The sequence below is a fragment of the Mesorhizobium sp. M0909 genome, from assembly GCF_040319515.1.
GTDB lineage: Bacteria > Pseudomonadota > Alphaproteobacteria > Rhizobiales > Rhizobiaceae > Mesorhizobium.
The window spans coordinates 1-56,681 of record NZ_JAMYOA010000024.1; the positions used below are offsets into that span (position 1 = coordinate 1).

Here is a 56,681-nt window from a genome sequence, read left to right on the forward strand (position 1 = left end):
ACGGACTCGTTCTATTGCAGCCTTGATCGAGACAATGTCTCCGCGAGCCGCCCCGTTCAGGAGTGCAGCAATAGCCTCATGTAGAATTGGACTGACAATTTGAGCGACACTCATCCGACCATCCCCAAGGGGCACGCCGAAGAGAGGACAGTACTCTCTCCCTGACCGCCATCAACAGGATGTAAGAATCGTACAATGCTGAGCCGTAACCGTCTGGAATGTTTGGTAGAAATTTCTGAGCGGGGGATCGGATAACCCGCTCGCGAAGACCCCCGTGCCCCTTCGTTTCCCATCATACGCCAGCCTCAGGAAATCCTAGGGCCTCGGTTAATCCAGCGGTTCGGTGCCGTTTGTCGGCCGAGGTCCGCGTTGCACGGCTCGGGCCGCTCTCGTGGCTGCGCTGCTGCGGCAGGAAGGTCTTGCCGCCAACCTCTCGCCAACCTGCATGTCGGCGCCAAGAATATTGCGCGGGAGCGAAGGCGTGCGCGCAATCGCTCCGGTTGTTGGCTTTTGTTGACGCCATCCGCGACGCCGCGCTGGCCGGGTTGAAGGAGCACGATCGGCTGACGATGGCCAGAATGCAGATGGAGCGGCGGCTGCGCGAGAGACGCGCGAATTCAAAGCTGCCCGACCTCGTCGAGCTGGTGCTGTCGAGACCGGCTGTCTCCACGGCTCTTATCCAGGAGCGACTAAAGATCTCGAAGCAGGGCGCGCTCAATCTCGTGGGCGAACTCGGCCTGCGTGAGATGACGGGAAGGGGGGCGGGCCTGGGGGATTGTGTGATTTGCGGTGGTTGGAGTAAGGGCTGTCGAACCTTACGGACTTACCTAACTTGACGAACTTTCGATCCGTCTCCACATTGGAGGAAAAAGGTGGCTATTGTCCGCAGCGATAAGGCGCGTGATCTTGCACACCGGCTTACCCGCCGTGAAAACCGCTCGATTGCGGAGGTGGTCGAGCGCGCCCTCGAATCCTACGACGTCCGCGAGGCCGGTCGCGAGCCTGCTTCTGCCTTCTATCTGCGTCTTTCAGCGCAATCCGGCACAGACATCGACCTTGAGGTGGTGATCCGTGAGAGTCGCCGGCCGAATCGAGGCGTCGAGCTTTGATCTTCGTCGATACCAGTAGTTTCCGAAACGTTGAAAAAGACCCCAGACGACGCAGTCATTGCCTGGCTGATCCGATACGATGCCGAACTCGCGCTTCCAACCGTGACGATTGCCGAGATCGCCTTCGGCATCCAGAAGATAAGACCGGATCAACGTGCCGAACGGCTGGACCAAGGGTTGGCGGACTGGCGCCGGCGTTTCGCAGACCGCACCTTCGGTCTGAGAGAAGAAGCTGCGCTGGTTTATGGGAAATTATGGGTGCTGCTGCTCGCCAGGGACGCGGCATGTCGGCACCCGATGGCATGATCGCGGCGATCGCTCGAGTAAACGGTGGCCGCCTCGCCACGCGCAATCTGACTGACTTCGAGACGGAAGGACTCGTTCTGACATCTCCGTGGGAGTTCTGAGACGTTTTCCTGTCGTCGCTTTTGCTCAAGCCCCATCTGCCAGTCACAGACGAGCTGAAAGGCCGTCAAAGCGCAGGCGAGCGACATCAGGTTCGATTGCATGCCGTCAAATCCCCTCAAGATCACTCGAAGCGCCTCCTCGGCAGCCTCGCCGGAAGGCTCCCGCAACCGACGCTGCCCTTTTTTTGAGAAACCAATTAGGCTCGCTGGGCTTGCGAGACCCGAGAGGGGCTGATCTGAAACAGATGCCGGACGTGAAACAATTGAGATTGCTCGGCGTTCTGGCAGCCGCAGCGATCGGTCTGTATGTCTGCTATCTGCTTGCGTGGCCTTTTTTGCCGGCATTGACCTGGGCTCTCGTCCTGGCAGTCATTCTGTCTCCGGCTCATCGTTGGGTTGAGAGACGGGTCGGAAATCGAAACCTGGCAGCGCTGATATCGGTAAGCGTCGCGGCGATTGCTGTCGGGCTGCCGCTGGCACTCGTCGCACAACAGCTCGTTCGCGAGGCGGTAAACGGAGCGACTTATCTGGAGGAGGTCATCCGTGGTTGGGATGCAGACGGCTTCATGTCTGGCTATCCCACGCTTTCGGTCATTGCCCAATGGATCGAGAACCAATTCGATCCGGCCGGCTCCGTCGCAGCATTCGTACAATGGCTGACTGGACAAAGCACCTCGCTGTTGCGTGGCTCCATCTATCAGGTCGCGATGTTCGGGCTGACATTTTATCTTCTGTTCTATTTTCTGCGCGATCGCCAACATGCCCTGCAAGCCGTTGCGGGCCTTTCGCCCCTGCGCGCTCCGGAGACAGCATACATCTTGTCCCGCTTTGCGGAGACCGTCCATGCAACACTGCTCGGCACCGTGTTCGTCGCCGCCGTCCAGGGAACATTGGGTGGCCTGATGTTCTGGTGGCTCGGCCTGCCGACCCCAGTCTTTTGGGGCCTTGTCATGGGACTTCTTGCCATAGTGCCTGTGCTCGGGGCATTTGTGATCTGGGTGCCCGCAGCGGTCTATCTCGCGCTGGAGGGGGCTTGGGCCAGCGCGGCGATATTGACCGTCTGGGGCGGCGTCATTGTCGGCGGCATCGACAATCTGCTCTATCCGATGCTTGTGGGGAATCGGTTACGCCTCCACACGGTCGTGGCCTTTGTCGGCTCGGTCGGCGGCATTGTCTTGTTTGGGGCATCCGGCCTTGTCCTCGGCCCGGCGGTGATCGCCATCACCATCAGCCTCATTGATGTTCTGAAGAACCGATTGACTGATCCGCCCAAGTCGGCGCCGCCGCGCCCTACCGAGCTACCGCATCAGCCCGTGACGGATTGACCACGAAGACAAGGGCTGCTCATGAGTTCCGTGTTCTGACCGCACCATACTCAAGATCAAGCGCGCGGAAGGGGCGGGCTGGCCTTCGAGCGGTAGCGAGAAACCTGAACAACTCTGGGCCAGACAGTTCAATCAAGGCAAGCACATCAGCTCGGCTGCTGTATTGCGGCGAGCTTCCAGTCCCCGCTGTTCTGGCGCATGAAGGTCCACAGTTCGGTTGTCTCGGTCGGCTGATCGGCCTGGCCCTCAACGATCTTGCCGCTGCTGCGATCGCGGGTTACGTCGCGAGACTCATAGCGCAAAGCAGCCGTCGCGTAGTCGCGGTCACCCTCCCGCCAACTTTCCGCAATATCGGCCTCCAACAGGCTGACGTCCGACACGTCGTTCCTGACGCCCTTTTTGGCATTGTCGGCAAGTTCCTCGGACAGATAGGACACCATCTCGGGCGTCGCCAACCGGCGCAAAGCAGCATGATCTTCGCGCCCGAATGCCTCCTGAACTTCCGTCAGCCGTTGCTGGAACGTGTCGAGGTCGGTTTGCGTGAGTGTGATCTCATCGGAAGCGTTGGCTTGGCTCGTTCCGCCAAATCCTGACCCGATGCCTGGAATGGGGAAAGTTGTACCGTTGCTCGGCTCGGGCCCAGCTGCTGCGTTTCGCCCAAAGGTCCCGGTGCCCCGCGAGGCACCGGCCGTAGCGGGCGCTGGGTTGTATGTCGATTGCGAGCGGAAAAAGCGGATCGCCAGCATGATGACGCCGCCGATCAGCAGGACTTGGAGCAAAAGACCCAACATGCCGGCCAAGCCGCCGAACCCATGGCCCAGAAGAACGCCGATCAAACCGCCGAGGAGCAGCCCCCGCATCATCGATCCGCCGAGGCCGTTGAAGAACCCTGGGCGCTGGAATGCCTGCGGCTGACGGGCCGCATTGTTCGTTGCCGCATTAGGCGTCATCGAGCGCTCGACCGGTGCGGCCGGTTGCGGCGCGACTCTGGTCGGCGGGACCGGCTGGAAAGTGCGCATGCCGCGACTGCCGAAGCTGCCGCCACGGCGCGCATCGGCATGGTCCACAGCGACCGTCGAAAATGCCAGGAACAATCCGGCGAACAAAACTGCAATCCGTCCCCAACGCGAAATCAGCATAGGCAAATCCTCAAGTGACAATCTGTCCACCCATATGGGGTGCGTCGATCGAAATATCAGTGAATAGTCCGCTGAGATATTTTCCGACGGCATGGTCGGGCGCCCGCCGGGGTTCACGATGAGACTGTCCAGCCTGCCCAAGCGAGATGATTGCCTGTCCGATCATGCAGGCGCGCCGCACCCGGCCGACCGCCGTCTGTCGCATCAAGAGCAGCGGATATGCAAGCGTCGGGTCACCGCTCTTCCGGCGACGATGCCGACGGTCTCCCGGCAATGACTTGAGCTTGACATACAGCTTTTCTAGGTACTAACAACACCTCTGCAAAACCTGCCATACAGGTTTGCCTTCTGAACTGGAGATCGCGTGAGCACGGTGGTAGCCGCAAAACATTCCGACGCAGCGAGCCTGGTCAGCAATACGATCGGCGAGATCACGCGCCACATCCGCACGCATGAACTCGGACCAGGCGACCGGCTGCCCAGCGAGGCCGCGCTTTCGAGGCAATTGAGCGTCTCGCGTACTGTGGTGCGCGAGGCCTTCAGCTCGCTCGCCGCGATGCGGCTTATCGACCTCAGGGCAGGCAGGCGGGCTACCGTCGCCGAGCTGGACTATGGCGCCATGTCGCTGGTGATCGAGCATGGTGTCCACACCGAGCAGATCACGGTGCAGCAAATCTACGACGTGCGCCGCACGATCGAGACCCGCACCGCCATGCTGGCGGCTTTGCGCAGAACCGCCGACGAAGTGGAAAGGATCAGGGCGCACGCGCTTGCCATGCGCGAGAATTTCCAGCGACCGGAACAGGTCATGGAGCACGATCTCGCCTTTCACCTCGAAATCGCCAAGGCGGCAAAGAATCCGGTTTTTAGCCTCATCGTAGGCGCGTTCGAGCGCGTATCGCGCCAGACCTGGCCGATCGGCTGGCGCAGCCGCCCTTCGGATGCCGAGCAGTTGGAGATGATCCAGATCCATATCGAGCTCGCCGAAGCAATCGAGACCGGTGATCCCCAGTCTGCTCGCGACCTGATGGCGAGGCATTTTGACGAGAGCGTCAAGGCCCTGCTGGCGGCCGGCATCGCCTGAGGACGGGGGCAATGAAGATCGCGAAACTGGAAACGCTGCGGCTCAAGGAGCGGCCGAACCTTCTCTGGGTCCTGGTTCACACGGACGAAGACCTCGTGGGACTGGGCGAGACCTTCTTCATGGCCGAGACCGTCGAGACCTATTTGCACGAATATGTCGCGCCGCGCGTGATCGGTCGCGACCCCTTGCAGATCGACCTGCTCGCCGCCGATCTTGTCGGCTATCTCGGTTTCCGATCGACGGGCGCGGAAGTCAGGGGCAATTCCGCTTTCGACATCGCGCTTTGGGATCTGTTTGGAAAGGCCACGGGTCAGCCGATCACACAGCTCCTCGGCGGGTTCACCAGGCACGAGATCAGGACCTACAACACCTGTGCCGGACCCGAATACATCAAGAAGGCCACGGGCCAGACGACGGCCAACTACGGGCTCGATAAGCCCGGCGACGCCTATGATGATCTGAACGGCTTCCTTCACCGCGCCGACGAACTGGCGCATTCGTTATTGGAGGAAGGCATCACGGCCATGAAGATCTGGCCGTTCGACATGGCCGCCGAGAAAACGCGCGGCCAGTATATATCGCAGCCCGACTTGAATTCCGCGCTGGCGCCATTCGAGAAAATCCGTAATGCGGTCGGCGACAAGATGGACATCATGGTTGAATTCCATTCAATGTGGCAGCTGCTGCCGGCCATCCAGATCGCTCGCGAGCTTGCCCCCTACAAGACCTTCTGGCACGAAGATCCGATCAGGATGGACAGCCTGTCCAGCCTGAAACGCTATGCCGAGGCTTCGCTGGCGCCGATATCGGCTTCGGAGACGCTCGGTTCCCGCTGGGCCTTCCGCGACCTTCTCGAAACTGGAGCGGCCGGTGTCATCATGCTCGATATCAGCTGGTGCGGCGGGCTCTCGGAGGCGCGCAAGATCGCTGCCATGGCTGAGGCATGGCACCTGCCGGTCGCGCCACACGACTGCACCGGTCCAGTGGTGCTCGGCGCATCGACCCACCTGTCGCTGAATGCGCCGAACGCGCTTGTCCAGGAGAGTGTCAGGGCCTTTTACAAGACCTGGTACCGCGACCTTGTGACCGCTTTGCCGCAGGTGAAGAACGGCATGATCACCGTGCCTCCCGGACCGGGCCTCGGCATGGAACTGAACCCGGAGATCGATCGCGCCTTCACGGCGCTTCGACGGGTGACTGACGCATCGACTCTCTGAAAATGAACCTGAAGCAGCTTTCTACGGAGGAGGAGAACCATGAAGAAGCTACTTATCTCGGCAGCCTTGGGAGCAGTACTGGCTGGAGGCTCGGCAATCGGCTCACGCGCGCAGGAGCCGATGAACATCGTCTTCACGCATCATTCGTCGGCGTCGAACCCGTTCTGGCAGGCGGTGAAGAAGGGGTTTGACGATGCCTGCGCCAAGATCCAGGCCAATTGCCAGATGGTCTTCACGCAGACCGAAGGCTCGATCGAGCAACAATCGGCCAACATGCAGGCGGCACTCGCGGCAAAACCGGACGCGCTGATCACCTCGATCGTCGACAACAATGCCTTCGACCAGATCATCGCCGACGCCCGCGCTGCCGGCGTCACGGTCATCGCGTCCAACGTCGACGACACCGAGGGTGCAGCCGGCAATGCCCGCCAGGCTTTCATCGGCCAGGGCTTCATTCCCGCCGGCTACGAACTCGGCAAGAAGATGTCCGAGTTCTTCCCCAAGGAAGGCAAGATCAGGGCGCTCGTCGGCGTCTCCGCGCCCGGTCAGAACTGGTCGGAACAGCGCGCAGCCGGCGTCATGAAGTTCCTTGAGGAATACAAGGCCGCGAATGGCGGACGCGAAGTAGTCATCGAACGGCTCGACACCGGCACAGATGGCGCCGTCGTCGCCGATCGTGTTGGCGCCTATCTGTCTGCCCACCCGGACACCACGGTGTATTTCGACACCGGCCTTTGGCATGCATATGTCGCCCAGGTGCTGATCGATCGCGGCGTCGAGCCGGGCAAGGTGCTGATGGGCGGCTTTGATATCGTCTCGGAAGTCCTGCAACAGATGGAAGCGGGTTATATCCAGGTTCAGGTCGACCAGCAGCCCTACATGCAGGGCTTCATGCCGGTGATGGAAGCCTATCTCGCCAAGAACGTCGGTCTTCTGCCGGCAGACATCGACACCGGCAAGGGCATCATCGTCAAGGAAGACGTGCCGAAGCTCAAGGAACTGGCCGCAAAAGGCGTGCGGTAGGCGGCGAAGCCGGCGTCCTCTCCTCGTTCTTTACGGGAAGGAGGCAAGGGTTGGGGGCAGGCCGCGTGGCCTTTGGGCGCTTTAGCTCCACCCCTTATCCTGCCACCGCATCTCCCCGCCAAGGGCGGTAGAAGACACACTGCCGCCATCCCTTGCCGATGCGGCAAGCCAGCGCAAACAATCCCAAGCCGGAGCGAATGATGAAGCGCTTGATGAAGATTTATCTGGAGAAGCCGGAGCTTGCCGCGGTCGTGTTCCTGCTCCTCCTCCTTCTCGTCTTTCAGATACGCTCGAACGGCGTATTTCTGAACACACAGAACGTGCGCGGAATGCTTGGGCTGCTGCCTGAAATGGGGCTGGTCGCGATCGGCGTGACCCTGCTGATGATATGCGGCGAGTTTGATCTTTCCGTGGGCTCCGTCTTTGCGCTGACCCCGATGACGATGGCGGTGATGCTGGCGGCCGGCGTGCCGTTCGCGCCGGCCTTTGCCGCCGGCCTCGCGATCGCCGCCCTGATCGGCTTCTTCAACGGGTTCATAACGATTCGTTTCGCGATACCAAGCTTCATCACCACGCTTGGCATGCTGTTCATCGCGCGTTCGCTGACGGTGGTAATCTCCGGCGGCTTCCCTCCTGTCATCCCGGCCAACGCTCTGCCCAAATGGCTGTTTACGATCTATGTGGGACCGGGCGACCTCTTTCGCATGTCGTTCTTCTGGTTTGTCGCCGTGGCAATCCTGGCGACGGTGCTTCTGTCGCGCACGAATTTCGGCAACTGGGTGCGCGCCACCGGCGGCTTTCTGCCTGCCGCGCAATCGATGGGCATCCCGACGGCCCGGGTGAAGGTCGCCTGCTTCATGATCTGTTCGGTGCTCGCCGGCTTTGCCGGCACCATCCAGGTGATGCGGCTCGGCGCGCCGCTGCCCTCGATCGGCGAGGGGCTGGAGTTGCAAGCCGTGTCGGCTGCCGTCATTGGTGGCGCCTCGCTGGCTGGCGGCATCGGCACCATCTTCGGCGGCATCATAGGGGCTGCCCTTATTCGCGTCATCGACAACGGACTGGTGCTGAGCCAGGTTGACGCCAACTGGTTCAAGATGGCAATCGGCTTCCTGACTATCTTCGCGGTCGTCGTGAATGCCTGGCTGCGAAAGCGGGGCAGGGCAATGAAGGTGGAGACCTGATCATGGCGGCACCCATCATCGCGATCAAGGGACTCCAGAAATGGTATTCCGGCGTCCACGCCTTGAAGAACGTTACACTGGACATCTACCCAGACGAGGCACTGGGCCTCGTCGGCGACAACGGCGCCGGCAAATCGACGTTGATCAACATCCTGTCAGGCACCCAAAAGCCCGATGGCGGCGAGATCAGGATCGAAGGTGAACCGGTCCGATTCTCTAACCCGCGCGACGCCATGGATCGCGGCATCGAGACGATCTACCAGTACAATTCGATGGTGCCGACCATGACCATCGCCCGCAACGTTTTCATCGGACGCGAGCCGGTGAAGGGCTCGGTTTTCGGCATCGGCATCCTGGACCAGAAGCGCATGCGTGATGAAAGTGTCAAGGCGATCGCCGACGTCGATCTGCATCTGAGGTCGCCCGACGCGCTGGTCGGCGAACTGTCGGGCGGCCAGCGCCAAGGCGTGGCGATCGCCCGGGCCATGCACTTCAAGTCGAAAGTCATGATTCTCGACGAGCCGACCAATCATCTTTCGGTGAAGGAGACGCGAAAGGTGATTGGCTTCGTTCGCGCGCTCAAGGCCCAGAAGATCACCAGCGTCTTCATCAGCCACAACATGCATCATGTTTTCGAATGCTGCGACCGGGTCGTGGCCATGGCGCGTGGAGAGATCGTTCTCGACAAGCGGATCGGCGAGACTTCGATCGAGGAAATCCACGAGGTTCTGTGACGCGAAGAAGCGATCAGTCGCGAGCCGCTCTGCTGGTAGAGGTCAGTCTGCGCTAGGGCTTTTGCGCAAGGATCGCCTCAGCGGTTTTCTCGTCGATGATCAGCACATCGACGACTCCCAGACGCAACACGGCGCGCAGCACCGGAACCTTGTCGAGGCCGCCGGAGGGCAGGATCACAGTGTCGACGTCGCGCAGATGTTCGGGCGCGAGGCCGATAACGCGATTGTTTAGTGGGTGATCGACGAGTTGTCCGTCGGCGCCGATCCAGTGGCCGCAAATATCGCCGACGGCTCCCGCTTCGCGGAGCGATTTGAGATCATCGTCGCCTACCAGTCCGATCCGAAAAATGGTGGCGTCCTTGTGCACCGCGCCCACCGAAACGAAAGCGGCGTCAACGTCGCGGGCATGGGTGAAGGCGTCTTCCAGAATGGACTGGCGCATAAGCAGATCGCGCGTGGCCTCCGTGTCCGTGAACACCGGTGCTGCGATGTAGAAGCATTCCGCATCGAAAAGCGCCGCGAGCCGCGAAGCGATCTCATAGATGTTGATCGCCGATCCGCGCGTGAGCCCACCAAGCAGGGAAACGACCGACATTCCTTTGACCGGGCGTACGGTCACTGACCGCAGACTAAGCTGGAGCGTCCGTCCCCATCCCACGCCCACCGATATCCCGTCGCGGATTCTGAGCGACAGGGCCTCACCGGCGGCGGCTGCGATGACCTGTGGCACCAGCGCGGGATCGGGTGGTGTCGGAACCACGATTGGATCCGAGACACCATAGGCGTCCCGCAGCCGGTGCTCCAGCTCGATGCAGTTCGCCACCTTCGAATTGATGCGAATCTGAACGATCCCCCGCTGGCGCGCATGCGCCAGCATCCGGTTGACGCGAAGGCGGGTCAGGCCAAGAGACTTGGCAATTTGCGCCTGCGTGAGGTCACCGACGTAAGCAAGCCAGGCGGCGCGCACGAGCAGCCCTTCCTCACGATCAGCCGTGACCGAACTCGTTACAGCTTGGCGGCCGTCGCGTTTCTTTCGTGCGGGTTTCTCCATCAGATCATCCTGTCCACTCCGCGGCAGCGGGTCCAGAGCGGGCTCGGCCGAGCCATGTGCTCATCGATATGAGGCATCAATCGAGTTTCCCCGGCTCCGCTAGCCTCGATGATAGCGGTCGAAGGACAAAACCAGCGGAGCATCGTGACAAACCGCGTCGATGATGGCGGTCGTCAGCGGCAGGCGATCATGGGGAAGTACACCCCGGGCCATCATATTCTTCAAAGTCGGACCAAGGTCCAGCGCCAGTTGCGCTCCCTCGACCGTGTCCGAACTCATATGTTCGCGCTTCGCCACGGAATAGGGCAGGCCGCGGCCAAGCAGGCGCCCCATGCGACCGTTACGGCCCGCCTGGCAGGTCACATAAAGATCGCCGGAGCCTGCCAGCCCCAGCACTGTTTCGATTTTTCCGCCCAGAGCATCGACCAGAATCGCCATCTCCGCGAGGGACTGCGAGAAAAGTGACGAGGCAAGATTGTGCATGAGCGCACCATTGGGCGCCTTGCCGTCGCGCTCCAGCAGTCCGACGGGAGCCCCAACGGCGAGTGTGTAGAAATTCTTGAAAGCAGCGCAGATCTCGACGCCGACGAGATCGGATGACGATCGCGCGTGATAGAAGGGCGCGCGCAGAAGGCGGGAGGCCGCGGCCACCTGGTCGGGATCGTGTCCGGCAACGATCACAGACGTATCGCGCTGTGCCGCCAGTTCGCCGGCAATACACGGTCCGCCGACGGCCATCACCGGGACTGACAAGCCGGTGCGTTGCTCGATCTCGCGGGCAAGCAGATGTGGCAGGATGTCGATGCCTTCGTCGCTTGCCGCAAGTCCTTTCGTAATCATCAGTATCGGCACGGGCGACTTGATGCTTTCGGCAATGCGCTCGATCGCCCAAGGAATGCCGGCCGACGAGACGCCGAGTACAAGCAGATGGGGTCCATCGTTCATCGCTGCCCCGAATTCGGTCCAGGACCTGGCGGCCACCACATCAGGCAGTGTGGTGTTGAGGCGCGGATGACGACCGGTGCTGGCCACCGAGTCGACGATCTCCTCGTCGAGATGGGTGCCGACAAGAGTGATGCGGTTACCCGCGTGAGCGGCCGGAAGCGTCATGGCAGAGCCCATGACGCCGGCGCCGAGGATAACGACCTGGGCCATTCAACTTCTTCCCTTGTCCAGTCGCTCGCCGCTGCCTTGGTCGAACAGGTGGATTCGCTCAGGCGCCGGTTCCAGATGGATTACAGCTCCAGGAGAGAACTCCATGCGGTCATGCAGCACCGAGCAGATCGCGGTGTTGCCCATGCTGGCAAAGATGTGGATTTCGGGGCCGGTCGGCTCGACAACCGTAATCCTGGCCGGGATGCCGCGCCCGTCGACCACGGGTCGAAGATGTTCGGGGCGAATGCCGTAGATCACCTTTTGGCCGGGCCGGACCGCAGCCCCTGGCGGTAGCGGGAGGGATAGCTCGTCCGTCCGCACCACCCAGGCGTCGCGCTCGGATGCCACCTCGCCATGCAACATGTTCATTGCGGGCGAGCCGATGAAAGAGGCGACGAACAGGTTTGCCGGGTGATCGTAGACATCGAGCGGGCGCCCGATCTGCTCGATACGGCCGTCGCGCATGATGACGATGACATCGGCCATGGTCATGGCCTCGATCTGGTCATGCGTGACATAGACCGTGGTGGTCTTCAGTCGCTGGTGGAGTTCCTTGATTTCGGTGCGCATCTGCACCCGCAGCTTGGCATCGAGGTTGGACAGCGGCTCGTCGAACAGGAACACAGTTGGGTCCCGCACGATGGCGCGGCCCATGGCGACACGCTGCCGCTGGCCGCCCGAAAGCTGGCGAGGGTACCGTTCCAGATAGGGAGTCAGGTTGAGGATCGATGCCGCCCACCCGACCTTCTGTTTGATTTCTTCGTTGGGGCGCTTCTTCAACTGCATGGAAAAGGCCATGTTGTCGAAGACGGTCATGTGCGCATAAAGCGCGTAATTCTGGAAGACCATCGCGATGTTGCGGTCTTTGGGATGAAGCGTGTTGACGACCCTGTCGCCTATGGCGATCTCACCGGACGTGATGGGCTCGAGACCGGCTATCATGCGCAACAACGTGGACTTGCCGCAGCCGGACGGCCCCAACAGAACGACGAACTGGCCATCCTCGATCGAGAGATCGAGTCCATCGATAATCGAGAGGGCGCCATAGTCCTTCTTTATGTTGCTGATGGTGACAGACGCCATAAATTGCTACCCTTCGATTGCCCTTGCCGGTTGGATCTCATTTTCGCCATGCGAGCCATTGGCGATCGGATGCGCTCTCACCATTCGCTGTCCAGAAATTCTTCCAAGAGTCCCGCATCGGCGGCCAGATTGACAAAGGACCAGCGGCCGCGGATTTCTCGCGAATAGCGAATGGCATTGTGCCAAAGCGCGCGCGGCAGGCCTAGTTCCGCGCCGGTGACCGGCCCCCCCGCAGCCTTCAGTGCTGCCTCCATGCGGGCAACCGGCATTGCCATTGGCCGAACCTCCTGGCGCAGGGCCGGCCAGATTTCCGCGAGTTTCCGGTTGAAGATTTCCGTCTGGCTGGCGTCGAGTGCTGTCTTCCTCATCTCGGCAATGCAAAGTGGTCCAAGCTGCGCTCCATAGCGTGCCAGCATCGCCGCCTCGTCGATGACGGTTGGCTTTGCCTGCGGCGGCTCTTCCATGTCCAGCAGCCGCGCTTGCAGACGCGCCATGACCAGCGAGGCAACCCCAACCTGCTGGCCGTGCGTGGTGCCTGGATGATGTGCTTGCGCGAACATGTCGACCCAATGGGAGATCTGGTGCTCCCCCATGGACCCGGGATGGGAAACGCCGGCAAAGCACACGCCCATCGAGCACAGCGTCAGGACGCGCTGGAGATGTCCGACGGCGGTGATGTCGTGCCTGGCAAGGCCAGGCGCATGGGCCAGCATCGGTTCCTCATCGCCCGCCTGAAGCAGATAAGGCACCTCGGAATAGTAAGTGCCGAACAGCCGATGCGAAGCCCACCAGTCGGTCTGGGCGGTGGAGCGGCAGAGGCTGTCGCCAAGCCCGGCGGCGCTGAGCCAACTGGGTGCTGCAGCCGACACGCCAAGGTCCAGGAAGATGCCTCGCGGAGCATGCGAGGGCAGCGAGATCTTGAGCCCTGAAGCCAACGTCACCGACGCTGTCGAGGCGCCATAGCCATTCATCGAGGCCGCCGTGCCGAAGACGGCATAGGGCCGCTGGTCGAGGAAGGTTGCATGCTTGCAGCTGTCGTTGAGGACGCCGGACCCGACGGCCACGACGCCTTCGGCGTGACGCGTCTTCTCCCTGACCATCTGGATCGTTGCCTCATCGCAGTCGAGGCCGTCAGGCAGCACGATTTCGTCGATTTCGGCGATGGCACGCAGCGCCTTCGCGACGCGCCTGCCCATCACATCGACGGTGTTGATGTCGGAGACCACGGCGATGCGGCTGCCTAGCGCCAGGGGCGCAACGAGATCCCCCTCGCGGCCCTCCGTCGTCTCCAGCAATTCGATTGTCTGGAACGGCAGGACCGCGGCTGCGCCTGTCTTGGGATCTGTCCAGCGTCCTGCGACAACGTCCTCGATCAAGGCGTTCCAGTTGCTCGCTTCAGCCATGATCGGTCTCCATGAAGGCCGCGAGACGCTGGTTCCAGGTTGAAAGCGTTGGCCAAAGATCGGCATGGATCGCAAGAAGTTCGGCGTAGAGCGTGGCCCGTTTCGCGTCCGGTTCGAAGGTTTTGGCCGGCTCGCTGGCCATTGCGAGCGACGCTTCGGCGATGGAGGAAAACCAGCCCACGCCCTTTGCCGCCGCCATCGCCGCGCCAAGCGAGGAGGCTTCCACCGTCGTCGAACGCTTTATGGGATGATCGAGCGCATCCGCCAGAATCTGCATCCACAGGTCGGATTTCGCTCCTCCGCCGATGGCTATGAATTGGCCGATGGTCTGGGCGGCCGCTGCGGCGGCCCGCTGACTTGTCGCGGCCTGATGCAGCGCTATACCTTCCAGCACGGCACGATAGATGTCGCCGCGGCTGCTCGAGCCGGACAGCCCGGCAATCACACCACGGGCCCTACTGTCCCAGTGCGGGTCCATGACGCCCTGCCAGTAGGGAAGAAGCATTATGCCGCCTGCGCCGATCGGGCTGGCAGCGGCTTCGGCCTCGAGCGCTGCCAGGCCGCTTGCGCCATGCAGATCGACGCCAAGCATTTCGCGCGCCATCCAGTCGACGAGAAAAGTGCCGGCGCGAAGGCACGTCTCGTAGATATAGCCATCATCGGCGACCGCCGTCTCGGTGCGGAAGGCCTGGTCATGGACGTAGTCCGTGCCAAAGCTGCCGGAGACGACCGCCGTGCCGAGATTGATGTAAGCGCATCGCGGCTGCAACACGCCAGCGCCCGTTCCGGCGCATTGACCGTCGCCGCCGCCGGCGACGATCGGCGTGCCCTCCCGCAGGCCCGTCAGTATGGCGGCTTCCGAAGTCAGTTGGCCCAGAACGCTGCCGGGCCTCGCCAGGTCCGGCATCATTCCCCGCGCCACGCCCGCGGCGTCCAATATTTCGTTGGACCAGTCCATAGCTCGCATATCGAGTATGCCCATCGGGTCGGCGGATGCGGTGGACGTCACCCACCGGCCGCTCAAGCGAAAGACCAGATAGCCATGGACTTCGGCCATTCGCTCCACGCGGGCAAAAATCTCGGGCTCTTCCTCGCGAAACCAGATCATGCGGTAAAGGCAAGGAATGACGTCCAGCGGCTTGCCGGATATTGCGTGGACGCGTGCCGCGCCGAAACTCTCGCCGAAGCGCCGTGCTTTCCCACGGGCGCGCTCATCGAGCCAGAGCGTCGCCGGCCCGACCGCTTGGCCCTGCTCGTCGAAAAGGCCGAAGCTTTCGCGCTGGTTGGCAATCGCAAGGGCGGCAATGCGTGCCGGCGAAACTGTTGCCGCGACAGCACGAAGCGCCGCAACCGTCGAGGCCCACCACTCGGCCGGATCCTGCTCGAAATAGCCCGGCCGCGGGTTGGACATTGCAAGCGGTGCACGACCTTCAGCCACGGCCAGCCCATTGCGGTCCCAGGCGATCGCCTTGGTTGCCGAGGTCGAGGAATCGATGCCGATGACGAGATCCGGAACCATTGCCGCCACATTGCCAAAGGGCGAGGGCGGTGGAAGCCGCCTTCGCCCAAATCACGACGAGTCGCTAAAGACCGGCGTCCTTGACTTTGCCGTCGACAATGCCGGCGATGGCATCGAGGCACGCCTTGGCATTGCCGCCATAGTCTTGGCCCGTAAGCAATTTGCCGAGCTCAACCGGAATGTCGTTGTTCGACAGATCCGCCCAGATCGGCATGTCCGGCTCCGATCCCATCTGGTTGTCGATCGTGTATTTGATCGCGTCGAAGTGGCGTGTCGTTCCAGGCCCGACGACGGCCTTCGCCTTCACGCGAGGATCGGTGAAGGAAGAATTGCGCATCGGCGAGGCGCCGCCGCCGAGCGTCGATACCCGCGCCATCACATCCTTCGAGCAGACCCACTGCATGAACAGCCATGCTGCTTCCTTGTTCTTGGAATATTGCGACAGCGAAATCGTCGAGCCGCCCTGGTGACCAACGGCCGGGATTTCGTTGAAGCCGCAATCGGCGGCGGCGCGACGACCGGGAACCTCCTTGGGCGCGGGCAGGGCCTCGAACAGGCCTTTGACCTTGGAATCGTTGGCGTCGAAGCCGGGGAAATCTTCGCCCCAGGTGATTGCCATCGCCGCCTGACCCTGTGTTAGTGCCTGTCCCTGGCCGTCCCAAGTCCATGTCGTCGCAGAGGGCGGCGAGTTCTTGACCAGCTCCTGATAGAATTGCAGCCCGGCCACGCCGCGCTCGTCATTGCCGACAAACTTCTTGTCTTTGTTGAAGATCGAACCGCCATGGCCCCACAACGCGAAGGTCCAGTCGCATTCGAGCGAATAGTGGCCGGACTTCGCCTGGCACGCGGTGCCGAAGATGCCGTTGCTTTTTTCTGCCTCTGTAAGCGCCTGCACGGCCTTGAGGTAGGCGTCGAGATCTGTCGGCAGCGCAATGTTGTGTTTGTCGAAAAGATCCTTGCGGTACATCAGGATGAAGATCGGAATATCGAATGGTATTCCGCACTGTTTGCCATTGTACATGGCAATGCCGTCGACCAGCGGCTTGGAGAAATCGTCCCAGTCGAAGTTGGGCATCGCCAGTTCTTTGTTCTGGTCATAATACTCGCGCGGGTCGACGACATCCTGGGCAAATGTCGCCATCCAGGACTGGTCGAGATAATAGACGTCGTACGTGCCCAGCTGGCCCTGCACGTCTTGCGTCGCCTTGGCGAGAACCTGCTCCAGCGGCACGATTTCGACTTCCACCTCAATGCCGGTTGCCTTGGTGAATTCACCTGCGACAAGCTGGTTGGCGACGATCGTTGGCGGCGTAGCTTCCGAAGTGTAGCGGATTTTGGTGCCGGCATACGGTTTGCCGACATCGGCCAGCCACTTCAACATATCGGCGTCCTGGGCGCGGGCTTCTTCAACCCCGAGGCCCAGGATCCCGCGATTGGTGCGGCCGCCACCTAGCATGGCTGATCCGAAGGCAGAAAAGCCGACACCGGCGAGCGCCATCTTCCTCATGAAGTCGCGTTTGGTTATTCGGCGCGCCGTAAAGTCGTTGCAGGTATCGGCGACGAATGTCTTCTTGTCGTGTTCTCTGAAGCTCATGATCGTTCCTCCGTTGCGTTTTTTGTCGTCGTTCTTCTCGCCTGCGCCTCACTCCTTCAGGGACCCGAGGGTGAGGCCGCGGACCAGATGCCGTTGAACCAGCAGGATAAAGATGAAGCTGGGTATGATCGCGGACGTGCCGAGCGCTGTGATGTAGCCCCACTCGGTTGCGGTCGAGGTGACAAAGGTCGAAATCTTCACCGGCACGGTGCGGATCGACGTTGTCAGGAACAGTGAGAGCAGGAACTCGGTCCACGAAAAGATGAAACACAGCACAGCCGTCGCAGCGATGCCGCCCTTGACCATGGGAAGGACCACGCGCCGGAACGTCTGCCAGCGCGTCGCGCCGTCGATCAGTGCCGCCTCGTCGACCTCGCGCGGGACGTCGTCGAAGAACGACTTCAAAAGCAAAACCGCCAGCGGCAGATTGATCAAACTGTGAACGAGGATGAGCCCCGTATAGGTATCGCGCAAGCCGAGATCGCGGAACATGAAAACGATCGGAATGACGATCGCGATTGGCGGCATGAAGCGCTGCGAGAGAATCCAGAACAGGAAGGACTGCTGGCCGCTGAACTGCATTCGCGACAGGCAGTAGGCGGCCAGAGTTGCGAGCAGCAGCGTCATAGCCGTCGATCCGACGGCTATGATGGCACTGTCGAGCAACGACTGGCGGGAATCATAGGAACTCGCGCCCCCCTTGATGACCCCGGCCGCTTCGCCGCCCTGTTCCATGCCGATGTCGACGCGCGAAACGCCAAGCAACGTCACGCGGTAGTTGTCCGGCGTCGGCGTGAAACCGGTGTAGACCGGTCCGCTGCGATCGAAGATCGCCGAATAGGGTTTGATGGACGACAGGGCCCACCACGCGATCGGGAACATGAAGATCGCCACCACCAGGACGGCGAGCACGTCACGGGCGATCGTTTGAGCGCGCGACGACTCCATCAGAATCTCACCTTGAACAGCCTGACGAAGACGTTCGACACGACGATCAAGACGACGAGCACGATCAGCGACAGGGTCGCGGCATAGGGGAAGTCTCCGGTGAAGTAGATTCGCCCCGCGTAGAATGAAAGCGTCTCGGTGGCCGTGCCTGGCCCGCCAGCGGTGATGATGTAAACGTAGTCGTAGATGCGAAAGAGATCGACGCCGCGGATCAGCACCGCAACCGCTATCACCTTGCGCAGCATCGGCAATGTGAGCCGCCAGAACGTCTGGATGCCGGTGGCGCCGTCGATCGCCGCTGCCTCGAAAGGTTCCTTCGGCAGCGCCCTGAGCCCTGCCAGGATGATGAGCACCATGAACGGCGTCCACTGCCATATGTCTGCCAGCAGGATCGCCGCCAATGCGGTTCCGGGCTGCGTCAGGATCGGCTGTGCCGGCGAGATCAGGTCCAGGGCATAGAGGTAAAACGATAGGACGCCGAAAGAGCCGTCCTGCATCAGCAGGAACATCATTCCGGTCACCGCAGGCGGCACCACCAGCGGCAGTGTCATCAGCGCCCGAAGCACCCCGTAACCTTTGCGATCGGTGTCAAGCAGAAGCGCAATGAGGATGCCGAGCGCAAGCTGAACCGCAAGCGCGACGAAGGTGTAGATCAGCGTGGTTTCCAACGAATGCCACATACGCGCATCCGAGAAGGCACGCGTCCATTGGTGGAGCCCGGCGAAGTCAAGTTGCCGGGAGACGACATTGCGTTTGTGAAACGAAAGCCAGACTGAATAGGCGAGGGGATAGATGCCGAAAACGAGAAGCATCACCGTGATCGGCGCGAGCCAGGGGAAAGGATGCTCGGCCGTCATGAACCGGGGCAGGGCCCATCTGGGCGTTTCGCGGGTCACGGTCACCGTGCTCACGCGCAAATCTCCGCTAGGTCACAGAGACGCATCGGCCTTCTCCCTATCGGCCAGATTGTGCCAACTTGAACTTTTGTAAGTTTGTTGTGTCTTTTGTTAAGAACGTGTCGGACGGCCGCCGATTTGTCAAGTGTCGGTTCCCTCAGCGCTCAAGGGATTTGCTCGTGGTCCCAGAGGATCCCGTCATCGCCGGGTATGGAGTTGTTCTTGGAGGGAGCGCCGCCGGTAAATGCCGTGCATCAGCACCAAAAGCGCTCAGGGCTGCCGTCAGCCAGCCTTGGCGGCCCAAGAAGCTACGCAACGCATCAAGGAGATCGGGAGGGCAGCCCGGGGGATTTGGAACTCGCCTTAATCCGGCAATTGGATCTGAAGCTTTACGTCCGCCGGCCGGGCTTCGACCGCGCGATCAAATGCGGTGATGGAGTCTTCGAAGGGGAAGGTCGCCGAAATCAAGGGTTTGAGATCGACCCGGCCCGATCCCATCAGTGCGATCGCCCGGTCATATTGGTGGGCATATCGGAACACCGTCTCGATGCGGATTTCCTTGGTAGAGGCCGTAGCGATATCGAACGCCACCGGCGCGACCGGCAGGCCGACCACCACCACGGTACCACCGGGCCGCGGCAGATCGAGCAACGTCTCCCATGCTTTGGTCGAGCCGGAACATTCAAAGACGACGTCGATGCCCCAGCCGTCGGTCAGGCGCTTGACCTCCGCCGGCAGGCTCTTGTCGCGGATGTTGACCGGGATCACACCCTGGTAGCCGGCGGCAATGTCGAGCTTGGGTTGGGCGAGATCTGCAACAACGGCGCGGGCGCAGCCGCCGGCGAGCGCGGCGATCGCCACCATCGTGCCGATCGGCCCGGCGCCAATCACCACCGCGGTGTCACCCGGCGCAATCTTCGCTTTGGCCGCCGCCTGCATTCCGACAGCGAAGGGCTCCACCATCGCGCCTTCGGCGAAGCTGACATTGTCGGGCAGTTTGAAAGTGTAGTTGGCGGGGTGCACGACATAGGGCGTCAGCACGCCGTGGATCGGCGGCGTCGCCCAGAACCTGACCGCTGGATCGATGTTGTAGAGGCCGAGCCGGCTCGCCCGCGAATTGGGATCGGGGATACCCGGCTCCATGCAGACGCGGTCGCCGACCTTCAGATGCTCGACGCCTTCCCCAGTTTCGACGACGGTGCCGGCGGCTTCATGGCCCAAGACCATCGGCGCTTCGACCACGAACGGGCCGATGCGGCCATGGGTGTAGTAGTGCACGTCGGAGCCGCAGATGCCCACGGTATGGATCTTGATGCGAACTTCGCCCGGGCCGACGGTCTGTGGCAGATCGATGTCACGCAGCTTGAGTTCGTGTTGGCGTTCGAGGACAAGGGCGCGCACGTTCGTCATCGACGTAGTCTCCTCTAAAGCCGATCGTAGGGGCCTTTAACCCTCTACGGGTATACACACCGTCCATCTATGCATCATTGTTCTCCGGGCTGGCGCTGTGGCCCCGATAGACGCGATCGAGCGCAGGCGGGTTCAGTTGGTGCTGGTTGTGGGGGTGAACCCGCACTGCTTCTGTTCCATATCGATCTGCTTCGTGATGCGGACGGCGTTCTGTGCGTAGGCCTCCGTCACGGAGCCACTATTCACGGTCTTGCCCTTCAGCGGACTCACGCCTGCGCAGAGGTGGAAAACATGCGGCTCGGCGGACTTCGCGGCTCCGGCTTCCGGCGCGATCCAGTAGACGACATCCTGACCGGCGGGGTGGCTCGCGTCCCGCGTCGCCGCCGTCACCGCGGCGGTGTCCGTCGCGATCGCCTGCGCCTGGGCGGCGACATCGGGCGAACAGGCGGTGGTGGGCTGCCCCGACTTGATCTGGGCCGCGCATGCGTTCATATCCTGGGTATACTGTTCGACCGACGGGGGGGTGAAACTGATCCCCATGACGGTCGCGAGCACGGCCAGCGCAGCGCCGACGCCGCCGGCAACCTTCTTGGTCCGCGGATCCATGTTTTTGTCGGTGAGGATCAGGAAAACCAGCGGGAGGAAGGCAATCAGCGTGATGATTGCGCCGAGCTGGTTTTGGAAGAAGAACCTGGCCGCGTCGGATGCACGGGCCGGATCGTGCCTGTTGGCCGCCTTCCACAGCAAGTTCCCGGCGATTGCGAAAATCGCGATGCCGACCAGAAGGCCGATGACCAGCGGCAGGTGTGCCTGATCGAACTTGTTCTGGCGAAGCAGCATGATTCCGTAGATCTCGCCGCCAATGGCGACGATCCACGAGAGTGCGGCGAAAAGGCGAAGACGCGTGGCGGAGGACTTCTGGCCCTGCGTCGCTTGCCAATCCTTCGTAACGTCTGGCTTGTTGTCGGTCATGACCAGATCCCCTAATATCGACACTTCTGCGGGCAGCGTTAGACCAGAAGGCCAACCCGCCCGGCGCAACAGCATTGAACGAACGCCACCTGCCTTAGCGACGCGGCGCCACGGCAGGCCTCATCTCCATTCATAATTCATATTGCGCATGAGTGAGTCCGTCCAGACCCACGCAGGCAGACGCCTATGCGGCGATGGCTCCGTTCTTCTTAATCTCCGGCTCGAACTTGACGCAGCGGACTGACAACTTACGGCCACATAAGCGGGACGTAGAGTATCTGCTCGGCACGGAGGGCTCCTGTACAACTCCGACGTCGCAGGGCAGATCAACCGGTTCGGCCAACATCAGAATCAGTCGAACGAGGGGGCGAGCGCGAATCCACGATGCCTGACGGCTTTCTAAAAGGCATCAATGCCATTCAGTCGCCGCATGGGCGCCAAGCTTGGCCCGGACCATCTGCATTGATAATAATGCAGATTTGCATTATCTTATCGCAAGAACAGGAAATGTTTAACATGGCAACGTTGACAGTGACGACAAGGGGACAGGTGACCTTCCGCAAGGGCGTGCTGCAACATCTGGGCATCAAACCGGGCGAGAAGATCGAGCTTGATCTGCTGCCCGACGGTCGGGCGGAATTGAGGGCTGCACGGGCGAAGGGGTCGTTCCGGGACCTCCACGGCTTCCTCAGAGGCAAGACGAACGGCCGGGTGCTCAGCATCGAGGAGATCAACGAGGCGATAGCGGAAGCGGGCGCTGCGGCCGGGTCCGGCAAGGAATGAGGGTGACGGCCGACACGAATGTGCTGCTGCGCGCCTATGTCGCCGATGATGAGGCGCAGGCGGCCATTGCCGTCGACCTGCTGGCCAAAGCGGACATCGTGGCCGTGAGCTTGCAGGCCTTGTGCGAGTTCGCCTGGATTCTGGCCCGGCAGTACCAGACAGAGCGCGAAAATATTGCCGCGGCGATCCGGGCGTTGCTGAACACCGCGAATGTTGTCATCAACCGGCCGGCAGTTGAGGCAGGGCTGTCAGTCCTCGATGCCGGCGGCGATTTCGCGGACGGCGTGATCGCTTTTGACGGCGGCTGGCTTGGCGGGGAGACTTTCGTCTCGTTTGACCGGAAGGCCGTCAAACTGCTCTCGGCGCAGGGACAATCCGTACAGCTTCTTTTCTAAGTCTCTTTCCGCGGTGGTCTTTCGCCCTGTGCTGTCGCGTCTTTAGAGGCCACTGCGAGCAATCGGATTCTGTCTGCGGTACGGATGTCAGATCAGAATGGCGGGGTGAGAGCCGACGATCGCCGATAAGTGATTGTGGAAATCGTTAGAATTCCCCAACTACCAGGCCGACTTGGTCGCGCAGATCGCGTAGCGATGCTGCGTCGAACGTTCCAGCGCCCTGAGGAAGTTCATGTGCCGCGCCTGCGCACGATGAATTGCGCCGAGCCGGGTGTCGACCACAGGCATCTCAAAGCCAGCCTCCACCAGAAGCGCGCAGACCTCGTCCGCTTTGGCGCCACGCGAAAAGTGCAGCCGTGACAGGATGCTGCCATGGCGGTCCGCCATCACCTGATCCAGTTCGTGGACCGGCCCGACTGTCCGGCCAACGGCCCTTTCCAGGACTTGTCGCAGAGAGGTTACCCAGGTTTTACTGACGAAATCACCATCAATGATCAGCAGCCGTCCGCCAGGCTTGAGCAGCGAGAACCATTCGGCGAATGCCGCTCGCGGATCCACCAACGTCCAGACGAGATGACGGGTGACGAGGACGTCATAGCTTTCTGCTTTTTCAAGGGTTCGCTCGGCGTCGCCGATCAGAAACCGGATGCCGCTTTCCCTCTGCGTCGCCTTTGCACGCGCGCGGGCAAGCATGGCCTCTGACCAATCGAGCCCGGTCACGGCATAACCCAGGTCGTGCATGAGATGGGATATGACCCCGGTGCCGCAAGCGAGGTCGAGCGCGCGACGCCCATCCCCGCGCCCCAAGTGCTTGAGTATCAGCCTGTGCCACGCCAGGCGTTCGCGCGGTGAGAAGATTTCATGCCCCACCGAAAGGTCGAATGTTCCGGCGCGCGTCGACCAATAGTCGCGTATCTCGTCCCGCAGCGAATAATTGGGCTCGCCCGCCATTCCTGACCCCTTGTCGTCGTACCAGTCTGGAATGGCTCTAAAAGATATTTCTTGAGAATTGAAGTCATCTTTTATAAGCCACCTCTGGCTAATTCATTTCAAGAGAGGGCGCGATGAATTTCGGAAAGATCCCAGCAGCGACGATGGCGGCCGCTATCGTCGCTCTGTCGATGACGCTGGCCGCCAGGGCCGAAATGGTTGCAGTGACTGACATCACGGGCCGCCAGGTCAAGGTGAACGTCCCTGTCGAGAGGGTAATCCTGGGTGAGGGCCGGCAGGTCTATCTCGTCGCGGCGCTCGACACCCAGGATCCGTTCAAGCGCATCGCTGGCTGGCGCGAGGATTTCAGCCAAGCGGATCCGGACAACTACGCCGCCTATCTGGAAAAATTCCCAAGGATGGCGAATATCCCCACATTCGGCGGTTTCAAGGACGGCACTTTCGATGTCGAGCAGGCGGTATCGCTCAAGCCCGACGTCATCGTAATGAACATCGAGTCGAAGCAGGCCACGGAAGACGCCAAGTATATCGAGAAACTCACCGCTGCCGGCATTCCGTTGGTTTATGTCGATTTCCGCGAGCGTCCCTTTACCAACACCGAACCCAGCATGCGCCTTTTTGGCAGGCTGTTCGGCAAGGAGAAGCGCGCCGAGGAATTCATCACCTGGCGCGCCGCCGAGATCGCGCGCGTTACCGACGTAATCGAGAAGGCCAAGCCGGAAAGGCCCAAGGTCTTCATCGAACGCGCCGGCGGCTATTCGGACGATTGCTGCATGAGCTTCGGCGACGACAATTTCGGCAAATTCGTTGAGATGGCAGGCGGTGACAACATCGCCAAGGACATCATCCCCGGCACCTTCGGCACACTCAATCCGGAACAGATCATCGCCTCCGACCCGGATCAGATCATCGTCACCGGCGGCTCGTGGGAAGCCTATGTACCGGGCGGTGCCTGGGTCGGCGTCGGCCCCGGCCGTGATGAGGCAGAGGCGGTGCGCAAGCTGAAGGCGCTGACCGAGCGGCCGGCGCTGACCGGCGTGAAGGCCGTCGAGGACGGCGCGGTGCATGCCATCTGGCATCAGTTCTACAACAGTCCTTATCAGTTCGTGGCCATCCAGCAGATGGCGAAGTGGCTGCATCCCGATCTTTTCGCCGACCTTGATCCTGAGGCGACCTTCAGCGAGTTGCACAAGAAATTCCTGCCGATCGCATACAGGCCCGGCCACTGGGTCTCGCTGACCGATGTCGATTGAATCGACGGCCGTCAGCACCGCGCTCGACAGCACCGATGGACGAGGGCGTTACCGCGCCCTCGTCTGGCGGCGGCAGTTGATCCTTGCCGGCCTCGGCGCTGCCCTGCTCTTCAGCCTGTGCGTCGACCTTGCGGTCGGTCCCGCCCGCTACGACCTCGGCGAGGTCGTGCGGGCCCTTGTGTTCCCCGACACCGTGCCGCAGCAGGTGCGCGTGGTGCTCTGGGACATCCGCATGCCGGTGGCCCTGATGGCGATTGTCGTAGGGGCGGCGCTCGCCGTGGCCGGCGCGCAGATGCAGACCATCCTCAATAACCCGCTGGCGAGCCCCTTCACGCTCGGCATATCCGCCGCCGCGAGCTTCGGCGCCGCGCTTGCGCTTGCCTTCGGAGTGAGGCTTGTCCCCGCCGCAGTCGAGTATGTAGTGCCGATCAACGCCTTCGTGATGGCGATGCTGGCGGCCTTCCTAATTCACGTGCTGAGCGTCAAGCGCGGCGTCAGCGCGGAGACGATCGTGCTGCTCGGCATCGCGCTGGTTTTCACCTTCAACGCGCTGCTCGCGCTCGTCCAGTTTTTCGCGTCGGCGGAAGCGCTGGCGGCAGTCGTCTTCTGGACAATGGGCAGCCTCACCAAGGCCACCTGGCCTAAGCTTGCGGTCACCACATTCATTCTCCTCGCAGTCTTACCCATTTTCGCCCGGCGCGTCTGGGCGCTAACGGCGTTGAGGCTCGGTGAGGACAAGGCGGCCAGCTTCGGCGTCAAAGTCGGTCGCCTGCGGCTCGAGACGCTCATCCTGGTGAGCCTCCTCGCCGCTATTTCCGTCGCCTTCGTCGGCACCATAGGTTTTATCGGCCTCGTGGGCCCGCACATCGCGCGCATGGTCATCGGCGAGGACCAACGCTTCTTCCTGCCCGCCTCGGCCCTCGCGGGCGCGCTCATCCTGTCGGCCAGCTCGGTCGTCAGCAAGTCGCTTATCCCGGGGACGGTCTTCCCGATCGGCATCGTCACCTCGCTGATCGGCATCCCCTTCTTCATCTCGCTCATCCTGTCCAGCACGAGGCGCTCATGGTGATGATCCGGCTTGAGGCGCTCGGCGCGCGCTACGGCACGAGCCTCCGGCTTCGGGATGTGACGACGCCAGCGTTCGAGGGCGGAGACATTGTGGCCGTGATCGGTCCGAATGCCGCCGGGAAGTCGACGCTCTTCAGGCGAATCGCCGGCCTCCTGCACGGACCGGGAGCAATGCATGTCGAGGGGGCCATTCGCCGGACGAGCGGCATCTGCTACATGCCACAGGAAACGTCCGCCAACGCGGTGCTCACCGTCTATGAGTCAGTGTTGCTCGCCCGCAAGCAGGGTATGGGCTGGTCTGTGGGCGACGACGATCTGGCTCGCATCGACGAGACCCTTGCGGCGCTCGGCATCGCCGACATCGCTTTCCGCAACATTGGCGACCTTTCCGGCGGCCAGCGGCAACTCGCCAGCCTGGCACAGACACTGGTGCGCGAGCCGGAGGTCCTGCTGATGGACGAACCGACATCAGCACTCGATCTGTCGCGGCAGGTGGAAGTGCTCGGTCTCATGCGGGAACTTGCCAGGGCGCGAGGCATGGTCGTGCTGATCGCCCTGCACGACCTCAATCAGGCCCTGCGCTTCAGCGATCAGACAATGGTCATCGCGGACGGCCGGCTGGTCGCATGCGGGCCAACGCGGGACATCATCACCTCACATCTGCTGCGGGACATTTATCATCTCAACGCGCGCATCGAGCCGTGCTCGCGTGGCATCGGCCATGTCATCGTGGATGGCGTGGCGGATGGGCGTCGGACGCTCATAATGCCGGCAGCGGAGACCGAATCCGGGCTTCGGAGCAGATTCGAGGGGCAGCCGTTCCGGCCGCGTGACGGCAACCGCATTAAGCCGGTTGATCGACGCCCGCAGTGATCGACCTGGTCCTCTGACCGCTGGTTGAAGGCGACAGCGTGCTTGCATTCAACTCAAGGCGTGGCCCGCCAATCCATAGACCCAAGGCCCATTGTCTTCCCGGTTCAGAAAGCGGCGCCCCTTGGACATGGTCGTAACGGTCTCGGCAATGCCGAGGCCGCACTGCTGGAGAAACGCGGCAAACACGCCATCCTTCTCGCGGGTGTCGACGCGGGCAAATCGTCCTGCCAGTCCCTTCAGATGCACGGCTGTAAGATGAACCGCGTCGAGATCGTTTCCCGCGACCATCGGGCCGATCACGTGACCACGCCCGAACTCGCGACACATGGAATAGCCGACGATCTCGCTGCCGCGGCTCAAAGTGCAGATTGAGGCATCGGCCGCGAGCAACGTGAGCAGCCTCTCGCGGTTTGTCCCAAAGGCGCGGGTGTCCAGCGCCGTGATCTCCTTTAGCCTGTCGCTCGACAGCGCCTGCAATTGACCGTCCAGGGACGGCACTGTTGGGAGGATCGGTGGGACTTCCCCCTGGCGCATGTATACAGTCGCCTCGGTCGTGAAACCGAGTGAGACATAAAGAGGATAGGCAGCATGGGTAGCATTGAGTGCCAAGTTGCGATCGCCGCACTGCTCGAGGACTAGGTCCATGAGCCATCGGCCGCCTCCTTGCGCTTGCGTGCGGGGCGTTGTGATCACTACGCCGATGGTGGCGAAATCGTCCCCGTGAGGAAACCACATCGCGCTGCCGAAAACGCGCCCAATACCGTCAACGGCAACGATGCCCTGGCCGGCGCGACGCAGTAGGTTCCAATCCTTCGGCCGATGAGGCCAGCGGACTGAGATCGACAGCGCGTGCAGCAGCTCAACGTCGACATCATTGATGTCCCGCGCGACCAGTTCGAAGGATTTCAGGCGTACTGATCTCTGCATCTCAGTCGATCCTTCAACAAATGCGCAAGGCACGCGGTGTGACGTTGTGATCGATCGCCATGTCGCGACATGCCTCTTTTGCCGTAGCATTATACGGGAAAGCCAGCAGGTTTCGCTGGTTCGAGGTGCTTTTTCGCAATCTTCGGCCAAAGCATGACGCAATTCGGCAGCGAACTCTGCTGCCTGCGGATACGCTGGTTGCACCCGGTGATAATGTGCGATTAGAGCGGACCGCCATGAACGTGGAAGAAATCCTCGCGACGCTGATTGGATTTCCCTCTGTTGTGGGCACGCCAAACCGCGCGATCGTCGATTGGATGCGCGACTACTGTCAGGCAGCCGGAGCCGAGGTGACGGTTCTGCCCGGTCCCGAGGGCGACCGATCCAACCTCTTCGTGACGATCGGCCCGCGCCAGGGTCGGGGCTACATCATCTCCGGACATATGGATGTCGTGCCGGCCGGCGAGCCGGAATGGAGCTCGGATCCGTTCGTCCTGCGCGGAGAGGGCGGCAGGCTATACGGCCGCGGCACCACCGACATGAAGGGCTTCCTCGCCTGCACATTGGCGGCGCTCCCAGGACTTGCGGCGATGAACCTGCGGCAGCCAATTCATCTCGCATTCTCCTATGACGAAGAGGCGGGGTGCCGTGGTGTGCCGCATCTCCTGGCCGCGTTGCCGAGCTTATGCGAGAGGCCGCTTGGCGCGATTGTCGGCGAGCCGAGCCGGATGCAGCCTGTGCGCGCGCACAAGGGGAAGGCCGCCGCGCGGCTCGAGGTGACCGGGCGATCCGGCCATTCCTCACGCCCCGATCTCGGACTCAACGCTGTGCACGCCATGGTCGGCGTCATCGCGAACGCCGTAGCCTACGGCCAATCCCTCGCCGACGGGCCGCTCGATGAAAATTTCGAGCCCCCATATTCTTCCTTGCAGGTGGGCGTCATCGCCGGTGGACAGGCGGTCAACATCATCCCTGGCCACTGCACAGCCGATATCGAGGTGCGCGCCGTGCCCGGCGTTTCTCCAGCCTCCCTGCTTGAGCCTGTCAAGACCCGGCTTTTCGCCCTGCGAGACAGCGGCTTCGATGTGGCGTGGCACGAGTTGAGTACCTATCCCGCCCTCGCGCCCGCGAACGGGAGCGCGCTAGCGGCCGTTCTGACCGAGCTGACGGGGCAGGAGCCGCTCACGGCCGTCAGCTTCGGCACGGAGGCCGGGCTTTACCAGCAGGCCGGCATCGACGCGATCATTTGCGGTCCTGGCGATATCGGCCGTGCCCATCGTCCCAATGAGTATATCGAGATCGGTGAACTCGCCGCTTGCCGGAAGATGATCGAGGGGCTTGGCGCGCGTCTTGCGGCCTGAAGGAAGGGCGGTCGCCATGGCGTTTCTTTTCAATTCCGATGCGGCGCGTGCTGCGGTCTTCCGCGAGATATTCGCGCGCGAGCTCCCGGATCTGGAATTCTTCCATTCCGGAGATGAGATGGAGCCGGAGAAGGTGCGGTATCTCATCACCTGGACGGCGCCGGACGAGATCTCGCGCTACCGCAATCTGGAAGTGCTGTTTTCCATCGGCGCGGGCGTCGACCAGTTCAAGCAGGACGTAGTGCCAAGCCATGTGAAGCTTGTGCGCATGGTCGAGAACGGCATCATACGCATGATGCAGGAATACGTTGCGCTCGGCGTGTTGGCGCTCCACCGCGAGATGCCCGCCTATCTTGAGCAGCAGAAAAAGTGCTTGTGGAAACCGATTGCCGCTCGACAGGCGGCCGAACGCCGGGTTGGCTTTCTCGGCCTTGGCATGCTGGCCCGCGCGGCTATCGAGCGCTTGAAGCCGTTCCAGTTTCAGCTTGCCGGGTGGAGCCGCAGCGAAAAGCGGATCGAGGACGTCGCCTGCTTTCACGGCACGGACCAACTCGCGGGCTTTCTGAAGCAAACGGATATTCTCGTCTGCCTGCTCCCGCTCACGGAACAAACGCACGGCATGCTCGATGCGGAGTTCTTCCACTTACTGCCCGCCGGGGCGCAGCTGCTGCATGTCGGCAGGGGTCCGCAACTGGACCAGACCGCGCTGATCGACGCGCTCGACACCGGTCACGTATCTGCGGCGATGCTTGATGTCACCGATCCAGAACCGCTCCCGGAAAACCATCCGCTGTGGTCGCATCCGAAGGTGATGATAACGCCGCACATCGCCTCGGTGACGCAACCGCATACGGCGGCACAATCCGTCGTCGACAACATTCGGCGCCACCGCGCCGGAGAAGAACTGATCGGCCTCGTCGATCGGACACTCGGCTACTAACAAGGAAACATCACATGTCACTTCTGATCACGATCGACACAGTTCCAGACTTCGCGCCGAAGGAGGCATTACCGGCTCCGGAGCGGCTCATTTCGGGCAATCCATCCTTCAAGACCTGGGCGCAGGATGCCTCGAAAGGTGAGAAGGTTCTGACCGGCGTCTGGGAGGCGACGCCCGGCGAGACGCATTCGATCAAGGGCACTATCTACGAGTTCTGCCATATCGTTTCGGGTCTCGTCGAAATCGAGGAGAAGGGCGGTGAGACCAAGACTTACCGCGCCGGCGACAGTTTCGTGATGAAACCCGGTTTCGTCGGCGTCTGGCGCACGATCGAGACCGTGCGCAAGATCTACGTCTGCGTTTATGACTGAGTTCAGTGGTCAAGGTCCGGCCGAATAGCGCGCGGCGGTTCCAGAACAATCGGCTTTCCAGGTTCCGCCTGACGCGATTCGACGCCGTCGGAGGCATCAACCTCGACGGAAAATGCGGCGGGCGGTCGACTACTGTTCCAGTGACGCCAGTGCGAATGAGGACCTCCATCCATGAAGACCTACAAGATAGCGCTGATCCCCGGCGACGGCATCGGCAAGGACGTGACGCAGGCGGCATGGCAGGTGCTGCAGGCGGCGGCTAAGCAGGGCGGTTTCGTGCTTGATGACACAAGATTCCCGTGGTCGTGCGCCTACTACCTGGAGACGGGTGCAATGATGCCGTCAGACGGCATCGATACACTCCGAAAATTCGATGCGATCTATCTCGGCGCTGTGGGCTGGTCCGCGGGAGTGCCCGACTCAGTATCGCTTCACGGACTGCTCCTGCCGATCCGGAAAGGCTTCACGCAGTACGCCAACATACGACCGCACCGGCTGTTGCCGGGCGTTCAGGGGCCCCTCCGCTCCGATGGTTTCGATATCCTGTGCATCCGCGAGAATACGGAAGGCGAATATTCCGGCGCCGGTGGGCGCGTTCATTCCGGCACGGCCGATGAGGTCGCGGTTGAGACTGCGATCTTCACGCGTGCGGGTGTCGAACGGATCATCCGTTTCGGTTTCGAACAGGCGCGGGCGCGTCGCAAGAAGCTCGCATCTGTCACCAAATCCAACGCGCAGAAACACTCCATGGTTTTCTGGGATGAGGTCACGCGCGAGGTGGCGAAAGACTATGCCGATGTGGAGGTCTCGCACTACCACATCGACGCCATTGCCGCCCGTATGGTCCTGGCGCCGGAAAGCCTCGACGTAATCGTCGCATCGAACCTTTTCGGCGACATCCTCACCGATATTGGAGCGGCCATTCAGGGAGGGCTGGGTTACGCCGCCTCCGCCAATATCAATCCCGATCGCAGCGTGCCTTCCATGTTTGAGCCGGTCCATGGTTCGGCGCCCGACATCGCGCATCTCGGCGTCGCCAATCCGATCGCCGCGATCTGGTCCGGTGCCATGATGCTCGAGCATCTGGGCGAGGGGCAGGCTGCGGCGGAAGTGATGTCGGCAATCGAGTCCGCAACCGCGCGGGGGATTGGCACGATCGCAGGCAAGGACAGGACTGAAACGATCATGCAGGCCGTGCTGGCAGGGTTAAGCTGAAAGGGCAGAGGAAAGACCATGAATGCGATGACGAAGATTGGCATGTTCAACGACTCCGACCTTTTTCGCCAGCAGGCGCTGATTGGCGGTGTCTGGCGGGATGCGGAAACGAAGGGCGTGGTCGATGTCGTTGACCCGGCCAGCCAAAGTGTTCTCGGCACCGTTCCCGCAATGGGGGAGAACGAGACGAGAGCGGCAATCGATGCCGCGGCCGAGGCCTTCAAAGGCTGGAAGAAAAGGACGCATGCCGAGCGTGCAGGATTTCTGGAACGCTGGCACGACCTCATCCGCCAGCACGAACAGGATCTCGCGCTCCTGCTGACGCTGGAACAGGGCAAGCCGCTTGCCGAGGCGTTAGCAGAAATCCGCTACGGCGCATCTTTTGTGAAATGGTTTGCGGAGGAGGCGCGCCGGATCGGTGGCTCGACCATTCCGTCACCCACGGCCGATCGCCGCATTCTGGTGCTGAAAGAACCCGTCGGTGTCTGCGCCATCATCACGCCGTGGAATTTCCCCAACGCGATGATCGCACGCAAAGTAGCACCGGCGCTGGCCGCAGGTTGTACGGTTGTCATCAAGCCGTCGGAATTTACGCCATTCTCGGCGCTGGCGCTCGGCGTTCTGGCGGAACGGGCAGGTATCCCTGCAGGCGTGATCAACATTGTGACCGGCATGCCCGTCGAAATCGGCAACGAACTGATGGCCAATCAGACGGTGCGCAAGATTTCGTTCACCGGTTCGACCCGCGTCGGTGCGCTGCTCATGCGTGGCGCTTCCGATAGCATCAAGCGGCTGAGCCTGGAGCTTGGCGGCAACGCACCCTTTATCGTCTTTGATGACGCCGATCTGGATAAGGCAGTTGAAGGGGTGATCGCATCCAAGTTCCGCAATGGCGGTCAAACCTGCGTCTGCGCGAACCGGATTCTTGTGCAGGAAGGCGTTTACGACGCTTTCGCCGAAAAGCTGAGCCGGCTCGTCACGCGGATGAAGGTTGGCGCAGGGACCGATGAGGGCACTGAGATCGGCCCGATGATCAACGCAGCCGCGATCGACAAGATCGAGCGTCACATCGCCGATGCTCAGGCGAAAGGTGCGCAGATCATCGCCCAAAGCGAGACTATGCCGGAGGGTAAGCAATATGCACGGCCCGTCGTGCTGGGAGAAGCTACTGCGGGGATGCTCCTGGCATCGGAAGAGACGTTCGGTCCAGTGGCGCCGCTTTTTCGCTTCGAGACGGAGGAAGAGGCCATCGCCATTGCGAACGGTACGCCGTTCGGCCTTGCCGCCTACTTCTACACCGACAACCTCAAGCGCTCATGGCGTGTTGCCGAGGCGCTGGAGTTCGGTATGGTCGGGCTCAACACAGGCATGATCTCTACCGAGGTTGCGCCTTTCGGCGGAGTCAAGCAGTCAGGAGTGGGGCGCGAAGGATCGCAGCTCGGCATCGAGGAATATCTCGAGGTCAAGGCGCTTCATGTTGGCGGGCTTAACTAGTTATCTTGCACGCAGGTGGAAACACTTGCAGCTCTAAAGCGTTGGAACCACAAGAAAGGGGCGGTGAAAACCGCCCCTTTCTCTATCGCGACCAATGACTATTAACGTTCTGGGAGCGCCTCAGTCTGGTGCGACTGCGCCAGCAAACAAAGTTCAGGCGAATTCCCGAACAGGCTCCAGCCCGACGGCGCCGGCCAGACCGCCGATATCCTTGATTTCGGTATATTCGTAGAAGGGGTTCGCAGGTTCATGGCCGCGGTTCACCCAGACCTTGCTCTTGATGCCAAGATCATAAGCCGTCATGAGATCGTAGCGGAATGAAGACGACACATGTGTGATGTCCTCCGGGCCGCAGCCTAGCTTCTCGAGCATATATTCGAAGCCCTTCATCTGGGGCTTGTAGGCGCCGGTCTCCTCAGCCGTGATGACCATGTGAAAGGGTGCGCCGAGCTTTTCCACATTCGACAGGATCAGGCTCTTCATGGAGTTCGACAGGATCACCAGCGGAATCTCCTTGGCGACCTTGGCCAGGCCCGCCGGTACATCCGGGTGCGGACCCCACGTCGGCACTTCCGCATAGATGCGCTGGGCATCTTCGGGCCGGAATGCGACGCCGCTGCGCTTGCAGGTCCGTTCCACGGAATTGTGCACGACCTCGCCGTACGGCTTCCAGGCGCCAAGAACCTCGTCGAGGCGATAGGCCGAGAAATCCTTGATGAACTGCGCCATCCCAGCCGGGGAGAGCTGCGCGCCGAAAACGCGTCTCGCCGCACCGGCCATGTCGAAGTTGGTCAGCGTACCATAGCAGTCGAAGGTGATGTATTTCGGTCTGAACTGGGTCATAGGCGTCGATCCTTCCAATCCTGTCGGCACCGCGTGCCTTTAACAGCAAGGATCATAATGAGGACCGCAGAAGACTAGTCGCCGCATTCGATGCGCCCTGAAGCAGATTGTTTTGTATTGCGTGAGAGCTTTGGCAGAGAGTTGCGCCTGAGTTCGTTTCGAGCTTCGGCGGGAGCGCGATCCTTCAGCCGTGCGTCGGCATAAGATGCGGCGCCGGCGACAAAGGAAACTCAAAACGCCCATCGCTCAGGTTCTGGTCGGGAGGAACTGCTGCCCGCGGCGGGCTATCTTCGGCCTAGGCGAATTCAGGCCCGAAATGAACCGTGACCGCGCAGCAGATCACGCTGGAAAACGAGCTGAAGGACGAAACCGCACCACACCGGACTTACGCTCTCGTAAGGCAGGCACTACGCTGAATCGGAGGAAGCAAATGCTGGCAAACTCACTGATCGAACTCGATCGCGCACATCTGGTTCACCCGTTTTCATGCTATCGGAGCCACGAGGAGACGGGCGTGCGGGTGCTCAAATCCGCCAAAGGCGCAACCGTGACCGATGCAAGCGGGAAAACCCTGCTGGACGGATTCGCCGGTCTATGGTGTGTAAATATCGGATATGGCCAGGAAAGCGTCATTGAAGCAGCGGCAAAGCAGCTAAGAGAGCTTCCCTATGCGACGGGATATTTCGGGCTCGGATCCGAGCCTGCCATTCGCCTTGCTGCCAGGCTTGCCGAGCTGGCGCCCGGCGATTTGAACCATGTCTATTTCACGCTTGGCGGCTCCGACGCGGTCGACAGTACGATCCGCTTCATTCGCTATTACTACCATGCCAAGGGTACGCCGCAAAAGGACCAGTTCATCTCGGTGGAGCAGGGCTACCATGGATCCTCGACGGCAGGGTCAGGTCTGACCGCGATCCCGGCTTTTCACGCGGGTTTCGGCGTGCCTTACGACTGGCAGCACAAGATTCCCTCGCACTACGCCTATCGCAATCCGGTCGGTTCCGATCCGCAGGCGATCATCGGCGCATCGGTCGCGGCCCTGCGGGCCAAAATTGCAGAACTCGGCGCGGGCCGCGTTGCGGCCTTCTACGCCGAACCAATCCAGGGTTCGGGCGGTGTCCTCGTTCCACCGACAGGTTGGCTGAAGGCTCTGCACGCCGTGTGCAAGGAACACGACATCCTGTTCATTGCCGACGAAGTTATCACTGCCTTTGGCCGCACAGGCCCTCTCTTCGCCTGTGAGGAAGACGAGGTCGTGCCGGATTTCATGACCACGGCGAAGGGACTGACCTCGGGCTACGTGCCGATGGGCGCCGTCTTCATGTCGGACCATGTGTACAATACGATCGCGGACGGAGCCGGCAAGGCGGCTGTCGGCCATGGCTATACTTATTCGGCCCATCCCGTGAGCGCGGCCGTCGGGCTCGAATGCCTGCGTCTCTATGAAGATGGCCTGCTCGAGAATGGGCGGAAGGTGGGGAAGCGGTTGATGGAAGGCCTTCGCTCGCTCGCCGACCACCCGCTGGTTGGCGACATTCGCGGTCGCGGCATGCTGGCAGCAATCGAGTTGGTCACCGACAAGGCACGCAAGACACCGCTGCCGGCGGCGGCCGATCCGGGGCGCCGCATCTTCGAGCGCGCGTGGGCAAACGGCCTTGTCGTCCGTGCCTTCAACAGCGGCATCCTCGGCTTTGCGCCGCCGCTCTGCTGCACCGAGGACGATATTGATCGAATCGTCGAACGCACGCGGATGACGCTGGACCAAACCCTCGAAGATAAGGATGTGCGGGCAGCGATGAAGCCATGATCAGCGGGCGCATTGCATTGACCAGGGCTAAACTCATGCCGCCCGGGTCTCTCGCATGTGTCCCGGCCTAAGTATCAGCCCAGACGCTTCTTTCTCCGTTGTACGAACGCTTGGCTCGCCGTCACCGAGGCTTCACGTCCGCCACTTGCCAAACCTGGTCAGCGGCGCACCCACTGATCGACTTTTGCCCCTGTCACCCATCGCGCAGCAAAGATGATGGTCGGGCGATTTGTCTCCACGAATCGTCGACCTCGCATCGGCCACGCTGAAGCTCAGCGAGGTCGGTCGTGACTCGTTGCACGGCTCTTCGGCCTGGAGCCCGCCATTGAGACAATTCCCGCCCGCTCAAGGGCCGCCAAGGAGCGGGATACGTTCGGCTGCGGACGCGCCGCCAACCTGCACAGCTCCGTGATGCTTTGCGGTCGATACCGATGGATCAGCGCCACCAGCCGACAATTCTCAGGGGTCAACGCCCGCAGAATCTCTTCCGGCGCACACGACTGAGCCATTGGTTCAGGGACCACCAGATGCCCGGCCTCCTGAACCGTCGCCGCCGCCATCACTGTCGTGCGTGTTTTCCTAAGTAAGAGGTTTCCAAGTAAACAATGGCCTCGAGGAAAGACGGAAATGCCTCTTTTACCCTGTCGAGGCTTTCCTGGACCTTGTCGGTTTTCAGGTCAAAACCGTACCGATGCCTCACCAGGTGACGGAATCCGTGTAACTCACTCAAGGACTGATAAAGCTCGGGGTCGAGCACAGCCGGCCGGATGCCTGCAATTTCCGCCGACATCTGATCGAGCACGTCCTGGTGCATCGTAGGCCCTTGGGGAACGAGGCCGTCTATGTCGTTGGAGAGGCTGAGCAGGATGTCCTCGATGCTGTTGTAGACATTGTGGACGCCCAGCGAACTGCTGCGATCGCGCCCCATTCGCCGAGTGACAGCTCACTCCGATTCGCCAGATATTCCTCGCTTGCTGCAGTTCCTTCGCAGCGCGGTCGATTTTTGGCGACAGTTTTGCGAACGCCGGATGCTTAAACGCTGCCATTAAGCAATTCCTGCACTCGTTCGGACGAAACGTCTGAGGCAAAGATCAGGTCATAAGGAATGTTCGTTCCCCGAAGCTGGTCTGCGACCAAGCGCTCTACCATGGCCCGGCGCGCCGGATCAGTGCGTCCGTGCACCAGCAGATCTACGTCAGAGTGGACGCGGAAACGGTTTTTCGCGAGGGATCCGACAACAGAGATATCGACGCCGCGGGCTTTGGCGTTCCGGAGAATACGCGATACACAGGCTTGCGCAGTCATCCGGCGATCGTCAGCTCTTCGGTGGATCAAAGTGTCAATCTTGTTCATCTTTTCGCCTGTTGCCTTTGCTCCAACTGTGACCCGAGGCGAGATTGTCGCAACTCCGCAAGCTGTGCGCGCTACCTGCCTATACATCATTCATATTCAGGCCATTTGACGACAGGCGAGTGGCAATGACGGCCTCACCCGAAACGTGGACATCGTCATTCGACAAATGCCGCGCGCAACAAGATGGAGCTTGGCACGAGCGCCCGCCGCTTGAGGACGGAGCCGGAGCTGCCTTCTCATTTGTCGAAAATGATGTCGAGAGGCAAATGGGATTTCACGATCGGTGACTTCAGCACGACGAAGCTGAAATATTTGTCGATTCCGATATCCAATTCGATCATGCGCTCCATAATCGTCTGGTACTCGCTGATGCCTGCTGTGACAAACTTCACAAGATAGTCGTAACCGCCTGACACCAGATGGCATTCGATGACAGAATCGACTTTCTGAATAGCGGTGAGAAATCTCGCGAAGTCGTTCTGTTGATGGTGCTTGAGCGTGACTTCGGTGAAGATCGTTAGAGTCTGTCCGAGCTTGGACACATCGATCTGGGCGGAATAGCCGGTGATGAAGCCTTCCGCCTGAAGCTTCTTCACCCGCATCAGGCAAGGGCTCGGCGAAAGGTTGACGAGGTCGGCAAGCTCGACATTCGTGACTCGCCCGTTCTTTTGCAGTTGGGATAAGATCTTGATGTCGATCTTGTCGAGCTTCATTGGAAACCTGTCACATGTTCGAACCGCGGATCGCTCGGCAGACGGCGTCCGTCACTCCCTGCGTGGTCGCTGTCCCTCCCACGTCCGGCGTCAGCACGCCTTCACTCGTCACCGTTTCCACAGCGCTCATCAACCGCACGGCCGCTGCGCTCTCGCCCAGATGTTCGAGCATCTGGGCAGCGGTCCAGAAGGTGGCGACCGGGTTGGCAAGACCCTTGCCGGCGATGTCGAATGCCGAGCCGTGAATTGGCTCGAACATCGAGGGATAGCGCCGCTCGGGATCAATGTTGGCGGTCGGTGCAACGCCGAGACTGCCCGCGAGCGCGCCTGCAAGGTCCGACAATATGTCGGCGTGAAGATTGGTGGCGACGATCGTATCGAGGCTCCGAGGTTTCAACGTCATACGCACTGTCATAGCATCGACTAGCATCTTGTCCCACGCGACGTCAGGGAACTCTTGCGCCACCTCCGCTGCGATTTCGTCCCGCATTACCATGCCGTGACGCTGAGCGTTGGATTTCGTAACCACGGTCAGGAGCTTTCGCGGCCGTGACTGCGCCAGCCGGAATGCATAGCGGATGATGCGGGTGACGCCGACGCGCGTGAAGATCGCGACCTCGGTTCCGACCTCCTCGGGGAAGCCGCGATGGGCGCGGCCGCCGTGGCCCGAATACTCGCCCTCGGAATTCTCCCGCACGATCACCCAATCCAGATCGCCAGGGCCAACACCCGCCAGCGGAGAAACGATCCCGGGCAATATTCTTGTCGGCCGCACGTTCGCGTATTGATCAAAGCCTTGGCAAATCGGCAGCCGGAGGCCCCAGAGCGTGATATCGTCGGGCAGGTCGGGAGCGCCTACCGCGCCAAAGAAGATGGCGTCGAAGCGCTTCAGTTGCGCCACGCCATCTTCGGGCATCATCCGACCATGGGCCTTGTAGTAGTCCGAGCCCCAGTCGAAGTGCTGGACGCGCAGCTTGAAGTCGCCGCAGCGCTGCTGCAGCGCCTCAAGCGCCTGGAGACCTGCGGCAATGACCTCTGGCCCGATCCCGTCGGCAGGAATGGCGGCAATCTCATATTCGCGCATCGTTACTTCCCTGTTTTTGGTGCTGGCCGCATCGTGCCTCAATCTCGTGTGCGACCGATTGTACCTTGGCAAGACGGTCCTCTCAGAATTCAGCGACCTTGCCCCACGCAGCGGTCTTCAGACGCTCGGGCCTATAAGGACGCGGATCGACAATAGGCTCGCTGCCTGTGATGATGTCGGCGATCATATGCCCCGCGCCGGGGCCAATCCCGAAGCCGTGACCGCTGAATCCCGCCGCCAGGATGAAGCCCGGAATCCCCTCCACTTCGCCGACTGCGGGAATGCCGTCGGGTGTACTGTCGATATAACCCGCCCACACATCGGAGATCGCGACCCGTTGGAGTTCGGGGATCAATTCGCAGGCTCTCCGATATGTCAGCCGAATCTGCCCCATGTCGGGCTTCGGGTCGAGAATCCGGTTCCGTTCCATTGGCGTGATGTCGTCGAGGGTCCATTTGCGCAGGCTTTCGTGGCCCTGACGCCAGCCCTCGAAGGCGCCCGGGGCGAGATTGCGCCAGCGGCGGGCGAACATAGGTACAAACTCGCGGCTGAACCTGAACTGTTGCGGCGTTGGATCGACACGCGCCCGCCCGCTGATCGCCAGCGTGTATCCACCGTTGCTGCGCCGCGTCAGGGAGATGCGAGCGGTATGCAGGGCATCTGGCAGACCGTTTGCGCCTGGCGCCACGGCCAGAATGGACTGACGCACGGCAGCTTGCGGAAAACGCATACCAAGCTGGTTGCAGAAGGAAGAAGCCCACGCGCCCCCGGCCATGACCACGGTCTTTGTCCGGATGCTACCCGCTTCGGTCACGACAGCGCTCACCCGGCCGGCGCTCAATTCCAGCCCGCGCGCCGCGCAGTGCTGATGAACGGTGCCTCCCGCCGCCATGATGCCGCGCGCCGCAACCGGCACTGCCTTGGAAGGGTCCGCCGTTCCGTCGGCTGGCGAGAACACGCCACCTTTCCATTTGCGGCGCGTCGCTCTGCCCCGTTCGGTGGCTTCTTCCGCGCTCAGCATGTGCGTGGTGACGCCGACCGTTCTCGCAAAATCGCGCCACTTTGCCCAGCCTGCCAGCTCATTTTCGTCCTGTGAGAGATAGAGGAGCCCGCAGCGGCGAAAGCCGGTGTCTTGGCCGGTCTCCTGTGCTACCTTCTCCCAGAGGTCGAGGCTCTTGGTCGCCATCGGCAGCTCACGCGCATCCCGGTTCTGCTGGCGGCACCAGCCCCAGTTGCGGCTTGACTGCTCGGCCGCAATACGCCCCTTCTCGATCAGGGTGACCTTGAGGCCGCGGCGCGCCAGATAGTAAGCGCTGAACACGCCCACCACCCCGCCGCCGATGACGACGACGTCCGCCTCGCGAGGGAGAGAAGGGCTGCAGTCGATGTGCATGAGCGGCGCGGGCATGGATGGGACTCCGGTAATTTGAACCATCCTAACCTGCCGCCCGCAGAGGCAGACTGCGGAGTTTGTGCCTGGACGGAATTTCCTGCGTTTAGCAGTCCCCAGGACAGGCAATTATTGCGCTAAGAGCTCGCTGCGTGGGCAAGCTGGAGTACATTTCATGCAGTCACGTCATCTGCGGCATGGGCGGCATACGGCGCAGTCGTCGACCTTGATCGGCAGCGCCTTGGCCGACATTGCGATGGGCCGCACGGTCACCAATCCGTTTGGGCGCCATGGCCCGCAAATGGTGTCGATGTACACCGGAAATCTTTGGTCCTATCCCTCATGGCCACGTATTGCCGAATGAAGGATATGGTTGCCTGATCCCGGTTTCCGCGCCGAAACGGGAACAGAGTGAAATGCCGAACTGGATGTTCTTTTCAGAAGTTCCTGCCGCCCGAGGGCCAAGTTTCGAAGACTCTGCGGAAACAGAACAGTCAAACTGGCTGCAAGAACGGAGCAACCCTTCCTTTTGGCAGGCAGGCTCTAGAGGACATTCGACAGGCAAGGCTTGCCCCCTCGGAGAGTTCTCCAAGAAAAGGGAAACTGAGTCCGGTACACGGACCGGATTTCATAAGGGAACCGCCAGGATGAGCAGAACCCGTCACTCGCAGCCTCAGCGCGCGAAGCGCCGAGAAGGCCGGACTACGGCCGCTAGGGTGAGGCGCTTCTGCTCAAAGGGCGATGAAGCGGTCCGCAACAGGGTGGACGCGCTCGGTTGAAAGGGGAGGTGATCTCGATGATCGCAAGCATCCAGGCTGTAGCGCCCCACGATGTGGCGCTTTCGGTGCGCGACCTCACAGTGAATTTGCCGCAAGGCATGGAACGGACCCATGCTGTCAAGGACATTTCCTTCGATCTGAAACGCGGCCAGATCCTTTGCATCATAGGCGAGTCCGGATCGGGTAAGTCGGTGACGGCGAACGCGATCATGGGGCTTCTGCCGAAGGTGATCCGCCTCTCATCGGGTGTCATCCAGCTGGAAGGGATGAACATCGTTGGCATGTCGCCAGACAAGCTGCGCAACCTGCGTGGACGGGTCGTGTCGATGATCTTTCAGGACCCGCTCTCAGCGCTGAATCCCCTGATGACGGTGGGCGCGCAGATTGACGAGGTCATGGCAGCGCACGGCTTCGGCACGCCACAAACCTGTCGGAACCGCGCAATCGAACTGCTCACTGAAGTAGGCCTGCCAGATCCCGAACTCATGTATTACCAGTACCCGTTCCGGCTTTCGGGCGGGCAGCGGCAGCGCGTCATGATCGCCATGGCCTTGGCGCTCGAGCCGACGGTGCTGATTGCGGATGAGCCGACCACCGCGCTCGACGTCACCACCCAGGCTCAGATCCTGCAACTGATCCGTGACATTCAGCGGCGCAAGGGCATGAGCGTGATGTTCATCACCCACGATTTCGGCGTGGTGGCCGAGATCGCCGACAGCGTCGTGGTGATGGAAAAGGGCCATGTCGTCGAACAAGGCAGCGCCGAGCAGGTGTTGAAGTCGCCCAAGCACCCTTATACCCAGCGCCTGATTGCAGCCGTACCGCATTTGACCGGCGAAGATCGCCCCCGTCCGGACGCTGCCAGCAAAGAGCCGATCCTGAAGGTTGAGGGTCTGGTGAAGACCTATCGCGGTGGCAGCGCGCTGTTCGGCGCGCAACGGACTGTGACAGCGGTCAACGAGGTTTCGTTCGAACTGGCGCCCGGCCGCACGCTTGGGGTCGTAGGCGAGAGCGGTTCGGGGAAATCGTCGCTGGGCCGGCTGCTGATCAAGCTGCTGGACAGTGACGGCGGCGGGATCTTGTTTGAGGGCTGTGACATAGCCAAGCTTTCCGAAGCGAAGTTCCGCCCGCTTCGACCGCGGATCCAGATGATCTTCCAGGATCCCTTCGCTTCTCTGAACCCACGCTCGACGGTCGGTCACATCATGACGGTAGGCCCGCTGGCGCACGGGATGCCTTATGTCCAAGCGCGCGATGAAGCGCGTGCGCTTCTGGCCCATGTCGGTCTCGATGCCGGCGCTTTTGGCCGCTACCCGCACGAGTTCTCGGGTGGGCAACGCCAGCGCATCGGCATCGCTCGTGCGCTGATGTTCAAGCCGAAGCTGTTGATTGCCGACGAGGCGGTCTCCGCACTCGACGTGTCGATCCAGGCGCAGATCCTGCAGCTTCTGGACCAGATCCAGCGCGAGACGGGCGTGTCGATGGTCTTCATCACGCACGACCTGCGCGTCGCCAGCCAGATCTGCGACGAAATCGCAGTGATGCAGAAGGGCCGGATCGTCGAGCGCGGACCGCCCTCGCAAATATTCCTGAACCCGCAAGCAGCCTACACGCGCCAACTGGTAGCGGCGATTCCAGGAGAGCGGCCGGGCAATGCCCGTCCAGTAGCAGCAAACGCATAAGAAATAACAAGAGAGGAACTACCATGACCAAAAATTCATCGACTACGTCCAACTACTCGAGGCGCGAAGCGCTGCGCCTGATGGCGATAGGTGGGGCTGCAGGCCTGATCGCGCCCAATCTGTTGGGCAAGCCCGCCTTCGCCAAGACCCCTCCTGCAGGGCCGGCCGGGCGCGTCGTCGTCGGCCTCTCCCAAGAGCCGACCGTGTTCAATCCGCTGATGGCGCATATCGAAGTCGATGACGCGATCCATTTCTCGGTTTTCGACGCGCTGGTCCGCATGGATCCCCAAGGCGACCTACATCCAAACCTCGCGGCCGAGGTGCCAAGCCAAAAGAACGGCGGCATTTCGGAGGACGGTCTCAACTGGCGCATCCGGTTGCGTGACAATGCACGCTGGCACGACGGTGAGCCCTTCACGGCCGAAGACGTGAAATTCACCCTTGAGCTCATCACGAACCCGAAGTTTCGGGCTTGGCGCACGAGCGGCCATTCGCTCGTCCAGGACATCACAGTGGTTTCGCCCACCGAGATCACATGGCGGATGAAGGAGGCCTTCGCGCCCTATCTTTCGTTCTTGGCCGAAACCTTCATCGTGCCCAAGCACATTCTGGGGAAAGAAGCCGATCCGAACACAGCCGCGTTCAACCAGGCGCCGGTCGGCACCGGAGCATTCAAATGGGGCCAGCGTGTTGCGGGCGATCATATCGAGCTCGTCGCCAATCCTGAGTACGCCGGCGAAGGTCCCTATGTCGAGCAGCTCATCTTCAAATACATCCCCGACATGACCGTGCTCTACACTCAGTTCAAGAGCGGCGACGTGGACCTGGTCGATCAGTCGTTCATCACCGCCGACCATTATACTGAAGCCCGCGAACTGCCGGACCGCGTGGTGACACTGGAGACAGGGGCATCCCTGGAGTCGATCTACCTCAATTTGGGCCGCCCGCAGTTCAAGGACCTGGCAGTGCGCCAGGCGCTCTACGCCGCGTTGGACAGGAAGGCGATTGTCGACACGATCTATTACGGCGTGGGTACCCTCACCGAGACCTTCATGCCGAAGGAGTCCTACTACTATGACCCGAAACTGCCGGTTCAGGAGTTCAATCTGGACCGGGCGCGCCAAATCCTCGATGAGGCCGGCTGGGTGCCGGGGCCGGATGGAATCCGCGCCAAGGATGGGGTGCGACTGTCCTTCTCCAACTCGACAACTTCCGGCAACAACCTGCGCGAGCAGACGCAGCAGTTCCTGCAGCAGACGTTTGCCGAGATCGGCGTCGAGATGACGATCTCGAATTTGCCGGCTGCAGTCATGTGGGGCGAGTTCTGGCTGAAATCGCAATTCGACACCGCCATGGTGGGCGTCACCTATCTGATTGCCGCGGACCCCGACGCCACAAACCGGCTCCATACGAAGGCAATCGCCGCTCAAGGCGGACACGGTTCGAACACCGGGCAATATTCCAATCCTGAGGTCGATGCCCTGCTCGAAAAGGGTGCTCGCAGCTTCGATCCGGAAGAACGGCGCGCGATCTATAATCGTGTGCAGGAAGTCGTGCGCCACGATCTGCCCTTCCTGCCGCTGTTCGCGTACACAATCGTCCTCGGGCGCAAGAAAGGGCTGGACGGCTTCGAGCCCAACGCCAACACCCGCACCGCGTCGTGGAATGCCGCGGCCTGGCAGTGGAAGGCCTAGATCCACGCAGTTGCCGCCGCCCAGCCCGATTCCGCCGCGGCGGCGGCAACAGACCAAAATCATCAACCCACAATGGAGGGACTCGAATGCGCGGCTTCCTGCTCAATCGCCTCTTGCAGAGCCTGGTGCTGCTTGTGATCGTTTCGATCATCGGCTTCGGCATTTTGAACCTCCTTCCCGGCGGCCCGCTGGCGCAATTCGGGCTTGATCCCGGAATGACCCAGCAGGATATCGAGCGTCTCAAGGGGCTGCTGGGCCTCGATCGCCCTATATGGATCCAATATCTGGACTGGGCATGGCGGCTGGTGCGGGGCGACTGGGGTCACTCCTTCCGCGACGGAGCGCCGGTCTTGGAGGTCATCGGCAGCCATCTCTTTGCCACGCTGCTGCTGATGGGTTCCTCAACCGTGATTGCAATCTCCATTGGCGCCTGGATCGGAATCCGCGGCGCCACGCGCCGCTACTCACTGTTCGACTATCTTGCAACTGTCGGCGCCATGGTCGCGTTGTCGGTCCCCACCTTCTGGTTCGGACTCGTCGGCATCTACGTCTTTTCCCTGAAGCTGGGCTGGCTGCCCGCGGGCAATATGTCCGAGATCGGCGATGCCTCGATCCTGGGCTATCTCCACCATCTGATCCTGCCAAGTATCGTGCTGTCGCTGGTCCATGTCGCGATCTGGAGCCGCTACATGCGGACGGCGACTCTCGACGCCATTAGCCAGGACTTCGTCAAGACGGCCCGGGCCAAAGGGTTGAGTGAACGCCGGATTTTGATGAAGCATGTCGTCGGCAACGCACTTTTGCCGATGATTACCTTGGCCGGGATGCAGCTTCCCAGCGTCCTTACCGGCGCGCTCGTGACCGAAACCGTCTTTACCTGGCCAGGAATGGGACGGTTGTTCCTCGATAGCCTTGGTTACAGCGACTATCCGGTTGTGATGGGGCTGCTGATGTTCTCCGCCATCCTCGTTCTGCTTGGAAACCTGATCGCCGACATTGTCGTCGCTATTGTCGATCCGCGCATTCGCCTGGCTTGAGCGCGCAACTTCCCCGACAGGAGACAGCCGATATGACCGCTTTCACCGCAAATGCAGCTCCAAGCCGATGGAGTAACAACCGCGCGGCACGTCGTTTCATGCGTCATCGCTTGGCGCTGCTCGGGTTGGCGATGATCATCTTCCTGAGCCTCGCCTGCGTCCTCGGCCCCCATCTCCTGCCTTATGACTCACTGTATATCGATCTGCGGGCCCGCTTTGCCCCTCCGCTGACGGGCTACCACTTTCTAGGTACCGATCCGCTTGGCCGCGACCTGGCGGCAAGGCTTTTGATGGCGGGACGAATCTCGCTGCTGGTGGGTTTCTTTGCCATGGTTTTATCGACGCTCATCGGCACGCTGGTCGGCGTAATTGCCGGCTATCGCGGCGGCTGGGTCGGGGCCACCCTGATGCGCACGGTCGATGGTTTCCTGTCATTCCCATCGATCTTTCTGCTGCTGGCGCTGGCTGCCGCACTGAAGCCCAGTCCTGTGATGATCACCGTCATTATCGCCCTCACCAGCTGGATGGAGGTTGCCCGCATAGTCGAAGCGGAAGTCCGCTCGTTACGCGAACGCGAGTTCGTCCTGGCCGGGCGAATGCTGGGATTGAGTGGCACCCACATCATGTTCCGCGAGATACTGCCCAACGCCATGGGGCCGATTATCGTTGCTTCCACCTTGACGGTCGCGCGCGCCATTCTCATGGAAGCCTACATCAGTTTCCTCGGCTACGGGATCCAGCCGCCACTGCCCAGCTGGGGCAACATGCTCAATGGCGCTCAGCAATATCTGGGCAGCGCACCCTGGCTGGCAATCATTCCCGGAGCTGCAATCACGATCGCGGTAACCAGTTTCAACTTCATCGGTGACGGGCTGCGTGATGCGCTCGACGTCCGAGACGACCACATCTGAAGTTTCACCGACCGTGGAGAAGTCAGCCCCGTGCAAGAGCCTCATATCGCCGACAAGAACACACCCTACTGGTGGGAAGCAGCGCCCGTCATGCCGCTGCCGCGGCAGCCCCTCGCAAAGAAGCTTGACGTGGCAATCGTCGGCGCCGGTTATGCCGGTCTTTCGGCCGGGCTTGTGCTGGCGCGCGAAGGACGCTCGGTCGCAGCTTTTGACGCAATGAATCCGGGCGAGGGTGCTTCCACCCGCAACGGCGGGATTACGAGCGCGAGCATCCGGCCGGACTATGCCACGATCACCCGGCGCTTCGGGGAAGAGAAGGCCATGGCGATCGAGGCCGAGGGTAAGGTCGCACGCGAATTCCTCTACGACTTCATCAAGACCGAAGGGCTCGACTGCGACTTCCGACTGGTTGGCCAATTCAAGGGCGCCTTCGGATATGAACAGTATGAGAAGATGGCGCGCGGCGCCGAGACGCTGGCAAAGAAACTGGGGATCGAGTCCTACGCGGTTCCGCATGCCGAGCAGCGAAATTATATCGGCACCGACTTCTACCGCGGCGGAACCGTTCGGATGGACATTGGCGGGCTGCACCCCGCAAAATTCCATGCTGAGCTCCTGCGGGTGGCGCTCGCATCCGGGTTGACGGTCCATTCGCATACAGTGGTAAAGTCGATCGAGAGTAACGGTTCGGGGTTCCGTGTCGCGACTTCGGCGGGGACGGTGGACGCACGGCAGGTTCTGGTCTGTACCAACGGCTATACCGACGGCGCTGCTCCCTTCCTGCGCCGCCGCCTGGTTCCGGTCCGCAGCCGGATCATCGTCACCGAGGAACTTGCGCCCGATGTCATGGCGCAACTGATGCCGAAGCTGATGACGGTCACCGAGAACCGGCAACTCGGTTTCTATTATCGTCCCTCGCCCGACGGAAAACGTATCCTGCTGGGGGGCCGTGACAGTTCCCGCGTCGGCGATCCGGCGGCGCCGAAACTTCTCCTTCGCAAGGGCCTGGTGAACCTTTTCCCAGAGTTGGAGAACGTGCGCCTTTCGCATTGCTGGTTCGGCAATGTGGCGATGAACCGAGACATGCTGCCCCGCATCTTCGAGAAGGACGGCGTGGTCTATGCAACTGGCTTCTGCGGTTCGGGCGTGGTCTGGGCGCCATGGATTGGCATGCGTGCGGCCCACAAGTTGATGGGGCATGGCGCGCAGTCGCGCACTGCGTTCGACTTTCGACCGCCTTCGGCCGTCCCGCTCTATCGTGGCAATCCGTGGTTCATGCCGGCGATTATCCAGGGCTATCGGTTGCAGGACCGTATCGCCTTCTGGCGCGCCAGACGCTAGTCGCCGATCCGTGGTTCATGCGGGCAACTCTTTGGGGCGCCCGCCGCTGATACGACTGCAGGATCACGCGCCGCCACCTTGTTGCCGTGTCGAAAAATCCGTCGGGACTGGGGGCCTGGTGCGAAACTGATCAGCGGTGGGACGCCTTTGCGCGGATCAGCGCGTCGGCCATGTAGAGGTCCTGCAGGGAGATGCCGGAACTGTCGAAGACAGTGATCTCATTGTCGAAGCGGCGTCCGAGCGCACGCCTTTCAATAACGTCGCCGATTGGTGTTACCACAAGCACGCCGGCGTCGATCTCGTCGCGCACGTGTTGGAACTCGCCGATCTGGACGGACTGGGAAAGCAAATCACAAAACAGACGTGCCTTGGGAAACAATTCGCTCGGCAATTCGCGTTTGCCCGGAGCATCCGACCCGATGCTGACGATATGGGTTCCGGGTCCCACCCAAGCGGCATCGAACAGCGGTTCGCGTGCGGGTGTCGCCGTCACCACGATGTCGGCCGTGCGCACGGCTTCTTCCGGCAAGGCAGCGCGCGCCTTCAGTCCCCTTTCGCCGATCCGATCGACAAAAGCGTCGCGCCGCGGCGAAGGCCGGGCCACGACCAGCACTGTTTCGATTGGGCGGATGCGTGCCAGCGCCATCACTTCGAAGCTCGCCTGGTTGCCGGCCCCGAAGATCGCCAGAACCTTGGCTTGCTTGCGCGCAAGAAGATCGGCCGCAACCGCGTCGGCGGCGGCCGTCCTGTAGGCGTTGACCTTCCCGGCCTCGACTACGGCACCCAGCCGACCTGTATGCTGATCGAGCAGCACGATGGTCGAGTTGTGGCGGGGAAGGCCACGTGCCGGGTTGCCCGACCAGAAGGAGCCAATTTTCACGCCGGTCAGCTCGCCCGACGAACCGGATTTGATTGAGAAGGTATTGGTCACCTCCTGTGTGCGCCCCAGAACAGCCGGAAAGACCCAGCTCTGCCGCGATGCTGCCGCCACGAGAGCCTCGCGCGCCGCCTCGAAAGCAAGTTCATGCGTGACGAGGGCGGCTGACTCCTCTTCGCTGATGTAGATCATCCAAAATTCCTCCTGGGCATCGCCGATCGGGCAACCACGAAGTGGCGATTCAAGGTACCAGGTATTCCTCGCCCGATTTGCACGATTTGGCATGCCGAGGAACTGCGTAAAACGAATAATAACGCTGATTTGACGGGGCAAAACAGCAGCGAAATCTGTCCGCCGGGCGCGACCCTAAGATCCGACTTCAATCCGACTCTGGATCAACTGACAGCGTTGCACCTTATGGCCTTTGAGCATGACAGAGATATCGTCAGCGCCCCGATCGAGCTGATGGAATTGGAAACCCGCCATTTGCCGGGCGCACTGAAGCTGTCGCAGGAGATGGCCTGGCCCTACCGTCACGAGGATTGGGAATTTGCTCTGATGGTCGGCAATGGCCTGGTCCTTGAGCGGGCAGGACAGGTGATTGGCACGGCCATGTCCTGGAATTACGGACAGTCCTATGCCTCGGTCGGGATGATCATAGTTACTGGCTCCGCGCAAGGCGGTGGCAACGGGGCCCGGCTCTTTGATGGATTGCTTGAGGCGACACACGGTCGCAACCTGCTGCTCAACTCAACCGAAGAGGGGCTGGCGCTCTACAAGCGACGCGGCTTCACTGCCTGGGGCACGGTGCTTCAGCACCAGGGCTCGCTGGCTGTCGCCGTGACGCGGAGTATCAGCGACGACATCCGTCAAGCGACAGCCTCCGACCTCGCGGCAATCCAGGCCTTCGACGAACGGGCCACGGGCATGCCCCGGCTGGCGATGGTGGCTGCGCTCGCCGATGTGGGCAAAGCATTGGTCATTGAGCGCAGGGGACGGATTGCAGGCTACGCTGTCGCCAGGAGGTTTGGCCGCGGCTATGTCGTCGGCCCTTGTGCAGCCGAGAGCGACCACGACGCGCGGCTTCTGATCCTGGCCCAGCTTTCGAAGCTTCACAATCAATTCGTTCGCATCGACGTCTATGCCGAGGATGGATTGGGCGACTGGCTTGCGAGCCTTGGCCTGCAGCGGTCCGGCACTGCGACCGCCATGGTCAAAGGACAGCGACCCGTCGCCGAGGGGCCAGCCCATATGTATGCGTTGGCAAACCAGTCGTTCACTTAGGAAACGAGACTATGAACAAGATGGCGGCAAGCCTGGCGGTGAGCGAGACGGCTAGGACGATCGACGCCTTGGTCACGCCGGCGCTGCTTCTCGACCGTGGGCGGCTCGGACGCAACATTCAGCGCTTGGCTGAGCGCGCCAGGAAGCTTGGCGTGGTGCTGCGCCCGCATATGAAGACGGCCAAGAGCATTGATGTTGTCCGATACGCGTTTCACCGCGAACCCGGACCGATCACGGTCTCGACCATCGCCGAGGCGGAGTATTTCGCGGGCCATGGCTTTCGAGACATGACCTATGCGGTCGGCATCTCGCCGGCCTCGGCCAAGCGGGCCATGGAGCTTTGTCGCCGCACCGGCGCTGATGTGAAGCTGTTGCTCGATTCGGTCGAGCAGGCCGATGCCCTGGCCAGCGTCCGCGAAGCCACCGGTATGACCCCATCTGTTTTCATCGAACTGGACTGCGATGACCATCGCGGTGGCTTGAGGCCGGACGACCCGAAGTTGCTCGACGTGGCCGGCAGTGTCGTCGCGGCCAGTGCCAAACTGGTCGGCGTTCTCGCCCATGCAGGCGAATCCTATAGCTTGAACACGCCCGATGCGCTGGTCAAGGCAGGCGAGAACGAGCGGTCAGCCACGGTGCGCGCCGCTGAAATCCTGCGCGCCCATGGCCATGCCTGCCCGATCGTCAGCGTCGGCTCGACCCCGACAGCGCATTTCGCCGGCAATCTTGAGGGGGTCACGGAGCTGCGTGCCGGCGTCTACATGTTCTTCGACCTGGTCCAGCACGGCGTTGGGGTGTGCGAACTCGATGACATCGCGATTTCCGTATTGGCCACGGTGATCGGGTCCAAGCCGGAAAAGGGATGGGTGCTGGTTGACGCCGGATGGATGGCGCTTTCGCGCGACCGGGGAACCGCAAACCAGCAGATCGACCAGGGTTACGGCGTGGTCTGCGACGAAAAGGGGCGGGTGCTTGAAGATGTGATCGTGGCCCAGGCCAGCCAGGAACACGGTATCCTCGCCATTCGTGCCGGTTCTGGAAAGTCCATGCCCGAGCTGCCGCTCGGGACTCGGGTCCGGATTCTGTCCAACCATGCGTGTGCGACGGCCGCCCAGCATGATTTCTACAACGTCGTCAACGGGGCCAGCCCCAAGATTGAAGCACGTTGGGAGCGGATGCGCGGCTGGTAGGCGCGCGACTAGGCTCGGATGTCGCCCCACTCAAATCAGCACTGGTGGTCAAGAAAATGAAGTTTACCTCTTACTGGCTGGATACGTCTCAGCCGTTCAATGAAGGGTCGTCCAAACCGCTCGAAGGCCACTACGACGTGGCGATTGTGGGCGGCGGCTTGACCGGCTCCTCCGCCGCGCTGGCCCTTACCAAAAAGGGCGCCCGGGTTGGCCTGTTGGAGGCCGAAACGATCGGCAATGCCGCGTCCGGCCGCAATGGCGGCATGTGCAACAACGGCTTTGCCCAGAACTATGCAATCATAGCTGGCAGGCACGGCAAGCCTGCCGCAAATGCGCTCTACAAGGCTTTCGACGCCGGCGTCGATATGGTCGAGCGGTTGGTGCAGGAAGAGAAGATCGACTGCAGCTTCTCCCGCGTCGGCAAGCTCAAGCTTGCCGCCAAGTCCGAGCACTACGACATGCTGGCGCGCAGCCAGGAACTACTGGCTGCCAATGTCGATCCCGACACCAGGATGATCGCGCGCGAGGACCTGCGAACCGAAGTCGGTACCGACCGCTACCATGGCGGGCTGCTCTTTCCCAAGAGCGCGGCCATGCATGTCGGCCGGTTCGTCCGGGGCCTCGCGACCGCCGCTGCCCGGCGTGGCGCAGAGGTCCATGAACGCTCGCCCGTCACTGCGATGCGAAAGGTTTCAGGCGGGCATGAGGTAACGACGCCAAAGGGCAAGATCGTCGCGCGGCAGGTCCTGTTGGCAAGCGGCATTTCCCAGGTTGGCCCGCTCGGCTGGATCCGCCGGCGCATGATCCCGGTCGGCGCATTTCTGATCGTGACCGAGCCGCTGTCGCCTTCGCAACTCGAGCGCCTCATGCCGACCCGTCGCAATGTCGTCGACACGCGCAATCTCGTTGTCTACTGGCGGCTCACGCCGGACAATCGCCTTCTGTTCGGCGGGAGGGCGCGCTTTGCCGTGTCCAACCCTCAATCGGACGAAAAAAGCGGCCGGATACTCAAGGCGGCGATGGTCGAGGTCTTTCCGGAACTGGCCGGCACCCGCATCGACTACTGCTGGGGCGGCATGGTCGATATGACCCGCGATCGTTTGCCGCGCGCCGGAGAGCGCGATGGCATCTATTACTCGATGGGCTATAGCGGACACGGGACCCAGATGTCGACGTTGATGGGCACCATCATGGCCGACGTCATGGACGGGCGCCCCGAGCTCAATCCCTGGAAGGATTTCGACTGGCCAGCGATCCCCGGTTATTTCGGGCGCCCCTGGTTCCTGCCGATTGTCGGCGCCTATTACCGCATGAAGGACCTTGTAGGGTGATGACGCCTCTCGAACACCTGGCCCGCAACGGCCACCTGGACAAGTTCTTCATCGACGGTCAATGGGTTGAGCCGAGCGGCACCGCGACGGGCGTCGTCGTCAATCCCGCCACAGAAGAGGTTGTGAGCCAGTTTCCGCTTGGAAATGGCAAGGACGTTGACGCGGCCGTTGCAGCGGCCCGCCGGGCATTCGCCACCTGGAGTCGAACCACGCCAGAAGACCGCGCGGGTCTGCTCGGTCGCCTGCAAGCGCTGCTCGAGGCGCGCGGCGAACTGCTGGCTCAATGCCTGAGCCTCGAAATGGGCGCGGCGATCGGCTATGCGCGCAGCGCCCAGGTGCCGCTGGCGATCACGCATGTTAAGGTCGCTCGCGATGTGCTGACAGACTTTCGCTTCGTCAAGCAACGGGGGCAAACCGCCGTCACCCACGAACCGATCGGTGTATGCGCCTTGATCACGCCGTGGAACTGGCCACTTTACCAGATCACCGCCAAGGTTTCGCCGGCGCTCGCTGCAGGCTGCACGATCGTGCTGAAGCCGAGTGAGCTTTCTCCCTTGGACGCCCTGCTATTCGCCGAGGCAATCGAGGAAGCCGGCTTCCCTGCCGGGGTTTTCAACCTCCTGCAAGGTGATGGTCCAGGCGTGGGTATGGGTCTCGCCTTCCATCCGGATGTCGACATGATCTCCATTACCGGGTCCACCCGCGCGGGCATTGCGGTGGCCCAGGCGGCAGCGACGACTGTCAAGCGTGTCGCGCAGGAGCTGGGCGGCAAGTCGCCGAACGTGATCCTGCCGGACGCAGATCTCGATCGCGCCGTTTCTCTGGGCGTATCCGCCGCCTTCCGCAATCTCGGCCAGTCATGCAGCGCCCCGACGCGCATGATCGTGCCACGCTCGCGGCTCTGCGAGATCGAGGCAATCGCCAAAAGGGCCGCAGCCCAGATTGTCATTGGCGATCCTCTTTGCGAAGCCACAACTCATGGTGCAATCGCAAACCGTGCCCAATTCGACCGCATCCAAACCATGATCGGCGTCGGCATTTCTGAGGGCGCCAGGCTCCTCACCGGCGGACCGGGTCGTGCGCACGATCTGAACGTCGGGTTCTATGTGAGGCCGACCATCTTTTCCGACGTGCGCACGAGCATGCGCATTGCCCAGGAAGAGGTCTTCGGGCCAGTTCTCTGCATCATCCCCTACGACACAGTCGAGGAGGCCGTCACCATCGCAAATGACACCGTCTACGGTCTGGGGGCTCATGTGCAGGGCCAGGATCTGGACGCCGTCAGGGACGTGGCCTCGCGGATCCGCTCCGGTCAGGTGCATCTCAACTACCCGGCCTGGGATCCGCACGCCCCGTTTGGCGGTTTCAAGCAGTCTGGAAACGGACGCGAATATGGGATCGAGGGCATGTTGGAGTATCTCGAGGTAAAATCCATCCTCGGCTATTTCTAGGCGACATCTTCGCCCAGCGCAGGGGCGCCCGTGGGCCGAGCCGAGCGCCTGGACCGGGCTCGCGTACGTACCTGGCAATTTGACATGGCTCTGCAGCGCGCTAGCCATCTGCTGAGAAACCGGTGGAGGCCGCTAGCCAGGCTTGGTCGATCCCGAATGCCGTCGAAATTAGAGATGTCTGGCCGTAGCGGTCCAGCCGATCGAGTGTGTACGTTTTCGTACATCGATTTGGAACACAACCACGGATAGAGTACCATCCCTATGGGCAGCTATGGGGAGGGTTGGATGAGTAAGGTGCAGAGGGTCAGTCCGGTAGTAGAGCAGGCAATCGCCGCAGTCCTCAATAGGGAGGATCGTGGTGACACCATCTCGGTCACAGCGACATTAAACGCAGCACGGCAAGCCGCCCCTTATCTGGTCGCATCCGACGAAGAGCTGACCGAGGCGATCGTCGAGGCAGCAACTGCCTTGGGCCTGTCCGTGGCTTTCGACGCTCGGAAATAGCCGTCGGCTCACAGGGTGGCTAAGAGTCGGAAAGTTGGTGTCGTGCTTAGGAGCCCTCCTATTAGGAGGTAACTATCACCCGCAACACTTTCTTGCTCGGTCCCTGGTCACGCATGCTGCGAACCCACGCGATGACGCGTGCGTGCTCGTCCGCCATAGCCGCGTCGAACCTGCTGTCGCCGCTGAAAGCCACGGTGCATTTGCGCAGAGCTCGTCCTCCCGGAATCATTGCTGAGGTACTGGGCAGTGTTGGCCATCCCGGCTCCGATCAAGAGCCCTGCGCGCCAGCCAGCCCACCAAGGTTGCCGCGATCGCCCACGATGTCGTAGAGGCTATGGTCGGCGGTCAAAAAATTGGCGGAGAAGAATATATGCCAGAGCACCTGAAACTCGTCTCGACTGCCAAGTCGCATGGCGGTGCCCAGCACGTTTACTCTCATCTGTCGACGAGCTGCTCGTGCGAAATGACGTTTGCCATTTTCGTGCCTCCGCAGGCGCGGGAAAGGCGTTGCCCCGTGGTGTGGTATCTCTCCGGACTCACCTGCACGCATGCGAATGTAATGGAAAAAGGCGAGTACAGACGTATTGCCGCCGAACTTGGCTTCATCGTCGTGTGTCCCGACACCAGCCCGCGTGGTGCCGGCATTCCAGATGAAAAGGACAATTGGCAGTTCGGCACCGGCGCCGGTTTCTACCTCGACGCCACGCAAGAGCCGTATGCCAAGAACTATCGCATGTATTCCTATATCGTCGGGGAACTGCCAGCCGTAATCGGGCGCGAATTTCCCGCCGATATGGCGCGCCAGTCGATCTTCGGCCATTCGATGGGCGGGCATGGCGCGCTGACGATCGCACTGAAAAATCCCGCGCGTTTCAGAAGTTGCTCGGCCTTTGCGCCGATCGTGCAACCAAGCACAGCCGGCTGGTCGAAGCCGGCTTTCCAAAAATATCTCGGCCTGGATGAGGCCTCGTGGCGGCGCTACGATGCCACTTCGCTCATCGAGGATGGATACCATTTCCCGGAATTCCTGGTCGATCAGGGAACGTCAGACGGTTTCCTCAAGGAGGGCCTCAGGCCTTGGCTGCTCGAAGACGCGTGCTCCAAGGTAGGCATTCCGTTGAAATTGCGGATGCAGGATGACTACGATCACTCCTATTTTTTCATTTCGACATTCATGCAGGACCATATGACGTGGCATGCCGAACGGCTTTCACGAGGCTAAGGCCGTAGGAATAGGTCGGCAGTCAGGCCGGCTCGGTGACGACGCCGATACGCCGGTAGACGAACAGTTCGTCCTTCGAAGGAACCGTCGCAGCGCGCTGGGCTTCGTCGATCAGCATTGCCATGCGCGCATGGATCGGCGATTTCGCGCAAGCCGGGTCCGTCGCGGCGGCGTCGCCGGCGATTGCCATCGCCTGGCAGCGGCAGCCGCCCCAGTCGATCTCGCGCCGCTCACAGTTGCGGCAGGGCTCCTGCATCCAGTCCGTGCCTCGAAAGGCATTAAATGCCGGGGAATCGGTCCAGATCGCGGCCAGGCTGCGAGGTCCAAAACGCTCGAAGCTGAGCGACGGGATGGTCTGGGCGGCATGGCATGGCAGTACGGTGCCGTCTGGCGTCACCATGAAGGCGTCGCGCGCCCAGCCGCCCATGCACGGCTTGGGATAGATGGCGAAATAATCCGGCGTGACGAAATCGATGTTCATGATGCCGGTGAGCCGTTCGCGCGCCGCCGCGACGATCTCCGCCTGCCGATCGACGGCAGCACGCTCGGGCATCAGTTGATCGCGATTGGTCAGCGCCCAGCCGGCGTACTGCACGTTGGCTATCTCGAGACGCTCCGCATCCAGCGAAAGGGCCAGATCGATGAATTCCGGTACCTCCTCGATATTGTGGCGATGGATCGGCGCGTTGATGGTAAGCGGCAAGCCGGCCGCGCGGGCGCGGCGTGCCGTTTCCAGCTTCTTTTCGTGGCTGCCCCTGTGATTGCCGATGCGCTCGGTGGTCGCCGGCCGTGCGCCTTGAAAACTCAGTTGCAGATGGTCGAGCCCGGCTTCGGCAAATGCCTCGATACGGCCATCCGCAATGCCGACGCCGGCAGTGATCAGGTTGGTGTAGACGCCGCGCGCCGAAAGCCCGGCGATCAATTGCTCAAGATCGCGACGCAGCGTCGGTTCACCGCCAGACAGATGCACCTGGAGAACGCCAAGATCGGCCGCCTGCGAGAACAAGTCGAGCCAACTCTGCGTGTCGAGTTCGCGATTGGCCTTCAGCAATTCGAGCGGGTTGGAGCAATAGGGGCATTGCAGCGGGCAGCGATGCGTCAGTTCCGCCAGCATGCCGATCGGGGGGAGAGGGGGCTCGCTCATAGCTTCACCAGCAGCTTGTCCGACCATTCCTGCAGGAAGGCAATGACATCGGCCGCCACAGCCTCCTGTTCGGCATCATAATCTGCGGCAAGGCCGGCAATGATGTGGCCGACCGTGGACCGCCCATCGCAGCGGCGCAATATGTCGAGGCTGATGTCGTTTG

The 56,681-nt window shown here is 61.5% G+C and carries 53 protein-coding genes and 2 pseudogenes (1 of these 55 running past the window's edge); 32 read left to right on the plus strand and 23 right to left on the minus strand.

All coding sequences use genetic code 11. The features are described from left to right. The first annotated feature begins 500 nt into the window (after window positions 1–500). The 4 genes and pseudogenes from NKH83_RS27050 (at window position 501) to NKH83_RS27065 (ending at window position 2,841) form a co-directional block, all read left to right on the plus strand. Window positions 501–836, plus strand: coding sequence for a helix-turn-helix domain-containing protein (locus NKH83_RS27050; RefSeq protein WP_352808138.1), 336 nt, complete (start codon window positions 501–503; stop codon window positions 834–836). Window positions 837–872: 36 nt separating this feature from the next. After that, on the plus strand, window positions 873–1,109 hold the full coding sequence (locus tag NKH83_RS27055; RefSeq protein WP_352808139.1) for a plasmid stabilization protein: 237 nt from the start codon (window positions 873–875) through the stop codon (window positions 1,107–1,109). After that, window positions 1,106–1,516: pseudogene (locus tag NKH83_RS27060) on the plus strand (PIN domain-containing protein). Before NKH83_RS27055 ends, NKH83_RS27060 begins: the two are co-directional and overlap by 4 nt. 245 nt (window positions 1,517–1,761) lie before the next feature. Then, window positions 1,762–2,841, plus strand: coding sequence for an AI-2E family transporter (locus NKH83_RS27065; protein WP_352808140.1), 1,080 nt, complete (start codon window positions 1,762–1,764; stop codon window positions 2,839–2,841). Window positions 2,842–2,987: 146 nt separating this feature from the next. On the opposite strand, the gene NKH83_RS27070 is transcribed toward NKH83_RS27065, so the two are convergent. Further along, window positions 2,988–3,977 carry a Tim44 domain-containing protein gene (locus NKH83_RS27070; protein WP_352808198.1) on the minus strand — a complete coding sequence of 330 codons (990 nt, stop codon included), beginning with the start codon at window positions 3,975–3,977 and terminating at the stop codon, window positions 2,988–2,990. Between the two features lie 367 nt (window positions 3,978–4,344). On the opposite strand from NKH83_RS27070, the gene NKH83_RS27075 reads away from it, so the two are divergent. The 5 genes from NKH83_RS27075 to NKH83_RS27095 all read left to right on the plus strand — a co-directional run bounded on the left by NKH83_RS27075 (window position 4,345) and on the right by NKH83_RS27095 (window position 9,219). Next, entirely contained in the window at window positions 4,345–5,064 is a 720-nt protein-coding gene (locus NKH83_RS27075; protein ID WP_502895628.1) for a FadR/GntR family transcriptional regulator, read from the plus strand. A gap of 11 nt (window positions 5,065–5,075) precedes the next feature. Next, window positions 5,076–6,281, plus strand: a complete 1,206-nt coding sequence (locus NKH83_RS27080) for a mandelate racemase/muconate lactonizing enzyme family protein (protein ID WP_352507682.1) — start codon at window positions 5,076–5,078, stop codon at window positions 6,279–6,281. Between the two features lie 39 nt (window positions 6,282–6,320). Further along, on the plus strand, window positions 6,321–7,304 hold the full coding sequence (locus tag NKH83_RS27085) for a sugar ABC transporter substrate-binding protein (protein ID WP_352808141.1): 984 nt from the start codon (window positions 6,321–6,323) through the stop codon (window positions 7,302–7,304). A 200-nt stretch (window positions 7,305–7,504) separates the two neighbouring features. Then, entirely contained in the window at window positions 7,505–8,485 is a 981-nt protein-coding gene (locus tag NKH83_RS27090) for an ABC transporter permease (protein ID WP_023678771.1), read from the plus strand. A gap of 2 nt (window positions 8,486–8,487) precedes the next feature. Further along, the gene (locus NKH83_RS27095; protein ID WP_352808142.1) at window positions 8,488–9,219 is read left to right on the plus strand and encodes an ATP-binding cassette domain-containing protein; all 732 of its coding nucleotides are present in this window, start codon (window positions 8,488–8,490) and stop codon (window positions 9,217–9,219) included. 52 nt (window positions 9,220–9,271) lie between these two features. Here the strand turns inward: NKH83_RS27095 and NKH83_RS27100 are convergent, their stop codons facing one another. The 10 genes from NKH83_RS27100 to NKH83_RS27145 form a co-directional block, all read right to left on the minus strand. After that, window positions 9,272–10,270, minus strand: coding sequence for a sugar-binding transcriptional regulator (locus tag NKH83_RS27100; protein ID WP_352808143.1), 999 nt, complete (start codon window positions 10,268–10,270; stop codon window positions 9,272–9,274). A gap of 99 nt (window positions 10,271–10,369) precedes the next feature. Continuing rightward, complete coding sequence (locus NKH83_RS27105) at window positions 10,370–11,425, minus strand: hypothetical protein (protein ID WP_352808144.1); 1,056 nt, start codon at window positions 11,423–11,425, stop codon at window positions 10,370–10,372. Beyond that, entirely contained in the window at window positions 11,426–12,508 is a 1,083-nt protein-coding gene (locus NKH83_RS27110) for an ABC transporter ATP-binding protein (RefSeq protein ID WP_352808145.1), read from the minus strand. It abuts the gene before it with no gap. 77 nt (window positions 12,509–12,585) lie between these two features. Continuing rightward, entirely contained in the window at window positions 12,586–13,911 is a 1,326-nt protein-coding gene (locus tag NKH83_RS27115; RefSeq protein WP_352808146.1) for an iron-containing alcohol dehydrogenase, read from the minus strand. Beyond that, window positions 13,904–15,430 (minus strand): xylulokinase, encoded by a 1,527-nt coding sequence (locus NKH83_RS27120; protein ID WP_352701479.1) that lies wholly within the window; start codon window positions 15,428–15,430, stop codon window positions 13,904–13,906. The genes NKH83_RS27115 and NKH83_RS27120 overlap by 8 nt, the downstream gene beginning before the upstream one ends. A gap of 64 nt (window positions 15,431–15,494) precedes the next feature. Next, complete coding sequence (locus NKH83_RS27125) at window positions 15,495–17,024, minus strand: ABC transporter substrate-binding protein (RefSeq protein ID WP_352777380.1); 1,530 nt, start codon at window positions 17,022–17,024, stop codon at window positions 15,495–15,497. Between the two features lie 48 nt (window positions 17,025–17,072). Continuing rightward, entirely contained in the window at window positions 17,073–17,972 is a 900-nt protein-coding gene (locus tag NKH83_RS27130; RefSeq protein WP_352808147.1) for a carbohydrate ABC transporter permease, read from the minus strand. After that, window positions 17,972–18,883 (minus strand): carbohydrate ABC transporter permease, encoded by a 912-nt coding sequence (locus NKH83_RS27135; RefSeq protein WP_352752807.1) that lies wholly within the window; start codon window positions 18,881–18,883, stop codon window positions 17,972–17,974. The genes NKH83_RS27130 and NKH83_RS27135 overlap by 1 nt, the downstream gene beginning before the upstream one ends. 348 nt (window positions 18,884–19,231) lie before the next feature. Then, window positions 19,232–20,278, minus strand: a complete 1,047-nt coding sequence (locus NKH83_RS27140; RefSeq protein ID WP_352808148.1) for an NAD(P)-dependent alcohol dehydrogenase — start codon at window positions 20,276–20,278, stop codon at window positions 19,232–19,234. Window positions 20,279–20,410: 132 nt separating this feature from the next. After that, window positions 20,411–21,250 (minus strand): hypothetical protein, encoded by an 840-nt coding sequence (locus NKH83_RS27145; protein ID WP_352808149.1) that lies wholly within the window; start codon window positions 21,248–21,250, stop codon window positions 20,411–20,413. Window positions 21,251–21,766: 516 nt separating this feature from the next. Here NKH83_RS27145 and NKH83_RS27150 point away from each other — a divergent pair. Together NKH83_RS27150 and NKH83_RS27155 are read left to right on the plus strand one after the other, a co-directional pair. Beyond that, window positions 21,767–22,033 carry an AbrB/MazE/SpoVT family DNA-binding domain-containing protein gene (locus NKH83_RS27150; protein WP_352808150.1) on the plus strand — a complete coding sequence of 89 codons (267 nt, stop codon included), beginning with the start codon at window positions 21,767–21,769 and terminating at the stop codon, window positions 22,031–22,033. Beyond that, window positions 22,030–22,428 (plus strand): type II toxin-antitoxin system VapC family toxin, encoded by a 399-nt coding sequence (locus NKH83_RS27155; RefSeq protein ID WP_352808151.1) that lies wholly within the window; start codon window positions 22,030–22,032, stop codon window positions 22,426–22,428. Before NKH83_RS27150 ends, NKH83_RS27155 begins: the two co-directional genes overlap by 4 nt. Before the next feature lie 159 nt (window positions 22,429–22,587). Here NKH83_RS27155 and NKH83_RS27160 read toward each other — a convergent pair whose 3' ends face one another. After that, complete coding sequence (locus tag NKH83_RS27160) at window positions 22,588–23,379, minus strand: class I SAM-dependent methyltransferase (RefSeq protein ID WP_352808152.1); 792 nt, start codon at window positions 23,377–23,379, stop codon at window positions 22,588–22,590. A gap of 143 nt (window positions 23,380–23,522) precedes the next feature. Here NKH83_RS27160 and NKH83_RS27165 point away from each other — a divergent pair, with 143 nt between their 5' ends. The 3 genes and pseudogenes from NKH83_RS27165 to NKH83_RS27175 form a co-directional block, all read left to right on the plus strand. After that, window positions 23,523–24,632, plus strand: a complete 1,110-nt coding sequence (locus NKH83_RS27165; protein ID WP_352808199.1) for an ABC transporter substrate-binding protein — start codon at window positions 23,523–23,525, stop codon at window positions 24,630–24,632. Continuing rightward, window positions 24,622–25,701 (plus strand): FecCD family ABC transporter permease, encoded by a 1,080-nt coding sequence (locus NKH83_RS27170; RefSeq protein ID WP_352808153.1) that lies wholly within the window; start codon window positions 24,622–24,624, stop codon window positions 25,699–25,701. The genes NKH83_RS27165 and NKH83_RS27170 overlap by 11 nt, the downstream gene beginning before the upstream one ends. Further along, window positions 25,695–26,444 (plus strand): annotated as a pseudogene (locus tag NKH83_RS27175) (ABC transporter ATP-binding protein); the annotation flags it as partial. The gene NKH83_RS27170 and the pseudogene NKH83_RS27175, both read left to right, overlap by 7 nt. A gap of 177 nt (window positions 26,445–26,621) precedes the next feature. Here the strand turns inward: NKH83_RS27175 and NKH83_RS27180 are convergent. Beyond that, a complete protein-coding gene (locus NKH83_RS27180) occupies window positions 26,622–27,500 on the minus strand; it encodes a GNAT family N-acetyltransferase (RefSeq protein ID WP_352808154.1) in 879 nt (292 codons plus the stop codon). 236 nt (window positions 27,501–27,736) lie between these two features. Here NKH83_RS27180 and argE point away from each other — a divergent pair, with 236 nt between their 5' ends. The 5 genes from argE to NKH83_RS27205 all read left to right on the plus strand — a co-directional run bounded on the left by argE (window position 27,737) and on the right by NKH83_RS27205 (window position 32,881). Beyond that, window positions 27,737–28,861, plus strand: coding sequence for an acetylornithine deacetylase (gene argE / locus NKH83_RS27185; RefSeq protein WP_352808155.1), 1,125 nt, complete (start codon window positions 27,737–27,739; stop codon window positions 28,859–28,861). Window positions 28,862–28,877: 16 nt separating this feature from the next. Next, window positions 28,878–29,801 (plus strand): 2-hydroxyacid dehydrogenase, encoded by a 924-nt coding sequence (locus NKH83_RS27190; protein WP_352808156.1) that lies wholly within the window; start codon window positions 28,878–28,880, stop codon window positions 29,799–29,801. 14 nt (window positions 29,802–29,815) lie between these two features. Next, window positions 29,816–30,172: a cupin domain-containing protein gene (locus NKH83_RS27195; protein WP_023678793.1), complete on the plus strand. Its 357-nt coding sequence runs from the start codon at window positions 29,816–29,818 to the stop codon at window positions 30,170–30,172. A 171-nt stretch (window positions 30,173–30,343) separates the two neighbouring features. Beyond that, complete coding sequence (locus tag NKH83_RS27200) at window positions 30,344–31,387, plus strand: tartrate dehydrogenase (protein WP_352808157.1); 1,044 nt, start codon at window positions 30,344–30,346, stop codon at window positions 31,385–31,387. Between the two features lie 18 nt (window positions 31,388–31,405). Beyond that, on the plus strand, window positions 31,406–32,881 hold the full coding sequence (locus NKH83_RS27205) for an NAD-dependent succinate-semialdehyde dehydrogenase (RefSeq protein ID WP_352808158.1): 1,476 nt from the start codon (window positions 31,406–31,408) through the stop codon (window positions 32,879–32,881). Window positions 32,882–33,034: 153 nt separating this feature from the next. Here NKH83_RS27205 and NKH83_RS27210 read toward each other — a convergent pair whose 3' ends face one another. Beyond that, window positions 33,035–33,724, minus strand: a complete 690-nt coding sequence (locus NKH83_RS27210; RefSeq protein WP_352808159.1) for a haloacid dehalogenase type II — start codon at window positions 33,722–33,724, stop codon at window positions 33,035–33,037. A 430-nt stretch (window positions 33,725–34,154) separates the two neighbouring features. On the opposite strand from NKH83_RS27210, the gene NKH83_RS27215 reads away from it, so the two are divergent. Further along, window positions 34,155–35,531, plus strand: a complete 1,377-nt coding sequence (locus NKH83_RS27215) for an aspartate aminotransferase family protein (protein WP_352808160.1) — start codon at window positions 34,155–34,157, stop codon at window positions 35,529–35,531. 272 nt (window positions 35,532–35,803) lie between these two features. Here the strand turns inward: NKH83_RS27215 and NKH83_RS27220 are convergent, their stop codons facing one another. The 6 genes from NKH83_RS27220 to NKH83_RS27245 form a co-directional block, all read right to left on the minus strand. Beyond that, window positions 35,804–36,091: an HVO_A0114 family putative DNA-binding protein gene (locus NKH83_RS27220; protein ID WP_352808161.1), complete on the minus strand. Its 288-nt coding sequence runs from the start codon at window positions 36,089–36,091 to the stop codon at window positions 35,804–35,806. Continuing rightward, window positions 36,091–36,459, minus strand: a complete 369-nt coding sequence (locus tag NKH83_RS27225; RefSeq protein ID WP_352808162.1) for a ribonuclease toxin HepT-like protein — start codon at window positions 36,457–36,459, stop codon at window positions 36,091–36,093. Before NKH83_RS27225 ends, NKH83_RS27220 begins: the two co-directional genes overlap by 1 nt. A 104-nt stretch (window positions 36,460–36,563) precedes the next feature. Continuing rightward, the gene (locus NKH83_RS27230) at window positions 36,564–36,884 is read right to left on the minus strand and encodes a nucleotidyltransferase domain-containing protein (RefSeq protein WP_352507720.1); all 321 of its coding nucleotides are present in this window, start codon (window positions 36,882–36,884) and stop codon (window positions 36,564–36,566) included. A 236-nt stretch (window positions 36,885–37,120) separates the two neighbouring features. Next, entirely contained in the window at window positions 37,121–37,597 is a 477-nt protein-coding gene (locus NKH83_RS27235; protein ID WP_023718597.1) for an Lrp/AsnC family transcriptional regulator, read from the minus strand. A 10-nt stretch (window positions 37,598–37,607) separates the two neighbouring features. After that, window positions 37,608–38,681 carry a tartrate dehydrogenase gene (locus tag NKH83_RS27240; RefSeq protein ID WP_352808163.1) on the minus strand — a complete coding sequence of 358 codons (1,074 nt, stop codon included), beginning with the start codon at window positions 38,679–38,681 and terminating at the stop codon, window positions 37,608–37,610. Window positions 38,682–38,763: 82 nt separating this feature from the next. Continuing rightward, window positions 38,764–40,089: an NAD(P)/FAD-dependent oxidoreductase gene (locus NKH83_RS27245; protein ID WP_352808164.1), complete on the minus strand. Its 1,326-nt coding sequence runs from the start codon at window positions 40,087–40,089 to the stop codon at window positions 38,764–38,766. A 157-nt stretch (window positions 40,090–40,246) separates the two neighbouring features. Here NKH83_RS27245 and NKH83_RS27250 point away from each other — a divergent pair, with 157 nt between their 5' ends. The 6 genes from NKH83_RS27250 (at window position 40,247) to NKH83_RS27275 (ending at window position 47,515) form a co-directional block, all read left to right on the plus strand. After that, a complete protein-coding gene (locus tag NKH83_RS27250; RefSeq protein ID WP_352507723.1) occupies window positions 40,247–40,435 on the plus strand; it encodes a hypothetical protein in 189 nt (62 codons plus the stop codon). 432 nt (window positions 40,436–40,867) lie between these two features. Then, window positions 40,868–42,532 (plus strand): ABC transporter ATP-binding protein, encoded by a 1,665-nt coding sequence (locus NKH83_RS27255; protein WP_352808165.1) that lies wholly within the window; start codon window positions 40,868–40,870, stop codon window positions 42,530–42,532. A 23-nt stretch (window positions 42,533–42,555) separates the two neighbouring features. Beyond that, complete coding sequence (locus NKH83_RS27260) at window positions 42,556–44,226, plus strand: peptide ABC transporter substrate-binding protein (protein ID WP_352808166.1); 1,671 nt, start codon at window positions 42,556–42,558, stop codon at window positions 44,224–44,226. Between the two features lie 86 nt (window positions 44,227–44,312). Then, window positions 44,313–45,263, plus strand: a complete 951-nt coding sequence (locus NKH83_RS27265) for an ABC transporter permease (RefSeq protein ID WP_352507726.1) — start codon at window positions 44,313–44,315, stop codon at window positions 45,261–45,263. Between the two features lie 32 nt (window positions 45,264–45,295). Next, window positions 45,296–46,174, plus strand: a complete 879-nt coding sequence (locus NKH83_RS27270; protein WP_352808167.1) for an ABC transporter permease — start codon at window positions 45,296–45,298, stop codon at window positions 46,172–46,174. Between the two features lie 90 nt (window positions 46,175–46,264). Further along, the gene (locus NKH83_RS27275; protein ID WP_502895630.1) at window positions 46,265–47,515 is read left to right on the plus strand and encodes an NAD(P)/FAD-dependent oxidoreductase; all 1,251 of its coding nucleotides are present in this window, start codon (window positions 46,265–46,267) and stop codon (window positions 47,513–47,515) included. A 130-nt stretch (window positions 47,516–47,645) separates the two neighbouring features. Here NKH83_RS27275 and NKH83_RS27280 read toward each other — a convergent pair whose 3' ends face one another. Then, complete coding sequence (locus NKH83_RS27280; protein WP_352808169.1) at window positions 47,646–48,584, minus strand: ornithine cyclodeaminase family protein; 939 nt, start codon at window positions 48,582–48,584, stop codon at window positions 47,646–47,648. A gap of 129 nt (window positions 48,585–48,713) precedes the next feature. Here NKH83_RS27280 and NKH83_RS27285 point away from each other — a divergent pair, with 129 nt between their 5' ends. The 6 genes from NKH83_RS27285 (at window position 48,714) to fghA (ending at window position 55,374) form a co-directional block, all read left to right on the plus strand. After that, window positions 48,714–49,676 (plus strand): GNAT family N-acetyltransferase, encoded by a 963-nt coding sequence (locus NKH83_RS27285; RefSeq protein WP_352808170.1) that lies wholly within the window; start codon window positions 48,714–48,716, stop codon window positions 49,674–49,676. Between the two features lie 11 nt (window positions 49,677–49,687). Beyond that, window positions 49,688–50,866 carry an alanine racemase gene (locus NKH83_RS27290; RefSeq protein WP_352808171.1) on the plus strand — a complete coding sequence of 393 codons (1,179 nt, stop codon included), beginning with the start codon at window positions 49,688–49,690 and terminating at the stop codon, window positions 50,864–50,866. Between the two features lie 56 nt (window positions 50,867–50,922). Then, entirely contained in the window at window positions 50,923–52,197 is a 1,275-nt protein-coding gene (locus tag NKH83_RS27295; protein WP_352808172.1) for an NAD(P)/FAD-dependent oxidoreductase, read from the plus strand. Beyond that, entirely contained in the window at window positions 52,194–53,648 is a 1,455-nt protein-coding gene (locus NKH83_RS27300; RefSeq protein ID WP_352808173.1) for an aldehyde dehydrogenase family protein, read from the plus strand. Before NKH83_RS27295 ends, NKH83_RS27300 begins: the two co-directional genes overlap by 4 nt. Before the next feature lie 285 nt (window positions 53,649–53,933). Then, the gene (locus NKH83_RS27305) at window positions 53,934–54,152 is read left to right on the plus strand and encodes a hypothetical protein (RefSeq protein WP_352478687.1); all 219 of its coding nucleotides are present in this window, start codon (window positions 53,934–53,936) and stop codon (window positions 54,150–54,152) included. 370 nt (window positions 54,153–54,522) lie between these two features. Continuing rightward, on the plus strand, window positions 54,523–55,374 hold the full coding sequence (fghA, locus tag NKH83_RS27310; protein ID WP_352808200.1) for an S-formylglutathione hydrolase: 852 nt from the start codon (window positions 54,523–54,525) through the stop codon (window positions 55,372–55,374). A gap of 22 nt (window positions 55,375–55,396) precedes the next feature. Here fghA and pqqE read toward each other — a convergent pair whose 3' ends face one another. After that, entirely contained in the window at window positions 55,397–56,518 is a 1,122-nt protein-coding gene (gene pqqE / locus NKH83_RS27315) for a pyrroloquinoline quinone biosynthesis protein PqqE (RefSeq protein WP_352478690.1), read from the minus strand. Beyond that, a protein-coding gene (gene pqqD / locus NKH83_RS27320) for a pyrroloquinoline quinone biosynthesis peptide chaperone PqqD (protein ID WP_352646240.1) crosses the window boundary here: on the minus strand, window positions 56,515–56,681 show its 3' portion. 130 nt of this gene lie beyond the right edge of the window; the window shows 167 of its 297 coding nt (coding positions 131–297); its start codon lies beyond the right edge, outside the window; the stop codon is at window positions 56,515–56,517. Before pqqD ends, pqqE begins: the two co-directional genes overlap by 4 nt.

Bases quoted from the DNA above. Each gene is read 5' to 3' on its own strand.
- NKH83_RS27165 (WP_352808199.1), top strand. From the start codon at position 23,523: ATGGCGGCCGCTATCGTCGCTCTGTCGATGACGCTGGCCGCCAGGGCC.
- NKH83_RS27220 (WP_352808161.1), bottom strand. From the start codon at position 36,091: ATGGCGGCGGCGACGGTTCAGGAGGCCGGGCATCTGGTGGTCCCTGAA.
- NKH83_RS27250 (WP_352507723.1), top strand. From the start codon at position 40,247: ATGCAGTCACGTCATCTGCGGCATGGGCGGCATACGGCGCAGTCGTCG.
- NKH83_RS27125 (WP_352777380.1), bottom strand. From the start codon at position 17,024: ATGAGCTTCAGAGAACACGACAAGAAGACATTCGTCGCCGATACCTGC.
- NKH83_RS27150 (WP_352808150.1), top strand. From the start codon at position 21,767: ATGGCAACGTTGACAGTGACGACAAGGGGACAGGTGACCTTCCGCAAG.
- NKH83_RS27180 (WP_352808154.1), bottom strand. From the start codon at position 27,500: ATGCAGAGATCAGTACGCCTGAAATCCTTCGAACTGGTCGCGCGGGAC.
- argE (WP_352808155.1), top strand. From the start codon at position 27,737: ATGAACGTGGAAGAAATCCTCGCGACGCTGATTGGATTTCCCTCTGTT.
- NKH83_RS27085 (WP_352808141.1), top strand. From the start codon at position 6,321: ATGAAGAAGCTACTTATCTCGGCAGCCTTGGGAGCAGTACTGGCTGGA.
- NKH83_RS27095 (WP_352808142.1), top strand. From the start codon at position 8,488: ATGGCGGCACCCATCATCGCGATCAAGGGACTCCAGAAATGGTATTCC.
- NKH83_RS27260 (WP_352808166.1), top strand. From the start codon at position 42,556: ATGACCAAAAATTCATCGACTACGTCCAACTACTCGAGGCGCGAAGCG.
- NKH83_RS27090 (WP_023678771.1), top strand. From the start codon at position 7,505: ATGAAGCGCTTGATGAAGATTTATCTGGAGAAGCCGGAGCTTGCCGCG.
- NKH83_RS27270 (WP_352808167.1), top strand. From the start codon at position 45,296: ATGACCGCTTTCACCGCAAATGCAGCTCCAAGCCGATGGAGTAACAAC.
- NKH83_RS27195 (WP_023678793.1), top strand. From the start codon at position 29,816: ATGTCACTTCTGATCACGATCGACACAGTTCCAGACTTCGCGCCGAAG.
- NKH83_RS27280 (WP_352808169.1), bottom strand. From the start codon at position 48,584: ATGATCTACATCAGCGAAGAGGAGTCAGCCGCCCTCGTCACGCATGAA.
- NKH83_RS27295 (WP_352808172.1), top strand. From the start codon at position 50,923: ATGAAGTTTACCTCTTACTGGCTGGATACGTCTCAGCCGTTCAATGAA.
- NKH83_RS27265 (WP_352507726.1), top strand. From the start codon at position 44,313: ATGCGCGGCTTCCTGCTCAATCGCCTCTTGCAGAGCCTGGTGCTGCTT.
- NKH83_RS27155 (WP_352808151.1), top strand. From the start codon at position 22,030: ATGAGGGTGACGGCCGACACGAATGTGCTGCTGCGCGCCTATGTCGCC.
- NKH83_RS27245 (WP_352808164.1), bottom strand. From the start codon at position 40,089: ATGCCCGCGCCGCTCATGCACATCGACTGCAGCCCTTCTCTCCCTCGC.
- NKH83_RS27255 (WP_352808165.1), top strand. From the start codon at position 40,868: ATGATCGCAAGCATCCAGGCTGTAGCGCCCCACGATGTGGCGCTTTCG.
- NKH83_RS27110 (WP_352808145.1), bottom strand. From the start codon at position 12,508: ATGGCGTCTGTCACCATCAGCAACATAAAGAAGGACTATGGCGCCCTC.
- NKH83_RS27305 (WP_352478687.1), top strand. From the start codon at position 53,934: ATGAGTAAGGTGCAGAGGGTCAGTCCGGTAGTAGAGCAGGCAATCGCC.
- NKH83_RS27145 (WP_352808149.1), bottom strand. From the start codon at position 21,250: ATGACCGACAACAAGCCAGACGTTACGAAGGATTGGCAAGCGACGCAG.
- NKH83_RS27210 (WP_352808159.1), bottom strand. From the start codon at position 33,724: ATGACCCAGTTCAGACCGAAATACATCACCTTCGACTGCTATGGTACG.
- fghA (WP_352808200.1), top strand. From the start codon at position 54,523: ATGCCAGAGCACCTGAAACTCGTCTCGACTGCCAAGTCGCATGGCGGT.
- NKH83_RS27225 (WP_352808162.1), bottom strand. From the start codon at position 36,459: ATGGGGCGCGATCGCAGCAGTTCGCTGGGCGTCCACAATGTCTACAAC.
- NKH83_RS27240 (WP_352808163.1), bottom strand. From the start codon at position 38,681: ATGCGCGAATATGAGATTGCCGCCATTCCTGCCGACGGGATCGGGCCA.
- NKH83_RS27170 (WP_352808153.1), top strand. From the start codon at position 24,622: ATGTCGATTGAATCGACGGCCGTCAGCACCGCGCTCGACAGCACCGAT.
- NKH83_RS27230 (WP_352507720.1), bottom strand. From the start codon at position 36,884: ATGAACAAGATTGACACTTTGATCCACCGAAGAGCTGACGATCGCCGG.
- NKH83_RS27235 (WP_023718597.1), bottom strand. From the start codon at position 37,597: ATGAAGCTCGACAAGATCGACATCAAGATCTTATCCCAACTGCAAAAG.
- NKH83_RS27290 (WP_352808171.1), top strand. From the start codon at position 49,688: ATGAACAAGATGGCGGCAAGCCTGGCGGTGAGCGAGACGGCTAGGACG.
- NKH83_RS27080 (WP_352507682.1), top strand. From the start codon at position 5,076: ATGAAGATCGCGAAACTGGAAACGCTGCGGCTCAAGGAGCGGCCGAAC.
- NKH83_RS27140 (WP_352808148.1), bottom strand. From the start codon at position 20,278: ATGACGAACGTGCGCGCCCTTGTCCTCGAACGCCAACACGAACTCAAG.
- pqqE (WP_352478690.1), bottom strand. From the start codon at position 56,518: ATGAGCGAGCCCCCTCTCCCCCCGATCGGCATGCTGGCGGAACTGACG.
- NKH83_RS27215 (WP_352808160.1), top strand. From the start codon at position 34,155: ATGCTGGCAAACTCACTGATCGAACTCGATCGCGCACATCTGGTTCAC.
- NKH83_RS27105 (WP_352808144.1), bottom strand. From the start codon at position 11,425: ATGGCCCAGGTCGTTATCCTCGGCGCCGGCGTCATGGGCTCTGCCATG.
- NKH83_RS27115 (WP_352808146.1), bottom strand. From the start codon at position 13,911: ATGGCTGAAGCGAGCAACTGGAACGCCTTGATCGAGGACGTTGTCGCA.
- NKH83_RS27065 (WP_352808140.1), top strand. From the start codon at position 1,762: ATGCCGGACGTGAAACAATTGAGATTGCTCGGCGTTCTGGCAGCCGCA.
- NKH83_RS27275 (WP_502895630.1), top strand. From the start codon at position 46,265: ATGCCGCTGCCGCGGCAGCCCCTCGCAAAGAAGCTTGACGTGGCAATC.
- NKH83_RS27205 (WP_352808158.1), top strand. From the start codon at position 31,406: ATGAATGCGATGACGAAGATTGGCATGTTCAACGACTCCGACCTTTTT.
- NKH83_RS27120 (WP_352701479.1), bottom strand. From the start codon at position 15,430: ATGGTTCCGGATCTCGTCATCGGCATCGATTCCTCGACCTCGGCAACC.
- NKH83_RS27200 (WP_352808157.1), top strand. From the start codon at position 30,344: ATGAAGACCTACAAGATAGCGCTGATCCCCGGCGACGGCATCGGCAAG.
- NKH83_RS27160 (WP_352808152.1), bottom strand. From the start codon at position 23,379: ATGGCGGGCGAGCCCAATTATTCGCTGCGGGACGAGATACGCGACTAT.
- NKH83_RS27100 (WP_352808143.1), bottom strand. From the start codon at position 10,270: ATGGAGAAACCCGCACGAAAGAAACGCGACGGCCGCCAAGCTGTAACG.
- NKH83_RS27130 (WP_352808147.1), bottom strand. From the start codon at position 17,972: ATGGAGTCGTCGCGCGCTCAAACGATCGCCCGTGACGTGCTCGCCGTC.
- NKH83_RS27190 (WP_352808156.1), top strand. From the start codon at position 28,878: ATGGCGTTTCTTTTCAATTCCGATGCGGCGCGTGCTGCGGTCTTCCGC.